The sequence below is a fragment of the Sulfurospirillum arsenophilum NBRC 109478 genome (assembly GCF_000813345.1).
Taxonomy (GTDB): domain Bacteria; phylum Campylobacterota; class Campylobacteria; order Campylobacterales; family Sulfurospirillaceae; genus Sulfurospirillum; species Sulfurospirillum arsenophilum.
Map to the genome: position 1 here is coordinate 113999 of NZ_BBQF01000002.1, position 57671 is coordinate 171669.

Below are 57671 nucleotides of genomic sequence, written 5' to 3' on the forward strand. Positions count from 1 at the left end.
TTTCCCGCACCAAAAGAGTCAATGAAGCCACTCTTGATGCCAAAGCCGAAGAGGGTATTCGTGACGCTTTTATGAAGCTCTATGATCCACTCTTTTTAGGAGCACTTATTCGTTGTGATTTCTTTGTGGTTGATGGTAAGACCTATCTTAATGAAATCAATCCTATTCCTGGCAGTATGGCAAATTATCTCTTTGATGACTTTGATAGCATCATAAAGCTACTGGCACAATGGTTACCTAAAAGTATCACTATGAGTAAAGAGTACCGCTATATCAACTCTATTCAAGCAGCTAAAGGGAAGTAAAAGTCTTGTTTATGTAAGATATTACATAAAATTTTGCACAAAGGCTCTTCTCGATGACCTATGCTAAGAACGAGATAATGACTGCAACAGACATGGTACGCAACTTTAGCTCCGTGTTAGGAAGCCTTACTAAAGGCGAGAATAAACGTGTTGTCATCGTGAAAAATAACCGCTTTGAAGCGGTTATGATCACCGTGGATGAATACGAAAAAATGAGTGAAGCTGTTCAAATTTTGGAGAGAATCTACGCTAGCACGAAAAAGAAGAGTGATGGCTAAGAAAGAGATTTTATTCCAAAATAGCACCTATGCCCTTTCATACGAGCTACTTAATCAAAACCAACCTCAAACGATTCTTTTTTTGCATGGATGGGGAAGTAATAAAGAGATTATGAAGCAAGCGTTTGGAAAGATATTTCCTTCGTATCAGCACCTTTACCTCGACCTTCCTGGTTTTGGACACTCTTCCATCAATGGTGTTATTGATACGGCAACCTATGTTCAGATTGTTCAAGCGTTTTTAGATGCTTTACATGTAAAGCCTGCAATGATTTTTGGTCACTCTTATGGTGGAAAAGTTGCAACACTTCTCAAGCCAGAAATGCTTGTCTTACTCTCCAGTGCTGGCATTGTCGCACCAAAATCATTGAAAGTACGAACAAAAATTGCTCTTTTTAAGATGCTTAAACCATTTTTCCCCAAAAGTTTTTACCGCTTTTTTGCAACCAAAGATGTGGATGGTATGAGTCAAACCATGTATGAAGTCTTAAAATGTGTGGTAAATGAAGACCTCAGCGAAGCGTTTCTTACATGTAAAGCCAAAACGTTTATTTTCTGGGGTAAAGAAGATAGGGCAACACCACTTAAAAGTGGAGAAAAAATACATGCTTTAATACAAGGAAGTCATTTTTATCCACAAGAAGGAGATCACTTTTTCTTTTTAAAACAAGCAAAAATAGTTGAAAAAACGCTTTTGGAGTCTGGATTTTGAATACATACACGTTAAATGTAAGAGGTCGCGTACAAGGCGTTAATTACCGCCGTTTTGTTGTTGAAATGGCAACGGCTTTGGGATATGTTGGTTATGTTAAAAACTTGACTGATGGTAGTGTTGAAGTCGTAATCAATGCAACGTATGAAGAAGATTTGGAGTTTTTTATTAGTAAACTTTACGATGGATCCATGTTTTCTGACGTCCATGATGTTACATGTAAAAAGATCGATAAATTAATCTTTGATGATTTTGAAAAGAGATAGGAAGCATGGATCAAATAATCACAACGGTATTTCACCTCAGTTTTATTTTAGGTATTGGTTTTTATTTTATCACGGCAATGCAGTGGTATAGCTACAGAGTTGAACGTATTGTATTTCACTATAATCGTTACGACTGGCACCTTTACTTCTTTGGATTACCTTTACTGGGTTACTATTTTTTAGAGGGCTTGCTGCTTTATGGTTTTGTCGTACTCTTTTTAGGTTTGCTTTTTGTGTGGCAGAAAAAAATGGACAAAAAGCTTGTCTGGACAAGCAGAGTCAAACGCTTTTTTCTTTTTTTAGGCTTAGTAACACTGTTTCAAGATGTTCTGTGTGGGCTATTTACATCGTGTCACAAACTAGGCGTTATTATCCCTCTTGTAATTGCTCAGCTTATGAGTATGATCTATGAGAAGATGCTTTTTGTGAGCTTTAAAAAAGAGGCACAAAAGAAGTTACTAGCAAACAGTACACTTAAAGTTGTCGCGATTACCGCAAGTTATGGTAAAACCAGCATTAAAAATTTTCTAGCGCAAATCCTTGCTACAAAACTCAATGTTTATAAAACACCTCGTAGTGTGAATACACTTGGTGGCATTATTAAAGATATTAACGAGTCTTTACCTTCAACATGTGATGTGTATATTGTGGAAGCAGGTGCGCGTGCACGTGGAGATATCGATGACATTACACGCTTAGTCAATCCCCATATTGCAGTAGTTGGGTGCATTGGTGAGCAACACATTGAGTATTTTAAAACACTTGAGAACATTCGCAATACAAAGATGGAGATTATTAATTCTTCGAGGCTTGAAAAAGCCTTTGTGTATGAAAGTGCCACCATTAAAGGGACTGAAACGATTGTCTCTTTTGGTGCAGAGCTGAGCGATATTGAAGCAAACTTGAATGGGCTTTCTTTTTCAATGATGTTAGATGGTGTTAAAGAACACTTTACATGTAAACTTTTGGGTGATTTTAATGCCATTAATATCGCGGCTGCAGTTCATGTGGCACGCACACTTGGTCTTACTATTGATGAGATTAAAACAGCAGTAGCCAATTTGCAAGGCGTAGAACATCGTCTGCAAAAGATCGAAGCGGGTGGTAAGCTCATTATCGACGATAGCTTTAATGGCAATTTAGAGGGCATGCTCAGCTCCTATGAACTGGTGGGTAAACATCAAGGACGTAAAGTCATCATAACTCCAGGTATTGTCGAAAGTACGGAAGAGGCAAATACCACACTTGCCAAAAAAATTGATGATGTTTTTGATCTCGTGATCATTACAAGTAAAGCCAATGTCAAAATTTTAGATTTACATGTAAAAAAAGCACAAAAAATTATTCTTTCGGATAAATCAAAACTCCAAGAAACGTTAGCAGCGCAGACAAATGTGGGAGATGTGATACTTTTCTCCAACGATGCACCAAGTTTTATCTAAAAAATTTATTTTATTATACGAATGTTATACGATCTAAAGTATGATAAGCGATAAATTTAAAAGGAGTGAGATGAAAACGAAAAGTTTGTATATCTCATCGCTAGCGCCAGCAGCGGGCAGTTTGGTTGTTGCGATGGGTATTATGGAGCTATTAAAAGGGCGTCTTGGTAAAGTAGCTTTTTTTCGTCCTGTCATTTTAGATGGTGATGAAGTCGACAAAGATATTGATTTCATGTTAGAGCATTATGCACTCGGTATGGACTATAAAGATATGTACGGTTATACTGTGCACGAAGTTGAAAGCTATATTGCTGAAAACAGATACAACCATATTTTAGAAAATCTCATCGATAAACTCAAAATACTAGAGAGCCAGTACGATTTTGTCCTCATTGAAGGGCTTAATCAGTCAAATTTTTCACAAACACTTGACTTTGATATCAATCTTTCTATCGCTAAAAATCTTAGTAGCCCTTTTATTAGTGTGCTAAAAGGTAAGCAAAAAAGTGTCAAAGAAGTTTTGGATGAAATCCATATTGAAGCTGAAGCCATTAAGGGTGCAGGCTGTCAACACTTTGCGACGTTTGTCAATCGTTTAGGCGAAGCTGAATCTGAAGAACTTAAAGAGCTTAATCGCAAAAATCCAATTCAAAAATCCCCTGTCTATTTTTTACCTGAAGTTCCAGAACTCGATACGCCAACAGTAGCCGAGATCAAAAAGAAATTGGGCTGTATGCACATCTATGGGGAAGAAAAAGATCTTAGACGCGTTGTGAAGCAAAGTAAAATTGCGGCAATGAAGCTGGATAATTTTTTAGAGTACATTGAAGATGGCGACTTGGTCATAACTTCAGGAGATAGATCTGATATTATCGTTGGATGCCTTAGTACCGTGTTCTCCACCAATTATCCGAACATCTCTGGTATTTTACTTACCGCTGGTATGATGCCTCATAAATCCATTAATAAACTCATAGCAGGATTTAAAGACCTTTCCATTCCTATTTTAAGTGTGGATAACGGAACATTTGATACTGCTGTTAATGTCGCAAAAGTTCCAGCGACCATCACTCCTCAAAGTGTACGAAAAATTGCGTTAGCGATGGGTATATTTTCATCCAATGTCAATATTGATGAGATAGAAAAATCTATTAATGCTGAACCTTCAACAAGTTCTATTACCCCAATTATGTTTGAATATGCCTTGTTTGAACGCGCACGAAGAGATCGTAAAAAAATCGTACTTCCTGAGAGCAATGATGAGCGCATACTTCGTGCAACAGAGATTTTATTGCGTCGCGATGTTGCTGATATTATTCTTTTAGGTGTTGAAGAAGAAGTTCGCCAAAAAAGTGCAAGTCTTGGACTTGATATAAGCAAAGCTACCATCATTGATCCTTTAACATCACCCCTTATGGAAGAGTTTGTAAACTCTTTCTATGAAATGCGTAAAGCCAAAGGTCTGGCGTTAGACGTAGCACGCGATAGTATGATGATGAAAAACTATTTTGGTACCATGATGGTCTATCTAGGTTATGCCGATGGTATGGTTTCAGGTGCCATTCATACCACGCAAGAGACGATTCGTCCAGCACTTCAGATTATCAAAACTAAGCCAGGTATTTCTATTGTTTCAAGTCTCTTTTTTATGTGCTTAGATACGAGAGTTTTAGTCTATGGTGACTGTGCCGTTAATCAAGACCCTAATGCGGAAGAGCTTGCGCAAATTGCCATTTCATCAGCCGACACCGCTAAAATATTTGGTATTGAACCAAAGATTGCGATGCTTTCTTATTCTACAGGAGATTCCGGAAAAGGTGAAGAGGTTGAAAAAGTACGTCTGGCAACAAAAATTGTGAAAGAGACTCGCCCAGACCTTATGGTTGAAGGACCTATCCAATACGACGCTGCGATTGATCCAAGTGTTGCTAAAACGAAGTTACCAAACAGTAAGGTTGCCGGTGAAGCGACTATCTTTATTTTCCCTGATTTAAATACGGGAAATAACACCTATAAAGCAGTTCAAAGAAGTTCGGGTGCAGTGGCAATTGGTCCTGTTCTTCAAGGACTTAGAAAACCAGTCAATGACCTAAGTAGAGGTTGTTTAGTTCCTGATATTGTCAATACCGTAGCCATAACAGCCATTCAAGCACAAACCAACGATGGAGCAAAATAAGTGAAAATTTTAGTCTTAAATGCGGGCAGTTCTTCTGTTAAATATCAATTGTTTAATATGACCAATAATGCTGTTTTAGCCAGTGGTATCATAGAGCAAATTGGTGAAAAAGAGTCAATGGCTAAAATTAAATACAAAGATGCGGAGAATGTGGAGCACAAAAGAGAGCAAAAATGTTCTATCCAAGACCACGATGCCGCGTTACAATGGATGAGCGAAGCCTTGATTCAATCAGGTGTTATCCATGATCTTAATGAGCTTGATGGAATAGGGCATCGTGTTGTTCAAGGCGGTGCTTCATTTCAAGAACCAGCGATGGTCAATGAGTATGTTATGTCTGAGATTGAGCGTTTGATTCCTCTTGGACCATTGCACAATCCTGGGCATTTAGCTGGCATGAAAGTCTCTGTGCACCAAAGTCCTAATGTTCCTCAAGTTGCTGTCTTTGATACGGCTTTTCATTCAACATTGCCAAAACATGCTTACATGTATGCCATTCCTTACAAATACTATGAAGATTTACGCATTCGCCGTTATGGATTTCATGGAACATCACATTATTATGTTATGAAAGAGGCTGCAAAATATCTTGGTCAAGAGGTGAACACACTCAATGCCATTACACTTCATTTAGGCAATGGCGCTAGTGTTGCAGCCATTGAAAATGGTAAAAGTGTGGATACCTCGATGGGATTAACACCACTTGAAGGGTTAATCATGGGAACACGCAGTGGTGACCTTGATCCTGCTATTCTTTTTTACCTTGCACGTAAACGTGGACTTACCTTGGATGAGCTTGATAAAATGCTCAATAAAGAGAGTGGGCTCAAAGGGATTTGTGGCAATAATGATATGCGTGAGATTACGCACATGGCAGAAGAGGGCGATGAGAGAGCACATCTTGCCCGCGATATGTTTAATTACCGTTTGAAAAAATATATTGGCTCTTACAGTGCAGTACTTGGACGGGTTGATTGTATTGTTTTTACCGGTGGTATTGGTGAAAATGATAGTGGAGTACGTCTAAAATCATGTGAGAATTTAGAAAATTTGGGTATTAAAATTGACCCAGTACTGAATGAAATGCGATCAAGTGAGATTATGCAGATTAGTACGCCTGATAGCAAAGTAAAAGTTTTAGTGATTCCAACCAATGAAGAGCTTGAAATTGCTATTGAAACATTAGAAATGATTGAAGCGCATCACGCAAAGTAATATGTGTTTACATGTAGAGATTTTCTCTACATGTAAAACTTTTATTTAGGCTAAAAGCTCTTTTGCAATGGCATTGATTCTTTTGCCATCAGCGACGCCCTCGCACTCTGCAAGTACACCTGCCATAATCTTACCAATTTCTTTAAGGGTTGTAGCATTTGATAATTGGATGTGTTTTTGTACAATGATTGTGAGTTCTTCATCACTAAGCTGTTGTGGTAAATAAGACTTTAAAATAGTCGCTTCAGCTACTTCTTTATCGTATAAGTCCATTCTGTGTGCTTCTTTAAAAGCGGAAGCTGCATCATCACGTTGTTTGAGTGATTTTTGGATAATTTTAATAATGTCTGCATCACTCAGTTCTTTGCGCTCATCGACTTCAATTTGTTTAAGTGCGCTCATCAAAAAACGGATAGCATCACGTTTAAAATTATCTTTGCTTTTCATTGCTTCCTTCAGGTCATCTTGAAGTTTTGCTTTGAGTTGTGACATCTTTTTTCCTTGGAAACTTAATTTGCTTTAGAGGGGTCTATTTTATAGTATAATGGTAAAAAATAGAATAAAATGGAGTTGTATGAGAGTTTTTGCATGTAGCTTTGTAGCAGCTTTGGTATTAGTAGGCTGTTCCGTACATCCAGCCGATCCAAAGATAAGCATGAAAGCACCTGTTTATGTCGATGAAACACCGTCAAAAGTCAATGAAACAATGCCTCCTAATCCTGGTAGTCTTTTTGGGCAAGGAGACAACCCTTTATTTGCCGATCTTAAAGCGATGCATCTTAATGATGTTGTAACTGTTACTATTACCGAAAAGACGGCACAATCATCAACAGGTAAGAAAGCTCTCACAAAAAACAACACAAGCAATTTAAATGCAGGTATTATTGCAGGAGTTCCTTTTGGTGGTGCTGTAGGTAATGTAGCAGGGCAAATTGCGGAAAAATCAGCTAAAATTGGTTTTGATGCAGGTTCAGATAGTTCTTTTACGGGTAATGGTAGTAATACTCGCAATGAAACATTTAGTACGACTATTTCAGCGCGAATTATTAAAATTTTAAATAATGGGCACTATTTTATTGAAGGAAGTCGTGAGCTTCTTATCAATGGTGAGAAACAGATTATTCAAGTGAGTGGTGTAATCCGTCCTTATGACATTGATAAAAATAATAATATCGACTCAAAATACATTGCTGATGCAAAGATTCTTTACAAAACAGAAGGCGATATTGATCAAACAACTACGAAGCCATGGGGTTCCAAATTTATGGAAACCATTTGGCCATTTTAATGCATTTATTACAAAGGATATTGATTGGAAAGTACTAACCCACCTAAGTTTATCGAAAGAGACAAAATTTTTAAAGCAAAAGATATTATCGTAGCACTTAAATATTTTGGTGTCAGCTTTGATAAACTAAAAACAAATACGCCAAACCGTGCTCGTGCGATCGTCATTGGTTATAAAGCATGGAGACTTGGACTTAATGAGACACAATTGCGTTCTGTGATTGAGCGAAAAATTGATGATAAAGAGATTATTGATATCTTAGAATATAAAGAGAAAAAAAGTATTCGTAGTTGGAGCATTTACACGAAAGTGAAAGAGGATGACTATAGAATTAAAGTCGAACGTTTATGGTGTAAAAAACTAGGTGCTTTGTGCTTGATTTCAAACATTGGGCAAAAAGAACTTATTGCACTCTCTTTGGAGAAATTTAAAGACGAATTAGATTGTACTATTCCTAAAGAGTTTTAAATTTGCTTTGCCTTACATGTAAGGCAAAGTTTTACTTCTTATGATTTAACTGCTTTTGCCATATCCCACATGGGCATAAAGATACCAAGTGCCATTAAAAGAACCATTCCTGCGATAAATCCTAGTAAAATAGGTTCAATATAACTGGCAATATTATCAATAATCTGGTTGAAACGTGACTTGAGATAGTTTGTAACTTTTTCTAGCATTTTATAAAGCATACCGCTTTGCTCACCTGCTTGGATCATTTGAATGAGCATTCCTTCAAATAGTCCAGTATCTCGAAACGCTTCGGTTAGCGAAACACCTCTTTGCACGGAGATTTTGACAGCAGAAAGCTTTTGTTTTAAAAAAGTGTTTTCAAGCGTTAAAATAGCAGTATCTAATGCATCGGCAATTGGGATACCTGCACGAATTAGTTCTGTAAAAACAAGGCAAAAGCGGCTCAGCGTTGCATACAAAATAATATCGCCAATGAGATAGAGTTTGAGGATATACTGATCATAATGTTTTTTGAATTCTTCATTGTTACTCAGTAAATATTTAATTAAAATAATCGTGCCAATAATAGCGACAAGAAGATAAAGTCCATAATTATTAATAAGATTTTCCATAAAAAGAAGAATCTTTGTCGGTAAAGGAAGCTCTGCTTTTAGTTTGCTAAAGATATCTTTGAATTTTGGGACGACATAAATCATTAAAATAGAAAATGCAATGGCAATTGCAATAACAACCGTGATAGGATATCGTAATGCTTTTTTGAATTTTTGTCTATTCTCTTCAATTTCTTCTAGAATTTCGGCCAATTTTTCTAAAGACTCTGCCATATTACCCGTACTCTCACCAAGTTCAACAAGAGCAATGGTAACATCGCCTACTTCTTCACGATAAGGCATCAAGGCTTGTGTGAGGCTAAGTCCAGAGTTAAGATCATCATTGATGCTATTAAAAATATTTTTGAGTGATTTATCGACAGTAGCATTCATTACCTCTTTGATACTATCATGAATGGATATACCCGCATTGGTCATAACGCTGAGTTGCCTAAAGGCCGCAATAAGGCTTGTGATTTTAATTTTTTTACGAAAAATTCTTCCAAACAGTTTGACTCTGAGTTCATTCAGTTGCTCTTCAAGCGGTATTGAAGTCTCTTTAACGGTGAGGATAATGCCTGGGATTTTTACTTTTGCAATGGCAATAGCATCTCTACGATTAGGTGATTTAATGATTGTTTTTGTTTTTTGACCTTTAGCGAGGTAATTTACTTCAAAATATTTCACCCTTTTGCTACCCTTGCAATTTCATCTAATGAGGTAATGCCATTGGCAGCACGGATAATTCCATCGTGATACATATCAACAAAACCTTCTTGAATGGCTTGTTCTTTAATATCACTTTTAGAGGCACCTTGGGCAATCATACTTGAAATTTTCTCACTTATAGGCAAAATTTCAGAGATCATCTCTCTTCCTAAATAACCTGTTTGAGAGCATTTTTCGCAACCATTGTTTTTGTAAAATTGATAATTTTCAGGTAACATCGCTTTGATTTCATCGTATGCCGTTTTGGGTAATGTATAAGTGGTTTTACAATGAGGGCAGAGTTTTCGCACCAGTCTTTGAGCTTCGATCGCAATGAGTGATCCACTAATTAAATAAGGCTCAATACCCATATCAACAATTCGTGTTACAGCACTGAGCGCATCATTTGTGTGAAGTGTTGTAAAGACTAAATGCCCTGTGAGTGCTGCTTGAACAGCAATTTTCAATGTTTCTGTGTCACGTACCTCACCGATCATAATGATATCGGGATCTTGTCTTAAAATGGATCGAAGGGCTGATGCAAACGTGAGATTGGCTTTTTCATTGACTTGTACTTGTTGTGTTAAATTGAGTTGGTACTCTACAGGGTCTTCAACGGTAATAATTTTACTTTGTACACTCTTAATAGCATTGAGAGCTGCATAAAGCGTTGTCGTTTTACCGCTTCCTGTTGGGCCTGTAACGAAGATAATACCATAAGGTGTTCGCATGGCTTGTGAAAATTTAGCATAAGTTTCTGGCTGCATTCCTAAATCTTCAATCTTAATCATCACTTTAGATTTATCTAAAACACGAATCACAATGGATTCCCCATTAATGGTAGGAAGAGCTGAAATCCTAAAATCATATTCTTTGCCAAGGATGGAAGCTGAAAAACGACCATCTTGAGGTTTACGCTTTTCGGCAATGTCCATGTTTGAGAGTAACTTCATACGTGAAGAAAGCGGAGGATAAATGTCTTTATCAAAAATAAATGTTTCCGTGAGCATACCGTCTATGCGGCTACGCACAATACAGTTATTTTCCGTTGGCTCGATATGAATATCACTTGCACGGGCTAAGATGGACGTTTTGAGAAGAATTTCAATCAGTTTAAAAATGCTAGAAGACTCTTGTGGATTATCAAGTGCACTGGATGTAATTTCTTTGCGAATATCACTTACAAGCCCTTTAATACTTTCGCTGAGTTCCATTTTGACAAGATATTTATCGATCTGGGAAGGTTCCGCAATAATAACTTTGAGAAGTTTTCGTGGAAAGATTCTTTGAACGCCCTCTTGTGCATTCATGTCGAGTGGATCTCTGAGCGCTACAAATACATTAATTTCATCTTCTTTGATTGGTAATGCTTTGTACTTTTTGAGCTGAAGAAACGGAAGTTTAGAAGAGAGTCGATAGTCTATATCAACAGAGTCTAAATCCATATATTTGTAGTTAAGATTTTTTGCAAGTGCTTGTAAAAATGTTTCATTATTGATTGCAAAATTTGTATTAATATCTTCTAATTTCAAATGATTTTTTTTAAAAAAGTCAATGATTAAAATAAGAAGATCATCTTTATTGATGATATTTTTTTTTAAAAGAATTTCACCCAATATGTGATGGCTACTCTCTTTTAGCTCTTCTTTAATTTCAGTAGCACTCTTTTCATCAATAATTTGTTTTTGAATCAGATAAGATAAGAGAGTTGTTACGCTATTATTCATGGTTTACCACTGTGTATGGATTTTATTTATTATATCATTGCTCAGTATAAAAAATAAAACCTGTTTAATCAATGCTTTCTCCACTCATAATTTGAGTTAGTAGATTTTGAGCTACTTTTGATTTATTGTTTTTCAAATAAGCTTCTAGTGCCGAAATTGCATCTTGTTTTTGTCCCAGTTTCAATTTGGATTTTGCAAATAAAATCCAGCTTTTTTCATTATCTGCATCAATTGTATTTGCGATGATGGACCATTTATTACTATCTTGATAATTTTTTGATATATAGTATTCTTCTGCCAGCATTAATGCAAAAATGATATTATGTGATTTCTCAAATCTCTCTTTGAGGTATTTAATAGAGTTTACTTCTTGTGTTTCGATTTTAATAACACCTTTGGACTTCTGCTCTTCAAGTAGAGGAGGTGGCAATAACGATGTATCAATTTTATCTTCTTTAGTACGATAAAAGCTCTCTTCATCATTTTTACTTGTTTTCCGTATTAAAACTCTGTTTTCAAGTTCTTCTTCTTGGGTACTAACTTTTACTTGGCTCTGCGTTGGTTCTGGTAAATAAGAATCTTTTTGCTCAAGACTTTTTTTCCCAATGAGCGGAAGTTGCAATAGGAGTGTCTCATCAGTCACATTTTGTTCTTTTAGTGGTACATATGTCGATACGATTGTGTTAGGTGTAGTTGAGAGGTTGTTTTCTATTGGACTAGTACCATTTTGCATTGCAGGCACAGATGTATTTTCTTTTGAAGTTACAGAATGCAGTGACGTAGCATAGAAAATAAATCCAATAATAGAGAGTAAAAAAAATAATGCACTCAAAATAAAATAGGGTAAATATTTTTTGAGTCGATACTTAAAAACTTTTTTTTCCAGTTCAAGAATCTCTAATGTACTAAGCATGGAGCATTCCTAAACTAATACCAGCCATCTCAAAATATTTTACATGTAAAGCATTTGTTTTGACTAAAGAGGGGTTGTGCTCATCGTAATATTCTAAAATTTCAAAAAGTTTGTACATCAATTTATTGATTGTCCGCAGATTTCCATTCGTAAGTTTGGCAATCAATGTGTAATGTTTATCTTTAAAAAGATTGAGGTATCCAAAATGATTATGGAATAAAAGTTTTTTTTCTATATAAGTTTTAATCTCACTCTTTGAAGCTGTATCTATCTCAATGGTCTCCCAAATACGTGTTTGGAAATAATCTTTAGCAAGAAGATCTTCTTGTTCCGTTTTATGCACTGTAAATAAAAATTTAAGTAGTCGTGAATCTGCCATAAGGCGAATTTTTTCAATGAGGTCCGTTGGATAAAGCTGTGCCTCATCAATTAAGACAGGAATAGCTTCTTTGGAAGATGTAATATGTTTTTCAAGTAAAACTAAAAATTCGTTGTAATGCGAAAATTCAGGAGCGCACTCTTCAAAGATGTTTTCGTATAAGGTTTGAAGAAAGATTTTTTCTTCAAAAAAAGGCCTTGGAAAAAAAATGATACGTTTTTTTCCTTTCTGGTCATTATAAATTTTCTGAAGTAGAAACGTTTTTCCAGTTCCTGGCTTGCCATAAAACAGAATTAATTTCAATGGTTTGTCTAACGCATTGACAAGTTTGTTATACATTGTTGTTGATTTATCTAGGCTAATATAATCAAATACTTCACCATCAATAAAAATGTTTTTGAGATCGCTATAATGATTATTCATTGATTTTTTGACTATACCCAAGGTCTTTAAGGGTTGTTTTGTTTATACCTTTTGAGCCGATGATTCGAGGGGTAATGACAAAGACCAATTCTCTATTTTCAATCGTATCGGATGAGTGCTTAAAGGCTTCACCAAGGTAGGGAATACTGCTTAAAAGTGGGACACTACTATCTTGTTTTCCTTTATTAGAATCGATAAGTCCACCGAGAATAATAGTACTTCCATCTTTAACTTTCACCACAGTCGAGAGTTTTTTCTCTTGTGTATCAGGTGCCATGACTCTTTCATTCCCAGCCGTTCTTTGTGCATTGTCTGCCGAGTATTTAAAACTACTCACAGAAGGGTTGATACGCAATATAATTTCATTCTCTTCTGAAATCTCAGGAGTAATGTTGAGAAGCACCCCTATAAAAATGGAATAATTGGTATAGGTTGTTGTGAGCGTTGTATTGGTGGTTGCTGCAGTATTCGTCGTATTTTGTGCAACGCGATAATTAATGTTGTCTCCAATGGTAATGAGCGCTTGCTGATTGTTCATGGTCAATACTTTTGGGCTAGAGATGACTTTGGTTTCTCCTGAAGAATTGAGAAAATCAATTACGCCTGAAACAGAAAAGACCGCATCATTAACAACGGTAAGATTATTAATATTTTTTTGTATCGTTGTGTCATAAAGAGAACTGGTCGTTGTATCGGTTGAATAGGTTGTGTTATGGGCTTGACCTTGGTTGCTGTTATTAAAAATAGTACTGCTTTTAAATCCTAGTGAAAATTTACTCCAATCAACACCTGTGTTATTGCTACTGCTAAGGAGCACTGAAATAATCGAGACATCAATTAAGACTTGCCTATGAAGTCTATCTTGGAGTAGGTCAATATACTCAGAAACACGATCAAGTTGTTTTTTAGTTGCGGTAACGGTAATCATACCCGCATTGGCATTGATAATAGGAGGTGCCGCAACATAAGCTTCAGATCCTGTGTTAAGAACTGAAGTTAACTCTGTTGAGATTGTTTTCCAAAAGTCAAATGACTCATTTGAAGAAATAGTATTTTGACTTTGTGCAGTAGTGTTTTTAGAAGAAGTTCCTCCACTTGTTGCATCTGTTGGTGTTGCATCGACAGATGCATTGATAACAGCTTTACCTTCTCTGATAGAAGAGATGTAGTCTAGTTTGAATGATTTGCTACCCAGTGCAGAAATCTTTAAAAAACTTTTATTGTAGGTGTAAAAAAGGTCATTGTCGTGAATAATATTTTGAAAGACTTCATCCAGTGAAAGATTTTTAATGTTAATGCCATTTAAATTTTTTGCCAGTGCTTTTTCGGCTTCGCTATCTTTAATAACAATACTAAAGTTACACACTTCCGCTAATTCCGCTAGTAACTCTGCTCCAGTTGCTTTATTATTGGTTTTAATATTAAAGGTACGGTAGTCACATCCTGTAGTTTTTTCCGCTGCCAAAAGAGACAATGGAGAAAGTATGATACTGAAAAGTGTAAGAAAAATGATAAATTTATTTGGAAAATATTTCAATATTACTCCTGTCTTTTGTCTTGATAAAAAGTTCTTTTTGTTCAATTTCATTTGTAAGTATGACGCTTTTTTGGGTTATTTTTGTAATCTTAAACGATTCAATTGTTTCATTGATCCAATACCATTTACCATTAATTTTAACTTTTCGATCTACGATTGCTTCAAGAGAGTATTCGGGTTCTTGTACGGGTATATTGACATCACTACTGTTTGGCTCAGAACTTTGAACGACAAAAGGGTTGCTTATTTCATTAATGTTTTTAACATCAACACCTACTCTTTTATTTGCAATTTTTGAAAAAATCTGGTCATACTCTTTCACTTCTTGCTCTAAAGATATTCCTTCTTTTGCAATAGCCAATACTGCCAGAAATAGAATACATATCATAGTTTTCAATATTTCATTCCCCAAACACTAATTGTAAATTGGCCTTCAATATTTTTTTTACCAGTCCAACTGAACTCAGAAATATCAACGACAAGTTCACTCTCTTCTATGGCATTCATAAACTTCATAATGTTAGTAAAAGAACCACTAAAATAAACTTTAAGTATAAGGATTTGTTCTATTTTTTGCATACTGGGTTCATTTATTTTATTATCAATCACTTTAATAGTAACAGAATATTTTTGTGCATAGTCTGTAATAGAATGAAGAAAATCTGCCCAATTTTTTTCGTTAAATAATAAATAAGAGAGCTCTTTGAGTTTATTATCAATGTACGTATTGATATAAAGAGTTTTTTCCAAACGAAGCTTTGAATTTTCAATCTCAGAGTTCATTTTTTTAATGAAAAAAGTAGCATCACTCTCCCTCGAAATAGACTCCAAGTACACTTGTTCCTCACGAAGTTTTTTTTCAATTTCTTTCGTATTTCTAAGCGTTTGACTAAGTGTTCTGTCTGTTATAGGAAAGAGAAAACTGTAAAACAAAAATCCAATAAGCACAAAAACCATCGTAAAAATAAGATACGTTTCGCTGGTTTTTTTATTTTGAAAGAAAAGATCGATTTTTTCTAATAAATCATCAATACTATTCATTTATTAAGCCAATAGTGATTTTACTCGTATAGAGTTGTATTTTATCGTCCTGAAGAATTTTATCTGTGTTGATTTTGTACTTATTAAGTGCAGATAAGTCTTGTATGAATTCTGTAATTTTTTTTTCATTTTTATTACGTACAAAAACATCAAGTTGATTTTTTTTGAAATCAATCTCTTCGATTTTGCAATCATTCTTATTGGATAAAGAGAAAATTTCAAGTAGCATAGATGTTTTCATCGTATACGAGATTTTTTTATTATAAATTTCTACGAGTAATTTTTTTCGAAATTCAAACTTTGTTGTTTCACTGGCAATCAGTCCATCAATCTTCTCTTTTTCAGTTTTGAGTAAGGCTAGATCTTGTCTCATCCCAGATGTCTTTGCAAACAGTTCATTATACGTATTGGTATAGTGTGATGTTTGAAAATGTAAAAAAGAGTTATAACAAAATTGATAAGTAGGATAAATAAGGCTTATGCCAATACTTGCGGCGATTACACCTAAAAATTTCCCTGAAGCTCTGTATTTAAGAGGAGGGGGTCTTTTAAAGATTGAAAAATTGAGATGATCATCAGGATTTTCAATATACAGTTGAGCACTAAGCATCATGAGAAGATGCATCTGATCCATGTTTTCTTTTGATGATGCGGTTGAAGTACTAAAATCAAATTTAGATGTCTCAATATCAAGATGATTTTTAGTAAATTCTAAAATATCACCAAAAGACCCAATCTCAGAACCAATATAGATTTTATCAATATAATCAATGTTGTAAGAACGTTTTGTAAAGACTAATATTTCACTAATATACAGATAAATATCATTAAAAAGTTGTAATAAATTTTCTTGATATTGGCTATGTGTCGCTTTTAACCCTTCTTGCATCAATAATGTATAAAAACTTTCCTCATCCATTCGCTCACCGAGGAGTTCACAAAATTTTTCATTCATTTCGTGAAGAGAGTAATGTAATGATTTTGAATAAATATATTCGCCATTTTTATAGACAGCTAAAAAAGCATCGGACTTTTGAAAATAGACAAAACAATGTGTTTCGTCTATGCTAAGAAAATTTTTACGATATAAAGCTTTAATGAGAAAAGGTGCAGTCGTTATATAATCAATGTAGTGTATTTTTTCTTTAATAGGTAAAAATTTGGCTTGCAGTAACGTGGTATCAATAAGAAAAATATTAAAAGATCTATTATTGATATCCTTAGATTCTGTCTCAATATAATTGATAATATATTCTATAGAAGAATCAAGTGCCAATTCATCATAAATTTTTATCTCAATAGCATCTTTAATATCGCTGTCTTGAATATTGTGGTTGATATCAATGGTACTGCTAATAACATCCCGTGTTTGTAGATAGGAGATACTAAAAGCATTTTTGTGCTTTTGCTCTAATGGACAAAGTGTGCTATTTCGAAATGAGTGCGTATATGAAATTTGCGAAAAGGGATCGATAGAAACAATTTCTGCGCTAAAATTCTTAGTTTCACTAGCGAGCATTATTTTTTAATCCTTTGCACTAACTAAATTACAAACTTTATTCAACAATATAACCAATTTTCTTTAACATCTCTTTATCTTGGCTCCAGCCTTGCTTTACAACAACCACAAGTTTCAAAAAGACACGTTTTTGGGACAAAGATTCAATCAATTGACGCGCGTTCGTACCGATTCTTTTAATGGTTTGACCGTCTTTGCCAATCAGAATCCCTTTTTGACTTTTTTTATCAACAATGATCGTTGCATAAATATTATCAATCGTCTCTTTTTCATCAACCTTGTCAATGATGACATCTGCAAAATAAGGAATTTCATCACTCGTATTTTCAAAAATAGCTTCACGGATCAGTTCTTTGTAAATATCACGAGAACGCTCTGTCGTAAGAATCTCAGGATCATAAAGATAAGGATGCTCTGGCATAAATTTAGAAATGGCTTCTAACAGATAGGCTTGCGAAATTCCTTTTTTGACAGAAACTGGGATAAGGGCTACAAATTTATCTTGATACGCTTGATATTCAGTGATCTTATCAAAAAGTGCTGTTTGAGAAACACTATCGGTTTTGGTCAAAAGAACCATGTGTGGAATATTGGCTTTATTGAGTGCTGCAAAATCAATATAATTTTGAATACTATCACTAGCTGGAGCAAGAAAAAGGATAAGATCGCAATCCCCCATCGCTTTCATCGCTTCTTCAAGCATAAATTGATTTAAAAGGCGTTCTTGTTCATGAATACCAGGAGTGTCAATAAAAATAATTTGTGTATTTTCGTGCATCGCAATAATATTAAGACGTTTTCGCGTGGCGTTGGCTTTGTGTGAAACCATTGCGAGTTTTTCACCCACTAACCAATTGAGAAGCGAGCTTTTGCCTGCATTGGGTCTACCAATAACGGCGACGTATCCTGTTTTTGTTTTTTCGTTCATTTTGCTTCTTTAATTATAAAATATAGCGACTGCTATCTTCACTCTCAACAATGGCATCGAGTTTTTCATGCACTAGTTCTTTGGTTACATGTAAAGTTTCACCTTCGTGTTCATCAGCACTGTAACTAATATCTTCGAGCACTTTTTCGATAATAGTATGCAGTCTTCTAGCACCAATGTCTTCCGTTTTCTCATTCGTAATTTGAGCAATTTTAGCAATTGCTTTAATTGCCTCATCTTCAAATATTAATTCCACGCCTTCCGTCTTTAAAAGAGCTTGATACTGGCGTAGCAAAGAGTTCTTTGGTTGTGTTAAAATCTGATAGAGTACCTCTTCTGTAAGTGAACTTAGCTCTACACGAAGTGGAAAACGACCTTGAAGTTCAGGAATCAAATCACTAGGTTTACTCAAATGAAATGCACCTGCGGAGATGAAAAGAATGTGGTCGGTTTTAATGCTTCCATATTTAGTGTTGACATCACTGCCTTCAACAATTGGAAGAAGATCTCTTTGCACACCTTCTTTACTGGGATCGCTTCTATGCGATTGTGAAGAGTTAACCGCAATTTTATCGATCTCATCGATAAAGATAATACCACCATTTTGAGCACGTTCTCTAGCTTCTGTCTTAACCGCTTCCATATCTAAAAGTTTTTCGCTTGCTTCAGTTTTTAGAGCCTCTTTTGCATCTTTAACTTTCATCTCTTTTTTAATGTTATTTTGTCCAGATCCCAAGATTTTGATGAAAGATTCTTGTACCTTAATCATTTCAGGAGGAAGCGAAGAATCTCCTAAATCACTGTTATTTTGAGAAATTTCCACTTCGATTTTAAGCTCATCAAGCTCTCCATCGCGAAGTTTCTGACGCATCTTCTCGTAACTTTTTTCATAGTCCGCTTTTTTCTCTTCACTGACTCCTTTTGGAAGAGGAGGTAGCAGTTTTTCTATAATGGTTTTTTCTACATGTAAAGCAATATCATCTTGATTTTTTTCTTTGTGCTCTGCTTTGACAAGGTTGATGGATGCCATCATAAGATCACGCACCATTGACTCAACATCACGCCCCACAAAGCCAACTTCTGTGTATTTGCTTGCTTCTACTTTCACAAAAGGTAAAGAGAGCATTTTTGCCATACGTCGTGCAATTTCAGTCTTGCCCACACCGGTTGAGCCGATCATCAAAATGTTCTTTGGCATCACTTCTTCTGCCATTTCACCTTCAAGTTTAAGACGGCGGTAACGATTGCGAAGGGCTATCGCGATTGATTTTTTAGCATTGAATTGTCCGATGATATACTCATCTAAGTATGCGACAGTTTGTTTTGGTGTTAAATTCATGGTTATTTATCTCTCTAAAACAAATGTTTTGATGTTGTCGTTGGTATAAATACACAGTTCACTAGCGATCTTAAGACTCTCTTTAACAAGTGTCTCTTCATCCAAATTGGCATGACGATCAAGTGCTCGCGCTGCAGAAATGGCATAGTTTCCACCGCTACCAATCGCCGCAATTTTGCCATCTTCTGGCTCAACCACGTCCCCTGTACCGCTTAGGATAAAGATATGATCGCATGTTAAGACAATCATCATAGCTTCTAAACGGCGTAACATTTTATCTTTACGCCACTCTTTGGAAAACTCGATGACAGACTTATACAAATCACCTTTTTTCTGCTCTAATATGTTTTCAAACATATCAAAAAGGTTGAATGCGTCTGCGGTACTTCCTGCAAAGCCTGCTAAGATTTTTCCGTTGTAAAGCTTGCGGATTTTGGTGGCATTATTTTTAAGAACAGTATTGCCAAAAGTGACCTGTCCGTCACCGCCAATGACCGCTTTGTCTTTGCCGCGACACGCAAGGATGGTGGTTGCTTCAAACATAGCGTTTATTCTCCAAGAATACTAAGTTTTAGTACTGCGTGGATGCCATGTCCTAATTTAATGCTCACATCAAAATCACCGGTTGTTTTAATGGCATGTTCAATTTCAATTGTTTTTTTGTCGATTTCAATGCCATGCTGTGCTTTAAGATCGTGTGCAATCTCATCTTTCGTAACAGCACCAAAAAGACTGCCATTGGCTCCTAGTTTACGTTTAACGGTAAGTTTTAGCTCAGCCAATTTTTTCTCAATGGCTTTAAGGTTTGCAATTTCTTCAGCATCAGCGGCTGCTTTTTTGCGTTGATCTGATTCATATTTTCGCATCACTTCATTGGTAGCAAGAAGTGCAAAACCTTTGCCAATCAAGAAGTTTTGACCATAACCGTCTTTAACCTCTTTAATTTCACCTTTTTTGCCTAAATCTTTAACATCTTTAATCAATAAAACTTTCATTTTAAAATCCTTTATAACGCATCAAAGGCAAAGCCCTTGATGCTACGTTAGCCACTAGGGCACTAAAGCTTGCCAATAGCATTGGCGAATGTTTTTTTATTTCATCGTCTTTGGAAGTGGGGCATTTTTGAGTTTTTCACCGTGAAATGCGTCAATGCCACCACTAAGTTGGGCAATGTTTGAAAAGCCCATTCTACGTAAAATAAATATCATTTGTGATGTACGCCCGCCGATATGGCAGTAAAAAATTAAAAGCTTACCGGAGAGCTTTTTCAGCTCTTCCATATGTTGATGAATGGTTGAAGTTGGTAAAAGCATGTCTGTGCCTTTGATGCTTGATTGTGAGTACTCATACATCTCTCTGATGTCAATGAGTAGAAAATCAAGCCTCTTTTGAGCTCTTAGATTTAGCATTACATGTAACTCTTCGCCACTTACTTCACAGCTTCGTGTTACGGTTTTGACTAAATTCATCATTGCTTCATCACTCCATTCACTTTCACGCGCTTCATCCATTAGACTTAAGCTTTACCTTGTTTTTTTCTGTTTTTACCGCTAATAATAAAACGTAGTGCATTAAGCTTTATAAAGCCTTCTGCATCTTTTTGGTTATACACTTCATCTTCTTCAAACGTACAAAACGCTTCATTGAAAAGATTATTGGTTTTAGAATCTCTTCCGATAACCGAAACATTACCTTTGTAAAGTTTAAGCTTTACGGTACCATTGACGGTCTCTTGCGATTTATCAATAGCTGCTTGCATCATTTCACGCTCTGGAGAGAACCAGAAACCGTTGTAAATTGTTTTTGCATAGCGAGGCATGATCTCATCTTTAAAGTGTGCCGCTTCTCTATCTAACGTAATGCTTTCAATGGCACGGTGAGCGCGAAGCATAATCGTACCGCCTGGAGTTTCATAACAACCTCTACTTTTCATACCCACAAAACGGTTCTCAACAATGTCCGTACGACCAATACCATGTTTACAACCCAGCTCATTGAGTTGTGTAAGCATGTTAGCAGGACTAAGTTTAACGCCATTAAGAGCGACTGGATCACCGTTCGCATATGTAATTTCAATCACTTCAGATTTGTCAGGCGCATTTTCAGGGCTTACTGTCCATCTCCACATGTCTTCTTCTGGCTCTGCAGCTGGATTTTCAAGCACAAGTCCCTCATAAGAGATGTGAAGTAAGTTTGCATCCATAGAGTAGGGTGATTTACCCGGTTTTTTCTCAATGCTGATGCCATTTTTCTCTGCATACGCTAGTAATTTTTCACGAGAGTTCAAATCCCATTCACGCCAAGGAGCGATGATAACAAGATCAGAGTTCATGCTAAGGTAACCCATCTCAAAACGTACTTGATCATTTCCTTTACCTGTAGCTCCATGACTCACGCCATCAGCTCCAACCATTGCAGCAATCTCTGCTTGACGTTTTGCAATGAGTGGTCTAGCAATAGAGGTTCCTAAAAGATACTCGCCCTCATAAATTGCATTGGCTCTAAACATAGGAAATACATAATCTTTTACAAATTCTTCTTTTAAATCTTCAATAAAAATATTTTCAGGTTTAATGCCTAAAGAGATGGCTTTTTTGCGCGCAGGCTCTAGTTCTTCGCCTTGACCGATGTCGGCAGTAAACGTTACAACTTCACATTTGTACTCATCTTGGAGCCATTTTAAAATAATACTGGTATCCAGTCCACCTGAGTATGCTAAAACTACTTTTTTGACACTTTTTTTCATAATACGAATCCTCACAGAATTTATAGAATTGCGTGATGGTAGCGCAAGTTTGTAAAAACTTTGCTTATACCCTACGGGTGCTTTACATGTAAAGTTTAAAAAAGCAAGTTTAAATATTCTTTTGCTAGAATGAGCGTTAAATCCTGAAGGATGGGGTATGAGAGTCGATAAATTTTTAAACAGTACTAATATTACAAAACGTCGTGCAGTCTCAGAAGATATGTGCAAAAATGGCGTCATAAGCATCAATGGTGTGGTTGCAAAGCCTGCTAAAGATGTCAAAGTAGGCGATATTATTACCATCAATTATCTTGAAAAAGCAGTAAAATACGAGGTTTTGCAAATTCCTGAGAGCAAAACCATTCCAAAAACGAAACAAAACGAATATGTAAGGGAAGTTTGATGAACTACCAAGAAGCCTATAAACAGTTTAACGCGCTCTTTGAAAATGAGCTAAGCAGCGAAGAAGCGGCACAATTTTTAGTCGAACTTTATGATCGAGGCGAAAGCTTTGAAGAGATTGCCGCAGCAGCTAACGTTATGCGTGAGCATAGTGTTAAGTTAGACATTCCAGAGCATTTAAAAGCAGAAATCATTGACATTGTAGGAACAGGTGGCGATAAAAGTGGTACGTTTAATATTTCGACTACAACGTCTATCGTCTTAGCCTCGCTGGGCTGTAAAGTTGCCAAACATGGTAGCGGTTCAGCAACTTCACTCTCCGGTAGTGCTGATGTCCTTAAAGCTTTGGGGCTTAATCTTGCATTGCCACCTGAAAAACAGATTAAGATGCTTGAGGAGTGCGGTTTTGTCTTTATGTTTGCAATGAACCATCATCCTTGCATGAAACATATTATGCCAATTCGTAGAAGTCTCTCACACCGTACTATTTTCAATATGTTAGGACCGCTTGCCAATCCCGCAGGTGCTCAAAAACAGATGGTCGGCGTGTTTCATGTGGATTATATTGAGCGTTTTAGTAAGGCTTTAAGAGAGCTTGGAACGCTTAAAAGTATGGTCGTAAGCTCATTAGATGGCTTAGATGAAGTGAGCATCTGTTCTGTATCACGTTACACTATGATTGAAAATAAGATTATCACTGAAGGTGAAATTGACCCTCAAAGGTATGGTTTTAAACTAGCTCCACTGGAAGCTATCAAAGGTGGTGAAAGTGTTGAAAATGCCGAGATCACACGCGCAATTTTACGAGGGGATGAAAAAGGTTCCAAACTTGACATCGTCTTATTAAATGGTGCGGCAGCGCTTATGGTGGATGGTAGAGCCAGAGACATGCAAGAGGGCATTGAGATGATGCGAGATGCCATTGCAAGCAAAAAAGCGTGGGATAAGCTTGGCGAAATTATCAAGCTCTCATATCTTGTATGAGTTTAACGTATGAAAAAGTGTGTGATTTAGCACACTTAAATGCTTTTGCCAAAGAAATACACGTAAAGCTTGGAAATTCAGGTGTTCTTCTTTTACGAGGAAATCTTGCCAGTGGAAAGACTGCTTTTGTGAAAGCATTTGCAAAAGCGTTAGGCATAGAAGAGGCTATCTCTTCACCAACATTTTCAATTTTACATGAGTACGAGGGAAAGCTTTTTCACTATGATATTTATCAATGTGGAACGGATGGATTTCTCAAAAGTGGACTGATAGAAAAATTTGATTTGGAAGGTTATCATCTCATTGAATGGGGTGATGCTGAGTTTGAAAAATTATTGCACCATTTTGGTGTAGGTTACAGTACAATTGACATAGAAACAATGGATTTAAAACGCAACTACAAGGTTCACATGAATGCATACGCTTAAAGTTCAAGAATTACAAAAAGTTATTAAAAAAACAGAAATTATTAAGGGTGTTTCGCTCGATGTTAAAAGTGGCGAAGTCGTAGGCCTTTTAGGCCCCAATGGTGCTGGTAAAACAACAGTCTTTTACATGATCTGTGGTCTCATTGAGCCAAGTGCTGGAACTATTTATTTTGACAATCAAGATGTAACACAAATGCCTTTACATGTAAGAGCAAAACTAGGCATTGGTTACCTTCCTCAAGAATCAAGTATCTTTAAAGATCTCAGTGTTGAAGAGAACATCATGCTTGCGGCAGAAATTGTTTATCCAAACAATGAAGATGCTATGAAGCGTGTGGAAGAACTCTTAAATTTGCTCAATATTGAGCCAATTCGTAAACGAAATGGTGTGAGTCTGAGTGGTGGTGAGAGACGTCGTTGTGAGATTGCGCGATCATTGGTTTTAAAGCCAAAATTTCTTCTTCTTGATGAGCCTTTCGCAGGTGTTGATCCTATCGCGGTGGCAGATATTCAAGCAATCGTGCAAGAGCTTGCAAAGCTTGACATTGGTGTTTTGATTACCGATCATAATGTTCGTGAAACACTTGCCATTTGTGATCGTGCTTACGTACTTAAAGATGGAGCACTGCTAGCCAGTGGAAGCAGTGAAGAAGTCGCGCAAAATAAACTGGTGAAAACCTATTATCTTGGCGAAGATTTTAGATTTTAGCGCATAAGGGAGATGGGTTTTGAAACTTAGGGTTTCTGGCACACAAACAACCAAACAAAAGTTCTCCTCAACGCTAAGAGGCTGGCTTCCCATACTTCAAGCCAATCTCGATAGCTTAGTAGAAACACTAGAACCTTTTGTACAAGAAAACCCCTTCATTAGTGTCAAATCAGGTTCTGAAACACCCGATAAACGGTTTGAGAAAAAAAGCTTTTTCTCTGAAGCGGCTAAAACATCCGTTTCGGATACTATAGAAGCGTTAACACTGGATAAAAAATCTCTTTTTCAAACACTCTTTGAACAGGTGAATCCACCTCTTTTCCCAACAGAAAAATCGCAGCGTATAGCCTATGAAATTATCGAAAATATTAACTCAGAGGGTTATTTTGAAGTACAAGGACTTGCCGAAATCGCTAAAAAATTGGCTGTTTCTGTAGTTGAAGTTGAAAAAATTAGACAACGTTTTGCTTACCTAGACCCTTTGGGTATAGGAGCGCTTGATCTTAAAGAGACTTTTTTATTTCAGCTCCAAGATCTCTCTTTAGAAAATGATCTTTATTCGATGGTTGAAAAGCTTATTATTAACTTTGAAAACATCGAATCTTTTAGCAAAGAGTCTCTGTTTCATGAAGCACTGAACATCATAAAACGTTTTCACAACCCCCCTGCTATCGACTTTTTAGAAGATGAAAAAGAGGTCATTCCTGATATTTTTATTTACGATTTAGCAGGAGCCATCGAAGTGCGAATCAATGATGCGTACTATCCTGAAGTGATTATTGACACGGAAGGGCTTGATGAGAACCATAGTTTTGTTTCTCAAAAAATCAAAGATGCTAAAGATCTTATTGATGCATTAGAGATGCGTAAAGCAACACTTTATAAGATTGGTTTGATGATTGTGGAGTATCAGTATGACTTCTTCTTTGGAAAAGCAATCAAGCCTATGAAACTCAAAGATTTGGCTGATGATTTAGGACGTAACCCTTCGACCATTTCTCGTGCCATTGCTGGCAAATACCTTTCATGTTCTCGCGGTGTTATTCCTTTGAAACAGTTTTTTGCAACAGCCGTGGAAGAGGATATTTCTAACAGTGCGATTAAAGAGTATATGGTGGAATTGGTGAAAAATGAGAGTAAACTAAAGCCACTTAGCGACATTAAACTCTTAGAACTCATTGAGTCAAAATTCAACATCAAAATGGTGCGACGTACGATTACAAAGTACCGTCAGCAGTTTAACATTGCTAGCTCATCCGAGCGTAAAAAACTCTATACCCTTAAATTCTAAGCGATTTTAGCAACATCCGCATGTTTGAAGTGCATTTTGAGCATTTCGTAGGCATTTTGAACCTCTTGAAACTTTGCCACATACTTTACATGTAAATCTCCATCGTACAAACCACAACTATCTGGATGGTATTTTTTAACCAATGCAAGGTAATTTCTACGAATAATCTCAAAAGAGTCTTCAACTTTACAACCAAGAATACCAAAGTACTCTTCAAGCAGAGAGAAGAGGGCATTATGACGGCTTCGTTTTGCACGTTTTGCCACAAAACTCTTTTTATAGGCTAATAAATCTTCCAAGACATACGAAAATTCTACAAAACAGCCAAAGAGCTCTTTTTGATCCAGTAGTTTTTCTAAAAGGCGAACGGTCACGTCAGAGTTTGGGTAGAGTGTAATCGTGCCATTTTTAGGACGAATTCTTACTAAATGATCCTTAAAATAGCTTTTAAGATACGATGCAAAAAGTGTGTTGTGTGAACCCATATGAAAGACAACAGCATAGCTGTCTTCAATAGCAAGGTTTATATTCATTTTTTGGAGTACTTGATTGGATTTGAGAAGGGATATTTTGATGCTTTTGTCAACCGCATTTTCAATAATATGGGCTTGTTCACTGTTTCCTGTCTTGCGAAGGTAGATTTTGCTGATAAGCTTTAAGAAATAGCGACGTTGTACTAACTCATCGTGCTCTTTGAAGATAATCATTTTATCTTTGCGACCAATCTTCTTTTGAAAGTTTTTATCCGCAATATTTTGTAAGTAATAAAATGTTTTTGAATCTTCTTGTATTGTAAGAGCAAGCATATCATGAGAAAGTGAAAGGTGCATCGATCCATCCTTTTTGTCAAGTTATTTACCTTGAAGCAAAAAGAATTCCAAGTTTTAAAAGTTTAGATCCAAATGGCATCTTCATCAAGGCTCGGATTGCCTTGAAGTATCTGATATGGGGCATACAAAGCTTTGTATTTGAGGCTTTGACAGTTTTCTACATAATAGCCCAGATAGATCCAATCTAGATCATACTCTTTAGCCAGAATGATCTGTTCATAAATGGACAGACGCCCTAAGGAAAGCTTTTCAAAATCAGGATCATAGTAAAAATAAATCGACGAGATGCCATCATCTAAAAAATCAATCAAATCAACGCCGATGAGTTTATCGTCATGAAAATAGAGCACTTCTTTACCGAAATTATGTGCACCACTCACATAGAGTTCATGATAGCTTTGTGGCTTGAGATTGTAGTATTGCCAGCCGCGTTTTTGCTCCATAAAACGGTGGTATTTATCGTAAAGTTCTAGGTGCTCTGTACTAATAGTAGGAGATTGAATGACGTAACGAAGGCCTTCTGCTTTTTTAAAAGCACGTTTCGCAGAGCGTGAAAAAGCGTAGTTTTTAATATCAATGCGAAGGCTTAAACACGATTTGCAATTATGGCATTGTGGACGTGAATAGTAGTGGCCAAAGCGTCTCCAACCTCGTTCTATTAAAGCTTGATTAAGCTCCATCGTTGCACTTTCGATGTACTTATATTCCATACGTGTTTTGCAGCCATCAAGATAGGAGCATTTTGTTTCTAAGGTTGAAAATTCAATCATGCGTGAGAAGGGTGTCATGGCTTAGTGTAGTTTTTTAACTCCAGAGTTTTGCATAAATTTTTCAAATTGCTCGTGTAGTTTTTTTTCTTTCTCTTGTTTTTGTTCTACGATAAGTTTTTCTTTTGTATTTTTTTCTTCTTGATTGATTTTGTCTTTGAGTGATTTGAGGTCATCAAATAGATTGCTTTGCATTGCATGCCTTTACATGTAAAGATAAATAAGGTTGGATTATAGCAAAAAATCATACAAAGAGGCTTAGAAAGGGTCGATTAATTTTTTTTATTTGAGAATTAGGAATTAAAAAAAGAAGTGGTACCTGAGGCCGGACTCGAACTCATGGAAAAGTATATGATAAATCCCTAAAATTAGGCATTTTATTAAAAATTAGTTAGCCAAGAACACACTTTTTTTAACGATTATATTGACATCTGATTAAGTATTAATACGTAAAATATTACATATTAATTTATGTATTTTGTGGTGTCAAGAGAGGGAAACTTTGAATGAGAAACAAAAAAATACAAAAGACCATAAATAGGGACTATCACAACTCTATCATTTTCAAAAAACTGTATTTTTTGTTCATTTTGGGCACAGTAAAATATATTGCCGATAATATATTAACAAAATTAAGCATTTTTTAATAACTTCATTTATTTTTAACCTAAAATATAGTTTTAGGAAGAGAATTATCTAAAAAATATCTAATATTTGAGCTTTATAAAATTATTAAAGTAAGATAAACTATTTCTCGTGTATTTTGATAAAGTGATACATAAATACTACACATTAAAATTCCGATATATTATTTTAATGATTTTTTAATATGCAATTTGTGAATTATACTTCATCAAGCTTACAATGAATAATATAGTCACTATGTTGTGTTATATCAATAACTCGAAATTTTAATTTTGGTTGAACTAAAATTTCATTTTCATTTTTAAAAATAGAAAAATTACTAATATCGAGGTAAACGGATTTTCTTGAGCATATTTCATAAATCACTGCTGCTTTTTTTTGTTCTATATTTTTAGAGCTATTGAAAATTGAGTTTTCTGCCGTTTGAATGTCATATGAAAAGGACAAGATGCTATTTTCTAATTCAATTGTCTGAGATATTACATGATTATTTTTAAAAACAAAAAAAATATCATCAACTTCATTATTTTCGTCTTCAAGAATATCACCACGGAAAATTGATTTTTTTTTATCAGTGTTATCTATATATTTCTCAAATAATCCACGAAGTAAATTTGCAGTTGGAAGATACTCTTTTAGAAAGTCATCAAGATAATTACCTTGGAAAATTCTTTTAATATGGCGATATTCAAGAGTAGAGTTAGTCCAAATATAAATTGCTTTTTTTTCTTCTTCTGTCAAATTATCAAAAGATTGTTTATTCAAAATTTCTTTCCTTAATGCATATTTTACAAAGATATTAAGCAATTAAAGATTGATTTTTCTTTATACTTTGAGTATTGAATATTTTGCAAAAAAAATTTACAAGGGAAATAATGGTTAATTATCATGAAAGTAAACTATGGCACAATCTCAAAACAAAAGTTTCTGAAAAAATATTAGGAGATTTTAAAACTGTTATAGATAGCACTATCCCTCTTTTAAAATATATTAAAACAACTTTCCCAAATTATACTAATCATGATAGCGAACATTCATTAAAAATTATTAAAAATATTGAAATGCTTTTAGGAGATCATGTCGAAAATTTATCTGAAGCAGAATCAGCTGTTCTCTTACTTGCAGCGTATTGGCATGATTTAGGTATGGCTTGTAGTGATATCCAAAAAATAAAAGATGAACGATGGTTTGAAAAGTATCAAGTAGATAATAATATAGAAAATTCTAGTTGTCTAACTATGGAAGTAGCTTCAGATTATTTAAGGCAATATCACCATGAAAGGCTTGAGTTCCACCTATATGATACAGATGAACTTTTAGTACATCTTGAAAATGATAGCTTATTAATCAAAGAGCATAATATTATTGATATAGCCTATCAAGTGTCTAAAAGTCATTATGAAAATACTGAAAATATAATAATTTTAGAAAAATATAATTCTGCTGAACGAAATGATGATTTTTCTTTTTGTGCGATTCTTCTTAGATTAGGAGATATTTTGGATTTTGACCAAGAACGTACAGAAACCTCTACTTATAAATTTTTAGGGTTAAATTCTGCAATTACAACTTCAGAAAAAATTAGCCAAGAAGAATGGAAAAAACATTTATCAAGCCTTGGTTTTAAATATCAAAACAATATTTTATATTTTAGTGCGACACCCACTGACCCCAATATTGAACATTTAATACGAAAATTTATTGAAGTTATTGATTTAGAAATTAACAAATGTTCGCATTTTTTTAATACATATTGTAAAAAATGGAACTGTATTCTTAAATTACCTTCTTCAATTAACGTTGAAAATATCAAATCGCAAGGCTATAAATTTGGAGATTTTCACTTTACGTTAGATCATGAAAAAATTCTAAATCTCCTTACTGGAGACAATATATATGAAAATCAAGCGGTTTTTATAAGAGAACTTCTCCAAAATTCAATAGATGCTTCATTATATATCCAAGCGATTAAAGCAAGAAATGGCATTGAATATAAATGCAAACCAATTAATGTATTTGATTGGTATGATGATAAAGGCAATTATTGGATTCGTTTTGATGATTATGGTGTCGGTATGGATGAATATATATTACTTAATTATTTTACAAAAATAGGCGTTTCATTCTACGAATCAAAAGATTTTGACAAAACGATTGGCTTTAAAGCAATTAGTAAATTTGGTATTGGCATCTTATCTTGTTTTATGATTTCAAATAAGATTGAAGTTAATACAAGGAAAGAAGGGAAAGAAGCCATTCGATTTTCGATTAATTCACTCAATTCTTATTTTGTGACACACTTAGAAAACGAGCATAAAAGAGTTAGTTATTTTCCTTCACCAGATGATAAAAAAGAAAAATATCGAAAAGATGTAGGTACCTCTATTGCCATTCAAATAGATTTTAATAAGCTTAAAAGCTGGATAAATATAGAAGAAGAACTGTTAGAAAACATTCTTTGTTCTCCAATAGAAATCCAATATAAGAATAAAAAAATTGGAACCACGCTAGATATTTTAAAAGATAATTTTTGGATTAAACATGAAGAAACATTTGAATTAGATAAAAATGATATAGATCAAATTAATAATTTTTATCAATCATCAAAAAAAAATAATAATATTAAGATTACACTTCAACCAATAGATATATCAAAAAATTTAGTAAATCCAAATATTCAAGGACATTCTCTTCAAATAAGTATTAGCGGACTTAAATGTCGAAAAAATGAGGATTATGAATTTAATATTAAAAATTCTAAGAGAATAATAACTCTTCAATTGTATAAAAATAGATTTAACTCATCATCTAGTAAAGAATTTACCATTGAACTGTCCAAGTATCCTGTAATTCAAACTTTGTTAGATAAACCATTATTTAACAAAATTTCACATAATGGAATTGTAGTTCAAAAAATAAATGTGAATAGCTTCTTGACTCCTATAACGGTTACTCATATTTATTTATTTAATCAAAGTAGACCTTTATTAGATATTTCTCGATCAAAAATAAGATTTAATTTGGAAACTTTATTAGCAATGAATTTAATGTTTTTACAGAATGATGGTTTGAGTCATAACTTATATAATTTAAAGTTAGTTGGAATAGAAGGTACAAAAATTACCTATAAAGAAGCTATCCATAATATTTTGCCGATATTATCAATATTACAAAATACAAAATTATTCAACATAATAACGATAAATGGCCTGCAAAATGTTAGCATTGATGAAATAATAAAAACTAAATTATCAAATATAATCAAAATACAAATTCATGAGTGTCCAGTAATATGCGCTTATGATATCATTGATTTAAGTTATTTACATCAGGAAATCAATACTATAATCACGACAACTTTACTTTTTTTATATACAGAAGTGTTTTTTGATATTTCTTCCGATAAGAAATCACCATCTTGTTTTATTTCAAATATTACTCATCATGATGAGACAACTTTAAATTTAAAGTTGCCTCGAATATGCCAAGAACTCTTTCCAGTAGGTTTTTTTATCCAATATGATAATCGATTAATTAATTTGCTTCAATTCAACAGCATCACATATCCATATGAATCTTATAGTGTGAATTTGAAGCATCCATTTTCACAATGGCTTATTAGCAAGGCTGAAACATTAAACAAGAATTTTGGAGGAATTTTTGAGGACATAAAGAGTGTTTTTACTACATTACGAAAAACTAATGATGAAAAAAAAGAACAGCTCATAAAAGTTATAAATGTTCTTCAAAAAATAGATCGTAACATTATTAGTAAAGAAGTTATTGAAAGTATAAATTTTGAAATTGAACAATAAAAATTTATTAATTATTTTTAGATTTTATTTTCTAGACAAAATCTAGCAAAGCATGTAATGAATAATATAGATTTTTCTCAAACACTTCCAATTTTTAAAGAACTTGCTGAGTATTATCCAAATATTGCAGATTCTGAATTTGATTTATTTCAAAAATGTGCTGAAACAAACTTGAGCAAAGATGAAGAATGTAAACCACATTTATATATGATTTTTCGCCTTATTAAAAAAACATACCAAGTCTATTTAGAACTAAGTGATCGTAGTAATGATAGAATTACTTTACTCTATAATCTTCGTAATGAACCTACAAAAACCATTAATAATTATCTCAAAAAAATAGAAATGGCAAACCATTTTTACTCTCAAATTATGTTTGATGATGAAATAAATTACTATGCACTTATTGAAGAAATTATGAATGATTTCAAAGATAATCCCTCCGAAACCATGCAGTTTTTTCAAAATAATCGAACGATACTTGATTCGACTGGTGGTGCTTTGAATAGACCAAGCTTTGAAAATGGCTATAAAGAGCTTTATACTCGAGAAAATCGCCGTTCTCTTGGAAAACCACCCAAAGAACATTATGATGAACTTAAAAAAAAGATAGTCATAGATTATTACTATGTACTTTTGCAAGCATATCCCCTAATTAGCAAAGATGTAAAACAAGTAGAAAAAAAACTATTTATTTCGGCTTCGATCAAAATTTTCAAATATTTAAAACTATCAAAATGCTCCATTCAGCCCTATAAACTTAAAACGTATCTTGAAGAGTTCTTTTATTCGTTGGGTTATTCGATTAAAGTTTATCCTGATAAAATTGAACAAGCATATCCTTTTGCATTGCATAAAAAACATTATATTTACAAATATCCAAATAAAGATGATAGCTATCGTTTACCTCCACAAAGCATCCTTCACGAATTTTATTATTGATGTACTCCTTTTAATTTGCAGAAAATTATCTGCTAGTTATCTATATATTTATTTCCCCCTTTTTCCTAAACTGTCATCGTTTTAAAACATAAATCAAAGCTTTGGTTAATTTCATACAAGGAGTTAACTATGTTAACACTCAAGGCGCAATTGCTGAATATCTTTACAGGTAACGACTTTACCAATCAGCAAACAGGAGAAACCATTAAGGGTAAAACCAAACTTCAACTCTTGGCACGAGTACCACTTAAAAACGGTGAGTACAAAAACCAGTTGATTGATCTTTCTATTCCAGTAGAGAGACTCTCTTTATACGAGGATAAGATCAATAGTGAAGTAGAAGTACAGGTTGGTTTGATTGGTGATGCTAAATTCTACGGCATTTAAAACAGGAGAGAAACAGGAAAAGCTTCATGGGACTTTGTCCCCATGTGGCTTTGGGTTTCTCCACTCTTTTAGCGATGCTTTTGGTAACACATCGCTCACATACGGAAAACGATAAAAAAAGAAAGGAATTTTATGCAAGTAAAGTCTATTTGTGGCATTGATACGCTTTACTACTTTGCTCAAAGTAATGAAGCGTATGAAAACGCCTTTTTTGATCTTCAAAGTCAACTAGAAGCCCAAACCAAACTTCACGAAAGTGATGCATATACCTATGCCAATTCAGCCATGATTGTTAAACTGGGAACAACCGCTTTACGCTATCTTGCCAAAGATAAAGGGGTGTATTGGTTTAGAGATATTAATGAGTATTTCAAACTAGGATTTAAAAATCCAAACATTGCAAGTTATCAACACAATATCCAAATACAACTTCAAGGTGTTGGTATCTATACCATAGGATTAAAGAACCTCTTAACCTTTATCAACGATGAACTACTCAAAGAGATCACAACAGGACTCTTTGAAATCTCTAGGGCTGATCTTAACTGCTTTGTGCAGTACGATTTTGGATTTGTCACCAAAGAGATGTTTGTCTCTAAGAAAAAAGGGTATCACATCATTTCAGAGTTTGGAAACTCCAAACGGACTCAAACCATCTATGTGGGTAAAAAGCCTTTTTTCCTAAGACTCTATGATAAAAAAATAGAACTGGATAAATCAGATAAAGCAGAGATCATGCAAGATTATTTTACCTATCATGGGTTTGATCTTAAAGAGCCTATTTTTAACCTAGAGTTTGAAATGCACAGGGTTCATTTTAAAAATATGGGTATTCGTACTTTAGAAGGATTACTCAGTAATGCCAACAACCTTTTTAAAACAGCAATGGATGATATAAGACTGATTGATCTTACAACGATCAGTAAAAAAGATATGCTCAATAACTCTAAAAACAGAGCTAAAACCTTAGAGATTTGGGAGTATATCAAAGAGAACTATTCTATTACAGAGTTCTTACAATATGAGATTGATTTAAAACGTATTCCTCAAAAACGCTATGTTTATGATCTTCCAAAGTTTATTACCGATACGCATGAGCTTATCCATAAAGCACTCAATAACAATATTGTGCTTTCACCTGATTTGATAACCAAAATATCTGATCGAGCTATTGATCTTTATGGTGAGATCAAAGAGAACCCTTCTAATTCATCACCACGTATTGCAACAAAATATGATGTAGTGATTAGAGATAAAGAGGATGATTTAATTGCACGGTATAAATGCACAAAAGATGATGAACTGATTCCTTATCAACTGCCGTTTAAACTCCTAGGCACAAAAGAGCTACAACACACTATTAAGCGATTATCTAAGCAACTGACAACTGCGACACACGATGAGGCTAAAACGCTTACACAACAGCTTAAGATTGCTAATAATGAACTTAGCAAGCGGTTAGAGGTGATGTGATGCTAATTGATCGTATAAACAACCTTGAAAATGAAATGAAAGCCATTAAAACAACGCTATTGAAACTACCAACATGGTTTCCTTTAACATCAGAATTTGCACAAGAGCATCACATGAGTATGAATGGTTTGCGTAAGTGGTGTCTGAAAAACATAAATCCTGATAGCTTTGTGAAACGAGGGCGGTTTTGGTACATCCATAAAAGTGAGATTGCAAATGTACGTCCAAACATTGTATGATTTCATTGTTCTTGGCTAACTTGAAAGGAGTTTTCAAGTGGCTTGTGTCGTTCAACATCCCAAAACAGGGAATGTTCTTTTACAAAATGTTGTTAATGGTAAAACCATCCGCCTATCAACAGGCAAGAAGGCAACGAGTAGGTTAATTGGCTGGTATAAAACTCACGTTGAAGATGAGTTTTGGAAGCTTTATTACCAAAAAAATAAAGAAGCAGATCAACAAATGAGCTTTGCTGAGTATGCGAGATATATTGTGGATATTACGCAAAGTAATCGAAATGAATTTTCGCAACGTGGAGAGATCAAAAAGGTTGAGAGGCTTATCAAGTATTTTGGAGATATAGCGTTAGATGATATTAGACCATCAACCATTCAAGCATGGCAAGATACTTTTTTAAAAACTCTTGCACCAAAAACGGTGAAAGAGTATCGAAGTACGCTAAGTGTCGTGTTTAAATTTGCGTTTAATGATGATCTCATCCATAAAAATCCTCTAACACCCGTTAAGTCGCCCAAATTGCCTAGACGCATCGTTGATGTCTTTAGTGAAGATGAGCGTAAATTGCTTATTGAACATTCAAGCGGGCAACTTCATAACCTTATTCAGTTTGTTTTTTACAGCGGACTGAGAGCAGGGGAAATAATAGGCCTTAAGTGGGAGAATATAGACTTTGACAAAAACAAGATTGATGTCTGTATGAGAGTTAGAAAAGGTACTGTTGATCTGCCAAAAGGCGATAAAATCCGTTTGATTGATCTGTTACCGCAAGCGAAGCAAGCGCTTCTTGTACAAAGACAGCTAACAGGGCTTTCAACCTTTGTGTTTCATTCAAAAGAGGGCAAACCTTATTTTAGTGAAACAAGCATTACTCAATCCATTCAAGAGTTGTGTAAAAAGCTTCATATTGTAGGCGGTGGTGGTTTGCAAAAAATGAGGCGAACGCATAATACAATGCTAAAGCAATTTGGCTTGCCTCTTGATTGGATTCTTCATCAAATGGGACATGAAACAGATGAAGTCAATCGTAATCATTATACGGGAACAATAACAGTTGATATCAGCAAAATAATTGCATGATTTTGACAATTATTGACACCTCATTGACACCAGTAAAGTTTAAGGTTTGGAATATCGTATTTTAGGGAGTTAGGGTGGTACCTGAGGCCGGACTCGAACCGGCATATGTCTCCATACTAGATTTTGAGTCTAGCGCGTCTACCAATTTCACCACTCAGGCACTGTAAATAAGAGTTGGAATTATACAAAAAAAAGCTTAAACATCAGTAAAACTGAATGTCTAAGCTTTTCGAGGTGAAGAATTAAGCTTTTGCTACAACGTCTTTAAGTTTTTTACCAACTTTAAATTTGACAGCTGTTGTTTGTGCAACATCTACGACTCTGTTTGTACCAGGAACTCTAGCTTTTCTAGCAGCTCTTGTCGCAGTACTAAATGTACCAAAACCGATAAAGCTTACATCTTTGCCAGCAACTAGTGCTTCGCTGATTGCTTCTAAAGCCGCATCAACAGCTTTTTGACTATCTTTCTTAGAAAGACCTGCTTTCTCAGAGACTGCTTGGATAAATTCCGCTTTTTTCATTGCTCATTCCTTAAAATAAAGTGTTTGTCCGAGGATTGTACAATTTTTTTTAAAAAAAGACAATAATTTTTTTAAAAAAGTTAAAGAATAAACCCTAAAAGACGATATTTTCTACAGGGAATTAAAATTGCTTGTACTTAAAAACGAAAATTGATGGAGAATACTATGAGAATCACAAACGCGCTTTTATACAATACATCATTACGTAACTATCGAACTTCTTCGGAGAAATTGTATACTATTAATGAACAGATCGCTAGTAAATTAAAAATACAAAATAGTTATGAAAATACAAGCGTTTACATAGATGCAATGCGTCTTAATAATGAAATTGACACCTTACAACAATCTTCTGATAGTAGTTCAAAAGCAAAAACGTTTGCAGACAATACCGATTCTACGTTAACAAGCTTCAGTTCATCCCTTGATCAATTCAAAGCAAAATTGGTTCAAGCTTCGAGTACTTCTAATTCTTCAACAAGCTTACAAGCACTTGCTAACGATTTGCAAGGTATCAAAGATCACTTAGTCAACTTGGCCAATACCTCTATTAATGGTCAATTCCTATTTTCAGGTACAGCATTGTCTCAAAAGCCAATTGCAAGTGATGGCACGTATAAAGGGAATTCAGATAATTTAACGGCACTGATTGGATCAGGTGTTGAGCTTCCTTATAATATTACAGGACAATCACTTTTCTTAGGCAAAGACACGGACTATAATAGAACAGTTTCTACAAATATATCAATGTACAATCAATCAAAATTAAATCCAGCAGTAATGACTACGGATGGTCAAAATGCTGCTTCAACAAAAGTATATTTAAAAGATACAGATACAATTAGAGACCTTGTAGGTGATACCAATAGTGCAGCAACCGACGATCCTAAGGCTGTTTTTTATCTCTCTGGTAAAAAAAGTGATGGCAAAACATTTTCAAATACTATTGAAATTAATACAAGTTCTAAAGTTTCAGATTTACTGCAAAGTATTGGCAATGCTTATGGCAATACTGCAACCAATAAAGTTGTAGATGTCAGTATGAATGCACGTGGTCAGATAGAAGTTAAAGATTTAAAATCTGGAAGTCAACTTTTAGATATGAATATTTTTGGAGCAATTGATAGAAATGCGCTTCCTGGAGAGACGGGAAATGCAAAGCAAATTCTGAATGTAGATAATTTATTGACAAAACCTAATGTGGATATCATTGCTTTTAGTAAAAGTAATTATGAAACAACGGCTTCTTCCCCTGATTTGACAATGCGCTCTTCTGCTGTTACTTTAGGTACCTATGCTATAGATTTTCCAATGCAAAATGTAACAAATTCCAATATGACATCAACAACGCTTTTAAGTGGCATTCTTCCATCCGATGTAGATCATATCGATTTTGGCGCAACATCATTTTCAACTACAGGAAAAACAGTACAAGATTTGATGACAGCTATTGAAACAGAATATGGATTGGGGGCAGGGGATGTTACATTATCAACCGCAACCAGTGGTCGTATGCTGATCAATGACCCTACAAATACTTTTAGTGCTTCTTTGCAACCTAAAAATGCGGTCAATGCCCTTGCTCATGGTGATCCTATCCCTGATGCTATGAATTCTGCACGAAGAGGCTTTGAGAAAGATGGTAATACACTTTCAAGTAATATCTCTCAAGTTGTTAAAAGTACAAGTGACTATGCAACGGCAAGTACAAAACTTGTTGATGTTGCAGGTGTTGATAGTTTAAACGGCAAGCAAATGGTTCTTAATTATACCGATAAAAATGGAATAAATAGAACAGGTACACTCAATCTTGATATTGCGGATACAACCTTCTCTGTTGACTTAGATGGCGATGGAACTACTACTGATGTCAATGAAACATTTTCTATCTATAATGGAAGTGGTGATCCTTTAAATCTAAAAACGACTGCAGATACTATGACATACCAACAACTTAATGACCTCATTAGTATGGCAACTTCGGGTAATTTACCAAAACAAGGTGTTTCTACAGTTGCTCAAACAGCCATCAATAATGCAATCATAGCTGGAACACCACCAATCAATGCTGTAAATCTTGCGACAGAAACAGCAACAGCCAAAGCGGGTGTTTCCACAGAAACAGCTAGCTATATTCAAAAGGCAATTGATGCGGGTATTATAAGAGATAACCCAACATCAACACCTGCTGAAGTTGCCAAAGCAACGACAGACTATAACAATGCTATTGGCAATGCCAATCTAGCAGAGTATAACTACGCTTTAAGTACTGCTAAAAACAGTGTTGAAGTCAATTTGGATTATCAAGGGAAAATGACTATTAAAGATAAATCAGCTTCTGAGTCTAAAATCAATTTTACAATGTATGACAAAAGTGCGACTGATTTTACAGGTATTGGAAGTTCTGCACTTACGTTTATGGCAAATAATGCCGTAACGATTTCTAACCCATCAATCGATATGTTTAAACAGCTTGATGAAATGATAACGGCAGTTCGTTCTGGTACGTTCCGTATGGATTCAACATCGGATGATCCACGCAATATTGGCATTCAAAATTCACTGACACAACTTGATCATATCGCAGATCATGTCACAAAAGCTCAAACGAAAATTGGTGCGCTTACCAATGCTTTAAGTGATGCGAATACAAGATCAACAATGCTCAGTGTCAATGTTAAAGCTGTACAAACAGATGTAATTGGTGTAGATACAGCAGCAGCTTATTTGGAATTCCAATCCATTACAACGGCGTATCAAGCAATGTTATCGACCATTTCAAAAGTCAATTCGATGTCTCTTTTAGATTACATGTAATAATCTGTTATAATATCAACTCTATATTATTACATGTAAAGGATCTGCTATCTTAAAAGAGACTCTTTTTATTATTTTTATTGCTATTGCACTTTTTTTAGGGGTAGCAACCATTTTACCAGATGCATCTGTTGTTGGAAAATTTGGTGCATATCTTGGAAAGTCAAACCAAAATGCCTTTGGATACGTTGCCTTTTTCTACCCTTTCGTACTGATTTTGCCTGCTTTTTCACTTTACAAAGAGAGTAAGCTGACGGAACGTCGTATTGGTGTATATCTTGCTTCAACAATCCTCATTTTTACGATACTCATGGCGCAATCCATTCTCGTTAAAAGTAATTTAAGTGGTTCATTTGGTCGCTCTATCGTTGATATGGTGATTGCATCTATCGGTATTATGGGCGTTTGGCTCTTTATTGTGGCTATTTTTCTTCTTTCAATGACACTGCTTGTCGAATCAAGTATTAGTGATTTTCTTACTTTAATGAAGCCAACGTTTACAAAAACAAAAATCAAAGAGTATAAGGTAGATGAAGAAAGACCAAGTGTAGAAGAAAAAAAGGTTAAAGTCATCAAAAAACAAGTTTCTCTCGTAGAAGAAAAAATAATGTTAGATGATGATACCCCTGATGAAAATCCTGCTATTATCGAACCCCTTTATCCTGAAAACGAAGAGCCTAAAAAGCCACTTGTTCGTCTTAAAAGTGCTAAAAAAGTAGAAATTTTAAGCGAAGTAGCCGAAAATACTAAACTTCTTTCTGAAATCGATCAAGGTGAATGCGACAAACCAAAAGACTTTAAATTACCACCATTGTCTTTTTTAGCGAACCCTCCTGCAAAAGTTGTCCATGTCAATGAGAGTGAGATCGATCAAAAAATTCAAGACCTTTTGGAAAAACTCAGACGCTTTAAAATTGAAGGTGATGTTGTACGTACGTACTCTGGACCTGTTGTAACGACATTTGAGTTTAAACCTGCACCTCACGTTAAAGTCTCACGTATCTTAACGCTTCAAGATGACCTTGCTATGGCGTTAAAAGCAAAGACGATTCGTATTCAAGCTCCAATTCCAGGCAAGGATGTTGTGGGTATTGAAGTGCCTAACCAAAAAATAGAGACCATTTACCTCAAAGAGATTTTAGAAAGTGATATTTTTAAAAAGTCATCTTCTCCTTTAACGATTGCACTGGGTAAAGACATTGTTGGCAATGCCTTTGTCACCGATCTTAAAAAACTTCCTCACTTACTTATAGCAGGAACAACGGGCAGTGGTAAAAGTGTAGGAATTAATGCGATGTTACTTTCACTTTTATACCGCAATTCACCTGATACATTACGCTTTTTGATGATTGACCCTAAGATGTTGGAATTTTCGATTTATAACGACATTCCTCATCTGTTAACGCCTGTTATTACCAAGCCTAAACAAGCGATTGTGGCACTGGCCAATATGGTCAGTGAGATGGAGCGACGTTATCAAATTATGAGTCGTTCAAAAACCAAAAACATTGAAAACTACAATGAAAAAGCAAAAGCAATTGGTGTTGAACCGTTACCGTATATCGTTATTATTATTGATGAGTTAGCAGATCTTATGATGACGAGTGGCAAAGATGTTGAATTTTACATCGCACGTTTGGCTCAAATGGCCAGAGCGAGTGGAATTCACCTCGTAGTAGCGACACAAAGGCCTTCAGTGGATGTTGTTACGGGTCTCATTAAAGCAAACTTACCTTCTCGTATTAGTTTTAAAGTAGGGCAGAAAATCGACTCAAAAGTCATTTTAGATGCTATGGGAGCAGATTCACTGCTTGGAAATGGCGATATGCTTTTTACTCCTCCGGGTACTTCTGGGCTCATTCGTTTGCATGCTCCATACACCAGTGAAGATGAGATTGATAGGGTAGTTGAATACCTCAAAAAACAGCGCCCCGTCGTATATGACGAGAGTTTTCTCAAAGAGAGTGAAGAGGGTTTTTCTTCCACTTCGAGTAGTAAAAATAGTGGTGAATTGGATGAGCTTTTTGAGGATGCAAAAGCCATTGTCCTTAATGAAAAAAAGAGCTCAATTTCTTATATTCAAAGAAGATTGAATATTGGCTATAATAGGGCAGCGACGATTGTAGAGCAACTGGAGGCCATGGGAATACTCTCTTCTCAAAACGCTAAAGGGCAGCGTGAAATCATCGTCTAAACTTACTAACCACAAGGAGTCAGTCACAATGAGTTTTTTCCAAGCGTATGAAGCAGAAGTGAATGAAAGAGCAAAGTTAGGTGTTCCTCCTTTACCTCTTGATGCCAAAAAGACAGCAGAGGTAGTCGAGCTTTTGAAGAAAGAGGAGGGCGATCAAGCCTTTTTAAAATCTTTACTTGCAAATCGTGTTCCACCTGGAGTTGATGAAGCAGCGTATGTAAAGGCAGCTTTTCTCAATGATGTGGCTCAAAAAAAGGTTACATGTAAAGCGATTTCCCCTGTTTATGCTATTGAGCTTTTAGGTACCATGTTTGGAGGTTATAATGTTCAACCTCTTGTTGATGCACTTAGCTCAAAAGATGATGCTGTAGCTCGAGCATCTTGTAACGCACTTAAAAACATTGTCCTTGTTTATAGTTCGTTTAATGACATAGAAACACTTGCAAAAACCAATGCATACGCTAAAGAAGTTCTTCTCTCTTGGGCAAATGCTGAGTGGTTTACCATCAAACCTTCCATTCCTGAAAAAATCACTGTAGCTGTTTTAAAAGTAGCAGGTGAAACGAATACGGATGATCTAAGCCCCGCGAGTGAAGCGTTTACGAGAAGTGACATTCCCCTTCATGCTAATGCAATGCTTGTTAAAAGACTCCCAGGTTCTATTGAGAAGATCAAAGAATTGATTGCCAAAGGGTACGAAGTTGCTTATGTGGGCGATGTTGTAGGAACTGGAAGTAGCCGAAAGTCTGGTATTAACTCCATTCAATGGTTTATGGGAAGAGAAATTCCAAATGTCCCAAATAAAAAAACAGGTGGTTTGATTTTAGGCTCAACCATTGCTCCAATCTTCTTTAATACTGCAGAAGACAGTGGCGCACTTCCAATTGAAGTTAATGTTGAAGGCTTGGAAACAGGTGATCTTATCGATGTTTATCCATTAGCGGGTAAAATCGAAAAAAATGGCAAAGTGGTGGCAACGTTTAAACTTTCTCCAAATACTTTGGCGGATGAATACCGTGCCGGTGGGCGTATTCCACTTATCATTGGTCGTGGTTTGACATCAAAAGCACGAGCAAGCTTAGGATTGGGTGCTGAGACTATCTTTGCAAAACCAGAACAACCCGCTGAGCAAAAAGGTGTAGGTTATACTTTGGCTCAAAAAATGGTTGGACGTGCCTGTGGTGTTGAAGGAGTACGTCCTCACATGTATGTTGAGCCTCAAACATTAACCGTTGGTAGCCAAGATACAACAGGACCAATGACTAGAGATGAGATTAAAGAGCTTGCTGCACTTGGCTTTAGTGCTGACCTCGTGATGCAAAGTTTCTGCCACACAGCAGCGTATCCAAAACCAAGCGATGTAAAACTTCACCATACCCTTCCGGCATTTATCACGTCACGTTCAGGTGTGAGTCTTAAAGCAGGAGACGGTGTTATTCACTCATGGTTAAACCGTATGGTTCTTCCTGATTCAGTAGGAACAGGTGGTGATAGCCATACACGTTTCCCTATTGGTATCTCTTTCCCTGCTGGTTCTGGATTGGTTGCTTTTGCGGCCGTTACAGGAAGCATGCCTCTGAATATGCCTGAATCTGTTTTGGTGCGCTTTAAAGGTGAAATGCAACCAGGAATCACGCTTCGTGATCTTGTTAATGCTATTCCTTATTATGCGATCAAAAAAGGACTCTTGACCGTTCCTAAGAAAAACAAAAAGAACATCTTTGCAGGAAAAGTTCTTGAAATTGAAGGACTTCCAAAACTCAAAGTTGAGCAAGCGTTTGAACTGAGTGATGCAAGTGCTGAGAGAAGTGCCGCAGCATGTGCCGTAGCACTTGATGTTGAACCAATCGTTGAGTACCTCAAATCAAACATTACACTGCTTGAATCCATGATCAAAGCGGGCTACGCAGATGCTAAAACATTGCAAAGACGTGCCGATAAGATGAAAGCATGGATCAAAGAGCCTAATCTTCTTAAAGCAGATGCTAATGCACAGTATTCTGAAATTATCGAAATTAATCTTAATGAGATCAAAGAGCCAATTTTGGCATGTCCGAATGATCCTGATGATGTCGCAACACTCAGTGAAGTACTTGCGGATGCAAATCGTCCTAAGAAGATTGATGAAGTTTTTGTTGGAAGCTGTATGACCAACATTGGTCATTACCGCGCTCTTGGTGAGGTTCTTCAAGGAGAAGGCAAAGTGCCAACCACACTATGGATCGCACCTCCTACAAAAATGGATAAAGATCAACTCACCGCTGAGGGTTATTATTCTATTTTTGGAACTTCTGGTGCGCGCATCGAAATTCCTGGTTGTTCACTCTGTATGGGTAATCAAGCCAATGTTAAAGAAGGTGCTGTTGTCTTCTCCACATCAACGAGAAACTTCGATAACCGTATGGGGCCAAACTCTAAAGTTTATCTTGGTAGCGCTGAACTCGCAGCTCTTTGTGCACTTTTAGGAAGACTTCCAAGTGTTGAAGAGTATATGAGCTTAGTGCCTAAAAAGCTTGCAGGTAAGACAGATAAAGTCTATAAATACCTCAATTTTAACCTTATAGAAAACTACGAACTTGCAAACTAATAGAGTTCTTTCAGACCTCTTGACACGTTTTTAAAGCAAAGCTTTAAAAATTACGTTAACACTGGGTTTACTTCGGCAGTAAGCCCACGCACCCTTGGTGCTTTATTCTTGCAAAGCTGATTTTGCAAGAATAACAATACCCCATGAGCCACTCGTTTTGAGTGGCTCATACTTTTACATGTAAGGACTCTTTTGCACATTACAAAGAATGCTCTTGTAACACTTGACTATACTGTTTTTGATGTCGAAAATAATCTCATTGACAGTGGCGCTGATCCACTGGTCTATTTGCATGGTGGCTATGGTGATATTTTTGATAAAATCGAAAAAGCATTAGAAGGTAAACGTGTTGGGGAGAGTATTCATATGCAACTTTCACCTAAAGAGGCATTTGGCGAGTATAAAGAAGAGTTAGTATTGGTAGAAGATCGTAGTATGTTTGAAGATGATCTAGCCGTAGGGCAAAATGTTGAAATGGTCTTTAGCGAAAATGAAGACGATGAAATCATGCTGGGTTATAGGGTCATTGAAATTTTAGAAGATCGCGTTATTTTAGATGCGAATCATCCTCTTGCTGGTGTAACGATCGTATTTGATGGAACGGTAATTGGTGTACGTGAAGCGACCAGTGATGAAATTGAGAAAAGACTCCTTGGTCACGAAGAGTCTTTATCTGCAATGCAAAATTAGCGTAAACTCTCTTCCAAATTTTCAACCACTTGATGCATTTTATACAGTGAATCAGGGTTTAAAGAGATTGAATCTATCCCATTTTTAACTAAAAACTCCGTAATTTCAGGGTAGTCTGATGGCGCTTGCCCGCAAATACCGATGTATTTTCCTCTAACTTTGCACGCATCTATTGCCATTTTTAGCATTTTAGTCACTGCATCGTTGCGCTCATTAAAGATATGAGCAATCATCCCACTCTCTCTATCGACACCTAACACAAGTTGTGTAAGGTCGTTTGAACCAATCGAATAACCATCAAAGATTTTCAAAAATTGATCTGCTATGATGACATTGGCAGGTATCTCGCACATGGCGTAGATTTGAAGCCCATTGACACCTTGTACTAACCCTTTAGCGTTCATAATATTGATAACCTTTTGTCCTTCTTCAGGAGTTCTGACAAACGGAATCATAATGATGACATTTGTTAGCCCCATATCATCTCTTACGCGCTTGAGCGCTTCACACTCCCAAGCATACGCCTCTTTGTAACTTTCATCGTAGTATCTGCTAGCGCCACGAAAGCCTATCATGGGGTTTTCTTCCTCGGCTTCGTAAGCAAGACCTCCTGGCATATTGCGGTATTCGTTACTTTTAAAATCACTGGTGCGAATGATGACGGGTTTTGGGTAAAAAGCCGCAGCAATCATGCCAACACCTTCACTAATCTTTTGCAAAAAGAACTCTTTAGCATCGGTGTAGGGGTTCATAAAAGTTCTAATTGCACCTTCATCTTGCACAGAATTTCCCTTGTTCATATTCACCAGTGCCATTGGATGAGCATTAATGGAATGGCTCATTATAAACTCCATACGTGCTAGTCCTACACCATCATTGGGCATTTTAGCAAAGTTAAACGCTTCCGCGGGATTACCCACATTCATCATCAGTTTTGTCTTTGTTTGCTTTAAAGAACTGAGGTCTATCGTTTTACATGTAAAGGCAATTTCCCCTTCGTATATATGTCCTTCATCTCCCTGTGCGCAACTGACGGTTACTTTTTGAGTATTGCTTAACACTTCGGTAGCATTACCACAACCGACCACCGCAGGTACACCAATCTCACGAGCAACAATAGCGGCATGACACGTTCTGCTACCTCGATTTGTAACAACAGCAGAGGCCTTTTTCATGATAGGTTCCCAATCAGGATTGGTCGTATCGGCAACCAATACATCTCCTGCTTTGAAAAGGGCAAATTCTGAGGTGTTATGAATGACTTTGACTTCGCCACTGCCTATCTTATCGCCGACGGCACGACCAGAGGTGATAAGCTTTAAATCTTTCGTACTATTTAGGGCATATTTTTCGATGGAGATGTTATTTTGAAGTTTACTTTGAACCGTCTCAGGGCGTGCTTGAACGATGTAGAGTTTGCCATCAAGTCCATCTTTTGCCCATTCTATGTCCATCGGGCGTTTATAATACTCTTCAATAATCAGTGCTTGATGCGCTAAAATCATCACTTCCGTATCCGTGATGGAAAAATGATTTTGCTCTTCCTCTGTTGTGGGCACATTGATGGTATGAGCTTCGTCGCTGTAAAGCATTTTCTCTTTTTTACTGCCTAGTGAGCGTTTTAAAATGGTATTGAGCCCTTTTTTTAGAGTCGGCTTAAAAACAAAAAATTCATCGGCATTGACTTTACCACTGACGACGTTTTCACCCAGACCCCAGATGGAGTTAATCAAGATGAGATTTTCAGAACCACTCTCGGTGTCGATGGTAAAGATAATGCCACTGCTAGACTTATCGCTTCGTACCATCTTTTGAACACCGACTGAGAGAGCGACTTTAAAATGGTCAAACCCACGACTCGTTCGGTAACTAATGGCACGATCTGTAAACAAGGAAGCGTAACAACGCTTTACACTCTCTAAGAGTTTCTCTGGCGTGTTAATGTTCAAGAATGTCTCTTGTTGCCCAGCAAAACTGGCATCGGGTAGATCTTCGGCTGTTCCAGATGAACGCACCGCTACGTCGATATTTTCTGTACCATATTCTTGGGAAAGCATGTGGTAAGCACTTCGTAGCTCTTTGATAAGCTGTTCAGGAAGTGTTGATGCCAAGATAAGTTCACGAATGGCACGACCACGCTCTTGAAGCGAAAGCGTGTCGGAGATATCTAAACCTGTTAGAATCTTTTCGATCTTCTCTTTAATGCCATTTTCTTTGAGTAACAGATGGTAAGCCTCGCTGGTTGTCGCAAAACCATTGGGGATTTTGATGCCTTTGGTAGATAACTTTTGGTACATTTCACCTAGGCTGGCATTTTTCCCGCCAACAAGGGGAATATCGCCAATATGAAGTTCATTGAAGAAACGAATAAAACGCATAATAACCTCCCATAAGAAAAGTTATACCTATGGTAGCACAAAATAGAATCAAGAGTGCTATAAAAAAGAGATTACATGTAATGGTGAAAAAGTCCACAAAAAAAGCTAGTGGACTTTTTTAGATGAGAGAATAACCTACCTTACGGTAAGAATGTATACATAATAGACAAGTACCCAGCTACCTGATAATGATCATCTACAATAGGGCTTTTATAAATTGCACTGTCAAATTTCTTATATTCGACATTGGCAATGATGGACCATGTTTCGCTAAAGGCAAAGATTTGTGTTAAACCAATGAAGGGGTTGAGTGCACCGTCTGTATGGTAACTTGGACGTGCTAAGGTGGCTTCTTTCGCTTTGACACCGTAGTAATAATTGCTTTTCTTATCACTGAGGTATTCTGCGCCCGCGTAGATGGACAAACCTGAATTTTCTGTCTCTAAAAGTGTGTAGTTATACGCCGCATTAACGGTATAACCATCCGTTGTACCACTGACATCTCGCGAAACAGTACTGCTTAAAAAGCTATTCTCAAAATTGTATTTCATTCGAAGACCTCCTTCCAATGACATATTGCGATTATCCATACCTTTTAAGTCATTACTATCTTTACCTTGATAGCCTGCAAGTACGGGAAGTAGGATAACTCCAATTTGTAAAGTTTTGGTATCGTAAACGTTATATCCCATATTAATGCCTTCAATAAAAGCGCTTTTGTAAGTAAGCTCAATATCAGGTAAGGGCATTGTAACACTTGACACGCCTTTGTAAGGGCTTGTACTCGTTGATACACCAACACCTACTTGCAACGATGGATCATCTGTTGCATATAAATGTGTGAGTAAAACAGATAGCAATAGCATAAGCTTGTTTTTCATCCTTAAATCTCCATCTTTTTGTTTGAATGCCGAGATTCTAGACAATAGTGATCTTTTTTTATAGTAAAAAAACGAACAAACGATGTCATACATTTAGTATATAATTCGATAATTGTTTTGAACTTCTTGAAGGAATAAAATGTTTTTAGACACGGGAATGCCACCACAAGGTGATTATGCCAAAGCATTTCCAAAAAATCCAGCCCTTTTATCCTATATTCATTCGTATGTCTCTATCATCAGTGAAGTAGAAGACACGAAAGAACAGTATATTACGCGCTTTTTCCCCTCATTTATGACGCAGTTTGTTTTTGATTTTTATGGAAGTTTGAATGAAGTTGTAGAAGAGGGGAGTTACCAACTGGACATTGACAAAGGAACGTACGTTAAAAGTGGCATTGGCACATGGATGGACTTTTTCCAAAAAGAGAGTTTATCGCGCAAGCGATTGGTGAAGAGTTTTAAAGTGACACTTTATCCGCATGTTCTCTATGAAGTATTTGGAATTTCTCCTTTTGAAATTAAAGATGAAGAGCTGAGCATCAATGATATCTGGGGAGAACAAGAAGGAGCATTACTTTTTGAAGAGTTAGAGTCGATGAATACTGCAGAGGGCATGATCGTTATATTTGAGCGCTACTTTATAAAACAGTTATCGAAAAGACATTTTTCTCCAAAAAATATTTCATCGTATCTTGTGAGTGGACACGCTTATCCAACGTTGAAAATATTATCCAAAGAGTGTGGGTACAGCGAGCGATGGATACAAAAACAGTATCTTGAAGTTTTTGGTGAATCGTTTAAACACATACAAAACAATACACGTTTTATCAAAACATTACGGTTTATGAATAGTGCTGTTTTACGAGGAGAAAGTCACCTCAAATTCGTCTCGATAGCTTACGAGTGTGGCTACTTCGATCAGACACATTTTATTAAAGAGTTTAAGAAATTTACGGGGCTGACACCCTCTTATTATTTCCATAGCTTTAGAGAGAAAATTCCGCTTTCATGGCTTTGGTAAGCATTTAAGCCAATCGTTTTTGCTTCAACCAACTATTGGCACAGACAAGCGTCGTACCTAGTAAAACAAATGATGCAAACCAAAAAGAGGCATACGGGTGGATAAATTGATTCATTCCATACGCTAACATTGGCCCCAGCGCTGCTCCAAAATCAATCAGCAAAGAGTACGTTGTCATGATCTTCACTCTTGCACCATTGTTTGATGCCGTATCAGCGGCTAGGGCATCTGCAATGGTGGTAAGAGACGTTGCTGTAACTTGAATTAAAAGAAGCACCCCAATCCACAACCATAGTGGTAAATCAAACGAAACCAGCGCAAATAAAACACTTGCGGATAAGGTTGAAATCAAGAGCAGTGGGTAGCGACCTGATTTGCCATCGGTTAAGCTTCCAAATAACGGTGCTAAAAAGGGCTCAAAGCCCCAACGAAGCGCTTGCAATATACCCGCTAATGAAGAAGCGCCTATCAATAGTCCAAAGACCAAGACAACAGAACTATTGTGAATTTCAATAACATACGAGAGTGTTGATGTAACAATACCTTGGTAAATAAGCGCAAAAAACATTCCCACCCCTAAAACCGATAGTACATTTCGATGTTTCCACACTGAAAAATCTCGCTCATTTTCAGCATGTTTAGCAACCATTCCATGTGTTGTTGGTTTGATGACAGCAAAGACCACAGGTAAACAACTGAGTGTTATGAGACTAAAGACGATAGACGCGAAGGTTAAGCCATACATATCTGCTAAAAAACCTCCTGCTAGCATTCCCACTAAGCTTCCTAGCCGATACAAACCATTGTAAAGTCCCATACTTTTGCCTCTAGTTGCATCCGTTGAAAAATCTAAAATCGTAAAATATGCCCCTAGTCGCAGAAAAGTCCAAGCAATTCCCCATACAGAGCGCACAACCAGAAAGCCAATAAATCCATGTACGACACCATACGATAACGTTGTCAAAAAAGCCAAAATCACAGCAATCAAAACACCTGTGCGTGCGCTGATTTTGGTATAGAGCCATCCCACAAATGGGTTGAGAGGAAGCCTTACAAGACGATTGATAGATAAGATAATCCCCACTTGCCATAAAGACGTAAGACCTGCCTCTTCCCAATGAGTAGGTAAAACGACATAGAGCATAGAATCGCCGACTAAACACGCTGCAGTAAGAAGTGCGATGATAACGATAGGTCTTTTTTCAAACGTCTGTAGTGTTGCGGTGTTCATAAAACATCCATACTGTTTTGATTGTATAATAGCTTAAAAAGGGGAAAAGTGAAGTATTAAGTGAGATAAAATGGTCGGAGTGACAGGACTCGAACCTGCGACCTCTACCACCCCAAGGTAGCGCGCTAGCCAGGCTGCGCTACACCCCGACGCATTTAAGAATTTTGATTTTAACCAAGATAACCAAAAAGTTTTATTATAATAATAGATCTATATTTAACAGCTATTTGCAATCGTTTTAATCAAAAAAATCAACAATGGTACTTTATGAAAGAAATTCTCTTAACAACCTTTAATGCACGTTATGCACACACTTCTATTGCTCAGCGCTATCTCTTTGCCAATCTTGAAGAGCTTCAAGGCAGAGCAAAAATTTTGGAATTTGTCATAAACTCTCAAGTCGTAGATGCAGCAGAAGAGATACTTAGTTACCAACCTAAAATCGTAGGCATTGGAGCGTACATTTGGAACGCTTTGGAAGTGCAAGAGCTTATAACCATCCTCAAAAAAGTAGCCCCTCAAATTTTTATCATACTTGGCGGTCCTGAAGCGAGTCATTTTCCACATCGTGTGGATTTTAGTGGAGCGGATTACATCATTCAAGGGGAGGGTGACATCGCCTTTTATGAGCTTTGTAAAACGCTCTTAGAAGGTCAACTACCAACCGAACGGGTCATAAAAGCGCCAATGGTTAACATTAATGCTATTAAACTCCCTTATGATTATTACACAGACGATGACATCAAGAACCGTTACTGCTACGTTGAAGCCAGTCGAGGATGCCCTTTTACGTGTGAATTTTGCCTCTCATCCATTGACAAACGTGTACGCGACATTGAGATAACACGTTTTATAGGAGAACTAGAAAAGCTGTGGCAGAGAGGAGTTCGTAATTTTAAGTTTATAGATCGTACGTTTAATCTTAGCATTGAAAATGCAACGAAGCTTTTAGATTTTTTCCTCTCTAAAACAGAAGAGTATTTCGTCCATTTTGAAGTCATCCCTGACCACTTTCCGGTAGTGCTTCGAGAAAAGATAGCGCAGTTCTCGCCCGCAGCATTGCAACTGGAAGTCGGCATTCAAACACTTGATCCTGAGATCTCAAAAAACATTCACAGGCGGCTCAATATTGCTAAGATCGAAGAGAATCTTGCCTTTTTGCAAAATGAAACCCATGCGCATTTACATGTAGATTTGATTATTGGTTTGCCAGGGGAGAGCTTAGAGGGATTTGGACGTAACTTGGACAAGCTCTATTCTCTGACACAGTGCGAAATTCAAATTGGAATCTTAAAAAAACTCTCTGGTACAACCATCTCTCGCCACGATGAGATTTATGGCATGGTGTACTCGAACAAGCCTCCTTATGACATCTTACAAAACAATTTGATCAGTTTTAAAGAGATGCAAAAAATGAAACGCTTTGCTCGTTTTTGGGATATGGTCTATAACAGTGGCAATTTTAAAAAATGTGCAACACTCTTGTGGAGCGAGGGCAAAGTCTATGAAGGCTTTTACGCCTTTAGTGAATGGCTTTATGCGCAAACGAAATCAACATGGCAAATTTCACTGGATCGTTTAGCTGAGTTGATTTTTCGTTACCTTTGTGAAGTTATGCGGTATGAAGAAGATCATATCAAAACGATACTTATAGAAGATATCATGACCGTTCGAGGACGTAAAATGCCTTCGTTTTTGCGCGAAAATTACATGCCACATGAAGAACAAAAAGAGGGAACTCTCAAGCTCAATAAACGTCAGTTAAAACATGCCACAGTATAATGGCGATTTTTTTAAGGAGAAATAATGAAAATTGATAAAAGTTGGTGGACGGACATCATTAGTGTTTTGTTTATTGTTGTTTCGTTTGTGCTACCAGACCCTTATGCCCATTGGTCACTTTTGACAGGCCTTTTTGCTTTTTCGGGTGCTGTTACAAATCAAATAGCGATTCATATGTTGTTTGAAAAAGTACCTTTTTTATACGGTAGCGGTGTTATACAGTTACAATTTGAAGCCTTTAAAACTTCGATTAAAAACTTGATGATGGATCAATTTTTTACTAAAGAACAATTGGATGCTTTTTTTGCTAAAGAAGAGAAAACGTTTGATTTAAGCCCCGTCATAGCCGAAGTGGACTTTTCACCTGCTTTTGATGCACTGACTAAAACGGTAATGGAGTCATCTTTTGGTGGAATGCTTAGTATGTTTGGTGGCGCCGGCGCATTAGAGGGACTTAGAGCACCTTTTAATGAGAAACTTAAAGATTCTATCCTTGAAATCAGCGAAAGTAATGTATTTCAACAAAAAATAGCACAAACAATACAAAATTCATCACTTAGCGATGATATGCTCATCACCATAGAGCAGATGATCGATGGAAGGCTTAATGAACTGACTCCGCAGATGGTTAAAGAGATTGTCCAGAATTTCATCAAAGATCATTTAGGTTGGTTGGTTGTTTGGGGTGGATTTTTTGGAGCACTAATCGGCCTTTTATCTACTTTAGTTCTATAATACATATAATTTTACATAAAATATTAAAAAAAGGAAAATTATGGAGTGTTCGTATTTTGGGAAATGTGGTAGTTGTACGCTTTATACATTGGATTATTCGGCGCAAGTTGAGCATAAAAAAGCACACATGAACACTTTGTTTGAACCTTTACATGTAAAAGCATTTGACTACTTCCAAACGCCCTCAGAACACTACCGTGGACGTTCTGAATTTCGCATTTGGAAAGAGGGCGATACACTCAGTTATGCCATGGGTTCAGTCGATAAAAAAGGTGCTATTTGTATTGATGTTTGTCCTAAAGTTGAGATGAAAATATACACTTTGATGCCACAGCTTTTAAAGCAGATTGAAAGTTCTCCATTGCTTCGTGAAAAGATTTTTGCGGTTGAGTTTCTTGCCTCATCAGAGCATCTTTTAGTGACACTTATTTACCATAAGCCTCTAGGTGTAGAGTGGGATAACGAGGCTAAAATGTTGGAGCAAGCGTTTGGCGTTTTTGTCATTGGTCGCAGTCGCGGCATCAAGCGTATACTTACGCAAGATTTTGTAGAGGATCGTTTTGATATCGCAGGTAAAACCTATCGTTACCACATCATTGAGGGAGGCTTTTCCCAACCCAATCGTTTGATGAATCAGAAGATGATTAGCTGGGTTTTAAGTCATCTTGAAAACTGTGAGGATTTGTTGGAGCTTTACTGCGGTTATGGAAATTTCACCATTCCTATGTCTCAAAAATTTCAAAAAGTTTTAGCAACCGAGATTTCTAAAACTTCCATCAAATCAGCGCTTCAAAACTGTGAGCTCAATGATGTCAACAACATAGCATTTTTACGTATGAGTGCAGAAGAATTAACCTCTGCACTTAAAAAAGAACGTGAATACAACCGCTTGGCGGGCATAAATTTGGAAGACTATACCTTTAGCCATGTCTTTGTGGATCCACCACGTTCGGGCATGGATGAAGCGAGCTTAGAGTTTATCTCTCAGTTTGAGAACATCATTTACATCTCGTGTAACCCTGAGACCTTGAAACGCGATCTTGATGTCTTGACAAAGAAATACGCCATCTCTCAATTTGCTCTATTCGATCAATTCCCAAATACCGAACATTTGGAGTCTGGCGTCATTTTAAAACGTATCTAACCTTTTACATGTAAAGGGTTAGATTTTAAAGAGTGCAAGCTTTGATGCCAATGTCTCAGAAAGCTCTAAGAGCTGGTGTGATGATGTATTAAGATTTTTAACATCACTACTGTTTTGCATCGAAGACTCGTAAATTTGTCCGATATTTTTAATCATGGTTGCTGTATTTTTTGAAAGTTCTTGCGAAACTTCAGAAGCCATCAAAGACGCATCGGAAGCTTCTTTGATGACCGCTTCAGTATTGCTGATTTTAAGTTCTACCTCTTGTGAATTGGTTGCCATCTGCTCAATAAATTTATAATTTTCACTCATTTGCCCACTAGCATCCATAATATTTTGAACAATGACGTTAATTGTTGCATTAATTTCTGTTAGGCTTTTTTGAGTTCTCTCAGCCAAGTTTCTGACTTCATCGGCAACGACGGCGAAACCACGACCATGTTCTCCTGCACGTGCTGCTTCAATGGCCGCATTAAGTGCTAAAAGATTTGTCTGGTCGGCAATGTCAGAGATGACAGTAAGGACACTTTTGACTTGATTAGCGTCATTGCTTAGTTGTTGTAAACGCTCTGACGTATGGGATTCTACTTCAGAAGCTTGTTGAATATTGGCAACCAAAATTTTGATCTCTTGTGCCGTAGTATTGAGTGTTTGGGATGCATTTAAAATATTTTGACTGGTCTGCGTTGCATTGAGCGTATTTTCTTCCAACGTTATTTTCATTGTATCGCCCAAATCTTTTGTCTGTTTTACAAAATCGCGCTCTTCAGCCATACGCTTGTCTACTTCATTGGAAATCGCTGAAAATTGATGTGCCATTTGTGCACTTTGGGTTGATGTTTGGGTTGATGTTTCAACAGTTACATGAATTTTTTCAATGAATTGATTGATGTTTTCTGATAAATCAGCAATCTCATCTTTTGAGTTAATTTGAATGCGCTTTGTAAGATCACCACTACCTTTTGCAAGATCAAGCGTTATGATTGAAAGAGCATCAATTGAGTTTGTCATACTCACCACCATGACACGTGTAAAAATGAAGAAAAAGATCATTCCACAAACGGACCCTGCAATCAGGATGAGTCGCTCTGTCCCTGTGATCAGAAATGACACTAAAATAATATTTGCCATAAACCCACACAAGGTTCCAATTGCTAGAAACCAACCTTTTGTTTTAATCTTGACTTGATTAAGAAACATTAACACTCCTTATAAATGTAAACGAATTGATTATAACAAATTCACATGATAAAAGCTATGGATAATCACGACAAAAGACAGAGTGTGCTATACTCGCCACTTAAATTTTTAAAAGGAGCAATAATGGAATGCGACATTTCAAATATTAGCATGCCTGGTGATGCAGGCATAAAAGACATTTTTTCGATGTGTAAGAGTATTGCCATTATTGGGTTATCTCCTGATCCAACCAAAGATAGCCATAAAGTGGCACGCTACTTGCAAGAATGTGGGTTTAAAATCTATCCGATCTATCCTAAAGAAGAGACGATTTTAGGTGAAAAAGTTTACCGTAGCCTTTTGGATATTCCTGAACCTGTTGATATGGTAGATATGTTTCGAAAGCCTGAAATTGCTGATAGTTTGATCGAAGAAATTTTAAAAAAAGGTGATGTAAAAGTCTTTTGGTTGCAACTGGGCATCGTCAATAATCAAGCCTGTGCAAAAGCACAAGAACACGGCATTATAGCTGTACAAAATCGATGTACCAAAGTAGAATATGAAAGGTTAATGAAATAATGATAGCGCTTAGTGAAATAGTAAAAGCAAAACGACAACTCGGAAATGTTGTCACTAAAACACCTTGCTCACTTGCTCCACATTTGAGTGAAGAAGTAGGTGCACAAGTTTTTCTTAAAAAAGAAAATCTTCAAATAACAGGTGCCTATAAACTTAGAGGTGCTTACAATAAAATTGCTTCTCTTACCAAAGAAGAGCGCTCCAAAGGTGTTATTGCAGCAAGTGCTGGTAACCATGCACAAGGTGTGGCGTACTCTGCACGTAGTTTTGGTATCAATGCAACGATCATTATGCCAGAAGCTACACCTCTTTTAAAAGTGACAGGTACAAAAGCACTTGGCGCTGAAGTAATTTTAAGTGGCGATAATTACGATGAAGCCTATGCGTATGCGCTCACTTATGCCAAAGAACACAGTTTGACGTTCATTCATCCGTTTGAAGATGATGTCGTCATTGCAGGGCAGGGAACGGTTGCATTAGAGATGATTGATGAGATCAATGATCTTGACATTATCGTCGTTCCAATCGGTGGAGGAGGGCTCATCAGCGGTATGGCTTCTGCTATTAAACAGATTGATCCTAAAATTAAAGTCATTGGTGTCAATGCTTCTGGCGCTCCTGCTATGTATGAGTCATTTTATGCTAAAAAAGCGATCAATTCTAAAAGTGTTCGAACCATCGCTGATGGTATTGCTGTACGCGATGTGAGCGAGTCTAACTTAGCACATATTTTAGAATGTGTGGATGAAGTAGTGACCGTGGACGATGAAGAGATAGCTGCAGCGATTTTGTTTTTACTTGAGCGTCAAAAACTGGTCGTTGAAGGTGGCGGTGCGGCAAGTGTTGCAGCCATTATGCATCAAAAATTTGCCTTTACCAAAGATATGAAAATAGGCGCGGTTTTAAGTGGTGGAAATATTGATGTGCAAATGCTTTCCATCATTATCGAAAAAGGTTTGATCAAATCACATCGTAAAATGAAGTTGGTCATCACACTTATTGATAAACCGGGCTCACTGATGCGTCTGACAGATCTGTTTAAAAATGCTAACGCCAACATTATTCAAATTGACTATGACCGTTTTTCAACCAAGCTCTCGTATGGTGATGCGCAAATTACCATTATGCTGGAAACCAAAGGTGTTGAACATCAAGAGGCGATTCGTGTAGTTTTAAAAGAAGCGGGATATCTGTTTAAAGAAGAAGTATAAAAGAAGTAAGTGAGGTTTAAAACCTCACTTTTATTCATCAAGTTGTTCGTATGCTTCTAAAAGGCTCTCTCTAAGGGCATCAGAAAGTGCTTCTCCATCCACACAGTACTCTTTGAGAAAAATATCTAAATTGCTTAAGAGTTCAAAAAGATCGGCTTCGATCTCTTTAGAACTCTTCTTTTTAGCCATCATCGTTTCAAAAAATACCAATTTACGAATAAAATTAGAAAGAAGCTCAAGAGCTTCTTCTTCGTTTTTACCCTCTAAGAGTTTAAAAGGGCGCTCACTTGGTGTTTTAGAGCTATCAAGGCTCTGTTTGATTTCACGCACATTCTCTTGAATAATGGCTGAAAATTTGGCATAGCGTTCGTATGAACCCTCACTTGCAAAGGTATCAAGTCTGCCTGTCAATTTGCCTATCTGTTTAACTAAAACAAATGCAACCATCGCAACTATCATCAAAACAGGAATCAATTGCTCCATTTCTTATCCTTACATGTAAAACAAAATCAGTGCGATAAGATTTGCTCCAAAAAGAGTTTAAGACGATCTGACTCAGGATTTTGGAAAAACTCTTCAGGTGTGTTTTCTTCGACAATTTGCCCTGCATCCATAAAGATAATCCTATCGGCTACCTTTTTCGCAAAGCCCATTTCGTGGGTAACACACACCATTGTTTTATCTTCGCGTGCTAATTCTATCATAACATCCAAAACTTCGGCAAC

General features: G+C 36.3%; 56 protein-coding genes and 2 tRNA genes (2 of these 58 running past the window's edge). 30 read left to right on the forward strand and 28 right to left on the reverse strand.

All coding sequences use genetic code 11. From position 1 onward, the window contains the following. From SAR02S_RS04950 to SAR02S_RS04980, 7 genes are all read left to right on the forward strand, one after another. On the forward strand, nucleotides 1–305 hold the end of the coding sequence (locus SAR02S_RS04950; protein WP_041957512.1) for a D-alanine--D-alanine ligase. 730 nt of this gene lie to the left of the window's left edge; the window shows 305 of its 1035 coding nt (coding positions 731–1035); its start codon lies beyond the left edge, outside the window; its stop codon occupies nucleotides 303–305. 53 nt (nucleotides 306–358) lie between these two features. Continuing rightward, entirely contained in the window at nucleotides 359–583 is a 225-nt protein-coding gene (locus SAR02S_RS04955; RefSeq protein ID WP_041957513.1) for a type II toxin-antitoxin system Phd/YefM family antitoxin, read from the forward strand. Then, the gene (gene estV, locus SAR02S_RS04960; RefSeq protein ID WP_041957514.1) at nucleotides 576–1295 is read left to right on the forward strand and encodes an EstV family lipase; all 720 of its coding nucleotides are present in this window, start codon (nucleotides 576–578) and stop codon (nucleotides 1293–1295) included. The genes SAR02S_RS04955 and estV overlap by 8 nt, the downstream gene beginning before the upstream one ends. Then, nucleotides 1292–1561: an acylphosphatase gene (locus SAR02S_RS04965; RefSeq protein WP_041957515.1), complete on the forward strand. Its 270-nt coding sequence runs from the start codon at nucleotides 1292–1294 to the stop codon at nucleotides 1559–1561. The genes estV and SAR02S_RS04965 overlap by 4 nt, the downstream gene beginning before the upstream one ends. Before the next feature lie 5 nt (nucleotides 1562–1566). Then, the gene (locus SAR02S_RS04970; protein ID WP_041957516.1) at nucleotides 1567–3003 is read left to right on the forward strand and encodes a Mur ligase family protein; all 1437 of its coding nucleotides are present in this window, start codon (nucleotides 1567–1569) and stop codon (nucleotides 3001–3003) included. 70 nt (nucleotides 3004–3073) lie between these two features. Further along, on the forward strand, nucleotides 3074–5179 hold the full coding sequence (gene pta / locus SAR02S_RS04975; protein WP_041957517.1) for a phosphate acetyltransferase: 2106 nt from the start codon (nucleotides 3074–3076) through the stop codon (nucleotides 5177–5179). Continuing rightward, nucleotides 5180–6394: an acetate/propionate family kinase gene (locus SAR02S_RS04980; RefSeq protein WP_041957518.1), complete on the forward strand. Its 1215-nt coding sequence runs from the start codon at nucleotides 5180–5182 to the stop codon at nucleotides 6392–6394. It abuts the gene before it with no gap. A gap of 45 nt (nucleotides 6395–6439) precedes the next feature. Here SAR02S_RS04980 and SAR02S_RS04985 read toward each other — a convergent pair whose 3' ends face one another. After that, nucleotides 6440–6886: a GatB/YqeY domain-containing protein gene (locus SAR02S_RS04985; RefSeq protein WP_041957519.1), complete on the reverse strand. Its 447-nt coding sequence runs from the start codon at nucleotides 6884–6886 to the stop codon at nucleotides 6440–6442. 82 nt (nucleotides 6887–6968) lie between these two features. Here SAR02S_RS04985 and flgH point away from each other — a divergent pair, with 82 nt between their 5' ends. Together flgH and SAR02S_RS04995 are read left to right on the forward strand one after the other, a co-directional pair. Beyond that, nucleotides 6969–7682, forward strand: coding sequence for a flagellar basal body L-ring protein FlgH (flgH, locus tag SAR02S_RS04990; protein WP_041957520.1), 714 nt, complete (start codon nucleotides 6969–6971; stop codon nucleotides 7680–7682). A gap of 24 nt (nucleotides 7683–7706) precedes the next feature. Continuing rightward, nucleotides 7707–8150, forward strand: coding sequence for a hypothetical protein (locus tag SAR02S_RS04995; protein ID WP_041957521.1), 444 nt, complete (start codon nucleotides 7707–7709; stop codon nucleotides 8148–8150). A gap of 38 nt (nucleotides 8151–8188) precedes the next feature. Here the strand turns inward: SAR02S_RS04995 and SAR02S_RS05000 are convergent, their stop codons facing one another. From SAR02S_RS05000 to SAR02S_RS05065, 14 genes are all read right to left on the reverse strand, one after another. Then, the gene (locus SAR02S_RS05000) at nucleotides 8189–9430 is read right to left on the reverse strand and encodes a type II secretion system F family protein (RefSeq protein WP_041957523.1); all 1242 of its coding nucleotides are present in this window, start codon (nucleotides 9428–9430) and stop codon (nucleotides 8189–8191) included. Further along, nucleotides 9427–11178, reverse strand: coding sequence for a GspE/PulE family protein (locus SAR02S_RS05005; protein ID WP_041957525.1), 1752 nt, complete (start codon nucleotides 11176–11178; stop codon nucleotides 9427–9429). The genes SAR02S_RS05000 and SAR02S_RS05005 overlap by 4 nt, the downstream gene beginning before the upstream one ends. A 64-nt stretch (nucleotides 11179–11242) precedes the next feature. After that, nucleotides 11243–12091 (reverse strand): hypothetical protein, encoded by an 849-nt coding sequence (locus SAR02S_RS05010; protein ID WP_041957528.1) that lies wholly within the window; start codon nucleotides 12089–12091, stop codon nucleotides 11243–11245. Continuing rightward, nucleotides 12084–12893, reverse strand: coding sequence for an ATP-binding protein (locus tag SAR02S_RS05015; RefSeq protein ID WP_041957529.1), 810 nt, complete (start codon nucleotides 12891–12893; stop codon nucleotides 12084–12086). The genes SAR02S_RS05010 and SAR02S_RS05015 overlap by 8 nt, the downstream gene beginning before the upstream one ends. After that, nucleotides 12886–14430: a pilus (MSHA type) biogenesis protein MshL gene (gene mshL, locus SAR02S_RS05020; RefSeq protein ID WP_232293994.1), complete on the reverse strand. Its 1545-nt coding sequence runs from the start codon at nucleotides 14428–14430 to the stop codon at nucleotides 12886–12888. The genes SAR02S_RS05015 and mshL overlap by 8 nt, the downstream gene beginning before the upstream one ends. Continuing rightward, complete coding sequence (locus SAR02S_RS05025; RefSeq protein ID WP_041958358.1) at nucleotides 14411–14818, reverse strand: hypothetical protein; 408 nt, start codon at nucleotides 14816–14818, stop codon at nucleotides 14411–14413. The genes mshL and SAR02S_RS05025 overlap by 20 nt, the downstream gene beginning before the upstream one ends. 5 nt (nucleotides 14819–14823) lie before the next feature. Then, entirely contained in the window at nucleotides 14824–15471 is a 648-nt protein-coding gene (locus SAR02S_RS05030) for a type 4a pilus biogenesis protein PilO (protein WP_041957531.1), read from the reverse strand. Next, nucleotides 15464–16990 (reverse strand): hypothetical protein, encoded by a 1527-nt coding sequence (locus SAR02S_RS05035; protein WP_041957533.1) that lies wholly within the window; start codon nucleotides 16988–16990, stop codon nucleotides 15464–15466. Before SAR02S_RS05035 ends, SAR02S_RS05030 begins: the two co-directional genes overlap by 8 nt. A 37-nt stretch (nucleotides 16991–17027) precedes the next feature. After that, nucleotides 17028–17918, reverse strand: coding sequence for a GTPase Era (era, locus tag SAR02S_RS05040; RefSeq protein WP_041957535.1), 891 nt, complete (start codon nucleotides 17916–17918; stop codon nucleotides 17028–17030). A gap of 13 nt (nucleotides 17919–17931) precedes the next feature. Beyond that, entirely contained in the window at nucleotides 17932–19257 is a 1326-nt protein-coding gene (gene hslU, locus SAR02S_RS05045) for an ATP-dependent protease ATPase subunit HslU (RefSeq protein WP_041957537.1), read from the reverse strand. Nucleotides 19258–19263: 6 nt separating this feature from the next. After that, nucleotides 19264–19800, reverse strand: coding sequence for an ATP-dependent protease subunit HslV (gene hslV / locus SAR02S_RS05050; protein WP_041957539.1), 537 nt, complete (start codon nucleotides 19798–19800; stop codon nucleotides 19264–19266). Nucleotides 19801–19805: 5 nt separating this feature from the next. Next, a complete protein-coding gene (gene rplI, locus SAR02S_RS05055; protein ID WP_041957541.1) occupies nucleotides 19806–20252 on the reverse strand; it encodes a 50S ribosomal protein L9 in 447 nt (148 codons plus the stop codon). Nucleotides 20253–20348: 96 nt separating this feature from the next. Then, on the reverse strand, nucleotides 20349–20768 hold the full coding sequence (locus tag SAR02S_RS05060) for a rhodanese-like domain-containing protein (protein ID WP_041957543.1): 420 nt from the start codon (nucleotides 20766–20768) through the stop codon (nucleotides 20349–20351). 5 nt (nucleotides 20769–20773) lie between these two features. Continuing rightward, a complete protein-coding gene (locus SAR02S_RS05065) occupies nucleotides 20774–22003 on the reverse strand; it encodes an argininosuccinate synthase (RefSeq protein ID WP_041957545.1) in 1230 nt (409 codons plus the stop codon). 157 nt (nucleotides 22004–22160) lie between these two features. On the opposite strand from SAR02S_RS05065, the gene SAR02S_RS05070 reads away from it, so the two are divergent. From SAR02S_RS05070 to SAR02S_RS05090, 5 genes are read left to right on the forward strand one after another with little or no spacing between them, the layout of a single operon-like run. Continuing rightward, on the forward strand, nucleotides 22161–22406 hold the full coding sequence (locus SAR02S_RS05070) for an RNA-binding S4 domain-containing protein (RefSeq protein WP_041957546.1): 246 nt from the start codon (nucleotides 22161–22163) through the stop codon (nucleotides 22404–22406). Then, nucleotides 22406–23389, forward strand: a complete 984-nt coding sequence (gene trpD / locus SAR02S_RS05075; RefSeq protein WP_041957548.1) for an anthranilate phosphoribosyltransferase — start codon at nucleotides 22406–22408, stop codon at nucleotides 23387–23389. Before SAR02S_RS05070 ends, trpD begins: the two co-directional genes overlap by 1 nt. Beyond that, complete coding sequence (gene tsaE, locus SAR02S_RS05080; RefSeq protein WP_041957550.1) at nucleotides 23386–23817, forward strand: tRNA (adenosine(37)-N6)-threonylcarbamoyltransferase complex ATPase subunit type 1 TsaE; 432 nt, start codon at nucleotides 23386–23388, stop codon at nucleotides 23815–23817. The genes trpD and tsaE overlap by 4 nt, the downstream gene beginning before the upstream one ends. Next, nucleotides 23804–24526, forward strand: coding sequence for an LPS export ABC transporter ATP-binding protein (gene lptB, locus SAR02S_RS05085; RefSeq protein WP_041957552.1), 723 nt, complete (start codon nucleotides 23804–23806; stop codon nucleotides 24524–24526). Before tsaE ends, lptB begins: the two co-directional genes overlap by 14 nt. Nucleotides 24527–24545: 19 nt before the next feature. Then, nucleotides 24546–25817 (forward strand): RNA polymerase factor sigma-54, encoded by a 1272-nt coding sequence (locus SAR02S_RS05090; protein ID WP_041957554.1) that lies wholly within the window; start codon nucleotides 24546–24548, stop codon nucleotides 25815–25817. Here SAR02S_RS05090 and SAR02S_RS05095 read toward each other — a convergent pair. The 4 genes from SAR02S_RS05095 to SAR02S_RS05105 form a co-directional block, all read right to left on the reverse strand. Further along, entirely contained in the window at nucleotides 25814–26647 is an 834-nt protein-coding gene (locus SAR02S_RS05095; protein WP_041957556.1) for an adenylosuccinate lyase, read from the reverse strand. The two genes, SAR02S_RS05090 and SAR02S_RS05095, sit on opposite strands and share 4 nt — an antisense overlap. A gap of 62 nt (nucleotides 26648–26709) precedes the next feature. Further along, the gene (locus SAR02S_RS05100) at nucleotides 26710–27435 is read right to left on the reverse strand and encodes an arginyltransferase (RefSeq protein ID WP_156961446.1); all 726 of its coding nucleotides are present in this window, start codon (nucleotides 27433–27435) and stop codon (nucleotides 26710–26712) included. 3 nt (nucleotides 27436–27438) lie between these two features. Further along, nucleotides 27439–27609 (reverse strand): hypothetical protein, encoded by a 171-nt coding sequence (locus SAR02S_RS13485; protein WP_198133083.1) that lies wholly within the window; start codon nucleotides 27607–27609, stop codon nucleotides 27439–27441. 648 nt (nucleotides 27610–28257) lie between these two features. Then, complete coding sequence (locus SAR02S_RS05105; RefSeq protein ID WP_041957557.1) at nucleotides 28258–28824, reverse strand: hypothetical protein; 567 nt, start codon at nucleotides 28822–28824, stop codon at nucleotides 28258–28260. A gap of 110 nt (nucleotides 28825–28934) precedes the next feature. Between SAR02S_RS05105 and SAR02S_RS05110 the strand changes: the two genes are divergently transcribed. The 6 genes from SAR02S_RS05110 (at nucleotide 28935) to SAR02S_RS05135 (ending at nucleotide 35993) form a co-directional block, all read left to right on the forward strand. Next, on the forward strand, nucleotides 28935–31874 hold the full coding sequence (locus SAR02S_RS05110) for an HD domain-containing protein (RefSeq protein WP_041957559.1): 2940 nt from the start codon (nucleotides 28935–28937) through the stop codon (nucleotides 31872–31874). A 57-nt stretch (nucleotides 31875–31931) separates the two neighbouring features. Then, nucleotides 31932–32816 (forward strand): hypothetical protein, encoded by an 885-nt coding sequence (locus tag SAR02S_RS05115; protein ID WP_041957561.1) that lies wholly within the window; start codon nucleotides 31932–31934, stop codon nucleotides 32814–32816. Between the two features lie 129 nt (nucleotides 32817–32945). Next, nucleotides 32946–33203 carry a hypothetical protein gene (locus tag SAR02S_RS05120; RefSeq protein WP_041957562.1) on the forward strand — a complete coding sequence of 86 codons (258 nt, stop codon included), beginning with the start codon at nucleotides 32946–32948 and terminating at the stop codon, nucleotides 33201–33203. A 132-nt stretch (nucleotides 33204–33335) separates the two neighbouring features. Further along, on the forward strand, nucleotides 33336–34676 hold the full coding sequence (locus SAR02S_RS13180) for a hypothetical protein (protein ID WP_052433538.1): 1341 nt from the start codon (nucleotides 33336–33338) through the stop codon (nucleotides 34674–34676). Further along, nucleotides 34676–34915 (forward strand): hypothetical protein, encoded by a 240-nt coding sequence (locus tag SAR02S_RS05130; RefSeq protein WP_041957564.1) that lies wholly within the window; start codon nucleotides 34676–34678, stop codon nucleotides 34913–34915. Before SAR02S_RS13180 ends, SAR02S_RS05130 begins: the two co-directional genes overlap by 1 nt. 37 nt (nucleotides 34916–34952) lie before the next feature. Continuing rightward, nucleotides 34953–35993: a tyrosine-type recombinase/integrase gene (locus SAR02S_RS05135; protein ID WP_041957566.1), complete on the forward strand. Its 1041-nt coding sequence runs from the start codon at nucleotides 34953–34955 to the stop codon at nucleotides 35991–35993. A 75-nt stretch (nucleotides 35994–36068) separates the two neighbouring features. Here SAR02S_RS05135 and SAR02S_RS05140 read toward each other — a convergent pair. Further along, nucleotides 36069–36153: transfer RNA gene (locus SAR02S_RS05140), tRNA-Leu, on the reverse strand. A gap of 82 nt (nucleotides 36154–36235) precedes the next feature. Next, nucleotides 36236–36514: an HU family DNA-binding protein gene (locus tag SAR02S_RS05145; RefSeq protein ID WP_041957568.1), complete on the reverse strand. Its 279-nt coding sequence runs from the start codon at nucleotides 36512–36514 to the stop codon at nucleotides 36236–36238. Nucleotides 36515–36679: 165 nt separating this feature from the next. Between SAR02S_RS05145 and SAR02S_RS05150 the strand changes: the two genes are divergently transcribed. The 4 genes from SAR02S_RS05150 (at nucleotide 36680) to SAR02S_RS05165 (ending at nucleotide 44802) form a co-directional block, all read left to right on the forward strand. Then, nucleotides 36680–39331, forward strand: a complete 2652-nt coding sequence (locus tag SAR02S_RS05150; RefSeq protein ID WP_041957570.1) for a flagellin N-terminal helical domain-containing protein — start codon at nucleotides 36680–36682, stop codon at nucleotides 39329–39331. 85 nt (nucleotides 39332–39416) lie between these two features. Next, nucleotides 39417–41525 (forward strand): FtsK/SpoIIIE family DNA translocase, encoded by a 2109-nt coding sequence (locus SAR02S_RS05155; protein WP_041957572.1) that lies wholly within the window; start codon nucleotides 39417–39419, stop codon nucleotides 41523–41525. Between the two features lie 28 nt (nucleotides 41526–41553). Then, on the forward strand, nucleotides 41554–44112 hold the full coding sequence (acnB, locus tag SAR02S_RS05160; RefSeq protein ID WP_041957574.1) for a bifunctional aconitate hydratase 2/2-methylisocitrate dehydratase: 2559 nt from the start codon (nucleotides 41554–41556) through the stop codon (nucleotides 44110–44112). Between the two features lie 192 nt (nucleotides 44113–44304). Continuing rightward, a complete protein-coding gene (locus SAR02S_RS05165; RefSeq protein WP_041957576.1) occupies nucleotides 44305–44802 on the forward strand; it encodes an FKBP-type peptidyl-prolyl cis-trans isomerase in 498 nt (165 codons plus the stop codon). Here the strand turns inward: SAR02S_RS05165 and ppsA are convergent. Both ppsA and SAR02S_RS05175 read right to left on the reverse strand, forming a co-directional pair. Then, nucleotides 44799–47180, reverse strand: a complete 2382-nt coding sequence (gene ppsA, locus SAR02S_RS05170) for a phosphoenolpyruvate synthase (protein WP_041957578.1) — start codon at nucleotides 47178–47180, stop codon at nucleotides 44799–44801. The two genes, SAR02S_RS05165 and ppsA, sit on opposite strands and share 4 nt — an antisense overlap. A gap of 140 nt (nucleotides 47181–47320) precedes the next feature. Next, nucleotides 47321–48061, reverse strand: a complete 741-nt coding sequence (locus tag SAR02S_RS05175) for a MipA/OmpV family protein (RefSeq protein ID WP_041957580.1) — start codon at nucleotides 48059–48061, stop codon at nucleotides 47321–47323. Nucleotides 48062–48200: 139 nt separating this feature from the next. Here SAR02S_RS05175 and SAR02S_RS05180 point away from each other — a divergent pair, with 139 nt between their 5' ends. Beyond that, entirely contained in the window at nucleotides 48201–49085 is an 885-nt protein-coding gene (locus SAR02S_RS05180; RefSeq protein ID WP_041957582.1) for a helix-turn-helix transcriptional regulator, read from the forward strand. A gap of 4 nt (nucleotides 49086–49089) precedes the next feature. Here the strand turns inward: SAR02S_RS05180 and SAR02S_RS05185 are convergent, their stop codons facing one another. Both SAR02S_RS05185 and SAR02S_RS05190 read right to left on the reverse strand, forming a co-directional pair. Continuing rightward, entirely contained in the window at nucleotides 49090–50316 is a 1227-nt protein-coding gene (locus SAR02S_RS05185) for an MFS transporter (protein ID WP_041957584.1), read from the reverse strand. A 71-nt stretch (nucleotides 50317–50387) separates the two neighbouring features. Next, nucleotides 50388–50465 (reverse strand) — tRNA-Pro (locus SAR02S_RS05190). Nucleotides 50466–50583: 118 nt separating this feature from the next. Between SAR02S_RS05190 and SAR02S_RS05195 the strand changes: the two genes are divergently transcribed. The 3 genes from SAR02S_RS05195 to trmA are packed head-to-tail and all read left to right on the forward strand — an operon-like array spanning nucleotide 50584 to nucleotide 53977. Further along, complete coding sequence (locus SAR02S_RS05195; protein ID WP_041957586.1) at nucleotides 50584–52098, forward strand: B12-binding domain-containing radical SAM protein; 1515 nt, start codon at nucleotides 50584–50586, stop codon at nucleotides 52096–52098. A gap of 24 nt (nucleotides 52099–52122) precedes the next feature. Next, nucleotides 52123–52833 (forward strand): DUF445 domain-containing protein, encoded by a 711-nt coding sequence (locus SAR02S_RS05200; protein WP_041957587.1) that lies wholly within the window; start codon nucleotides 52123–52125, stop codon nucleotides 52831–52833. Nucleotides 52834–52873: 40 nt separating this feature from the next. Continuing rightward, a complete protein-coding gene (gene trmA, locus SAR02S_RS05205) occupies nucleotides 52874–53977 on the forward strand; it encodes a tRNA (uridine(54)-C5)-methyltransferase TrmA (RefSeq protein ID WP_041957589.1) in 1104 nt (367 codons plus the stop codon). A gap of 18 nt (nucleotides 53978–53995) precedes the next feature. On the opposite strand, the gene SAR02S_RS05210 is transcribed toward trmA, so the two are convergent. Beyond that, the gene (locus SAR02S_RS05210; protein WP_052433539.1) at nucleotides 53996–55177 is read right to left on the reverse strand and encodes a methyl-accepting chemotaxis protein; all 1182 of its coding nucleotides are present in this window, start codon (nucleotides 55175–55177) and stop codon (nucleotides 53996–53998) included. A gap of 123 nt (nucleotides 55178–55300) precedes the next feature. On the opposite strand from SAR02S_RS05210, the gene SAR02S_RS05215 reads away from it, so the two are divergent. After that, nucleotides 55301–55735 carry a CoA-binding protein gene (locus tag SAR02S_RS05215; RefSeq protein ID WP_041957591.1) on the forward strand — a complete coding sequence of 145 codons (435 nt, stop codon included), beginning with the start codon at nucleotides 55301–55303 and terminating at the stop codon, nucleotides 55733–55735. Next, entirely contained in the window at nucleotides 55735–56946 is a 1212-nt protein-coding gene (gene ilvA, locus SAR02S_RS05220; RefSeq protein WP_041957593.1) for a threonine ammonia-lyase, read from the forward strand. The genes SAR02S_RS05215 and ilvA overlap by 1 nt, the downstream gene beginning before the upstream one ends. 30 nt (nucleotides 56947–56976) lie before the next feature. Here the strand turns inward: ilvA and SAR02S_RS05225 are convergent, their stop codons facing one another. Together SAR02S_RS05225 and SAR02S_RS05230 are read right to left on the reverse strand one after the other, a co-directional pair. Further along, on the reverse strand, nucleotides 56977–57429 hold the full coding sequence (locus SAR02S_RS05225) for a hypothetical protein (protein WP_041957595.1): 453 nt from the start codon (nucleotides 57427–57429) through the stop codon (nucleotides 56977–56979). A gap of 26 nt (nucleotides 57430–57455) precedes the next feature. After that, a protein-coding gene (locus SAR02S_RS05230; protein WP_041957597.1) for an amino acid ABC transporter ATP-binding protein crosses the window boundary here: on the reverse strand, nucleotides 57456–57671 show its final stretch. The gene runs 531 nt beyond the window's last position; 216 of the gene's 747 nt are visible here — the last part of the coding sequence; the start codon falls outside the window, past its right edge; it ends in the stop codon at nucleotides 57456–57458.

Excerpts from the sequence above, each read along its gene's own strand:
- SAR02S_RS04955 (WP_041957513.1), top strand. The coding sequence starts at position 359 with ATGACCTATGCTAAGAACGAGATAATGACTGCAACAGACATGGTACGC.
- estV (WP_041957514.1), top strand. The coding sequence starts at position 576 with ATGGCTAAGAAAGAGATTTTATTCCAAAATAGCACCTATGCCCTTTCA.
- SAR02S_RS04970 (WP_041957516.1), top strand. The coding sequence starts at position 1,567 with ATGGATCAAATAATCACAACGGTATTTCACCTCAGTTTTATTTTAGGT.
- pta (WP_041957517.1), top strand. The coding sequence starts at position 3,074 with ATGAAAACGAAAAGTTTGTATATCTCATCGCTAGCGCCAGCAGCGGGC.
- SAR02S_RS04985 (WP_041957519.1), bottom strand. The coding sequence starts at position 6,886 with ATGTCACAACTCAAAGCAAAACTTCAAGATGACCTGAAGGAAGCAATG.
- flgH (WP_041957520.1), top strand. The coding sequence starts at position 6,969 with ATGAGAGTTTTTGCATGTAGCTTTGTAGCAGCTTTGGTATTAGTAGGC.
- SAR02S_RS05005 (WP_041957525.1), bottom strand. The coding sequence starts at position 11,178 with ATGAATAATAGCGTAACAACTCTCTTATCTTATCTGATTCAAAAACAA.
- SAR02S_RS05010 (WP_041957528.1), bottom strand. The coding sequence starts at position 12,091 with ATGCTTAGTACATTAGAGATTCTTGAACTGGAAAAAAAAGTTTTTAAG.
- SAR02S_RS05015 (WP_041957529.1), bottom strand. The coding sequence starts at position 12,893 with ATGAATAATCATTATAGCGATCTCAAAAACATTTTTATTGATGGTGAA.
- SAR02S_RS05025 (WP_041958358.1), bottom strand. The coding sequence starts at position 14,818 with ATGATATGTATTCTATTTCTGGCAGTATTGGCTATTGCAAAAGAAGGA.
- SAR02S_RS05030 (WP_041957531.1), bottom strand. The coding sequence starts at position 15,471 with ATGAATAGTATTGATGATTTATTAGAAAAAATCGATCTTTTCTTTCAA.
- SAR02S_RS05035 (WP_041957533.1), bottom strand. The coding sequence starts at position 16,990 with ATGCTCGCTAGTGAAACTAAGAATTTTAGCGCAGAAATTGTTTCTATC.
- era (WP_041957535.1), bottom strand. The coding sequence starts at position 17,918 with ATGAACGAAAAAACAAAAACAGGATACGTCGCCGTTATTGGTAGACCC.
- hslU (WP_041957537.1), bottom strand. The coding sequence starts at position 19,257 with ATGAATTTAACACCAAAACAAACTGTCGCATACTTAGATGAGTATATC.
- hslV (WP_041957539.1), bottom strand. The coding sequence starts at position 19,800 with ATGTTTGAAGCAACCACCATCCTTGCGTGTCGCGGCAAAGACAAAGCG.
- rplI (WP_041957541.1), bottom strand. The coding sequence starts at position 20,252 with ATGAAAGTTTTATTGATTAAAGATGTTAAAGATTTAGGCAAAAAAGGT.
- SAR02S_RS05060 (WP_041957543.1), bottom strand. The coding sequence starts at position 20,768 with ATGGATGAAGCGCGTGAAAGTGAATGGAGTGATGAAGCAATGATGAAT.
- SAR02S_RS05065 (WP_041957545.1), bottom strand. The coding sequence starts at position 22,003 with ATGAAAAAAAGTGTCAAAAAAGTAGTTTTAGCATACTCAGGTGGACTG.
- SAR02S_RS05070 (WP_041957546.1), top strand. The coding sequence starts at position 22,161 with ATGAGAGTCGATAAATTTTTAAACAGTACTAATATTACAAAACGTCGT.
- trpD (WP_041957548.1), top strand. The coding sequence starts at position 22,406 with ATGAACTACCAAGAAGCCTATAAACAGTTTAACGCGCTCTTTGAAAAT.
- tsaE (WP_041957550.1), top strand. The coding sequence starts at position 23,386 with ATGAGTTTAACGTATGAAAAAGTGTGTGATTTAGCACACTTAAATGCT.
- lptB (WP_041957552.1), top strand. The coding sequence starts at position 23,804 with ATGCATACGCTTAAAGTTCAAGAATTACAAAAAGTTATTAAAAAAACA.
- SAR02S_RS05095 (WP_041957556.1), bottom strand. The coding sequence starts at position 26,647 with ATGCACCTTTCACTTTCTCATGATATGCTTGCTCTTACAATACAAGAA.
- SAR02S_RS05100 (WP_156961446.1), bottom strand. The coding sequence starts at position 27,435 with ATGACACCCTTCTCACGCATGATTGAATTTTCAACCTTAGAAACAAAA.
- SAR02S_RS13485 (WP_198133083.1), bottom strand. The coding sequence starts at position 27,609 with ATGCAAAGCAATCTATTTGATGACCTCAAATCACTCAAAGACAAAATC.
- SAR02S_RS05110 (WP_041957559.1), top strand. The coding sequence starts at position 28,935 with ATGGTTAATTATCATGAAAGTAAACTATGGCACAATCTCAAAACAAAA.
- SAR02S_RS05115 (WP_041957561.1), top strand. The coding sequence starts at position 31,932 with ATGAATAATATAGATTTTTCTCAAACACTTCCAATTTTTAAAGAACTT.
- SAR02S_RS05120 (WP_041957562.1), top strand. The coding sequence starts at position 32,946 with ATGTTAACACTCAAGGCGCAATTGCTGAATATCTTTACAGGTAACGAC.
- SAR02S_RS13180 (WP_052433538.1), top strand. The coding sequence starts at position 33,336 with ATGCAAGTAAAGTCTATTTGTGGCATTGATACGCTTTACTACTTTGCT.
- SAR02S_RS05130 (WP_041957564.1), top strand. The coding sequence starts at position 34,676 with ATGCTAATTGATCGTATAAACAACCTTGAAAATGAAATGAAAGCCATT.
- SAR02S_RS05145 (WP_041957568.1), bottom strand. The coding sequence starts at position 36,514 with ATGAAAAAAGCGGAATTTATCCAAGCAGTCTCTGAGAAAGCAGGTCTT.
- SAR02S_RS05150 (WP_041957570.1), top strand. The coding sequence starts at position 36,680 with ATGAGAATCACAAACGCGCTTTTATACAATACATCATTACGTAACTAT.
- acnB (WP_041957574.1), top strand. The coding sequence starts at position 41,554 with ATGAGTTTTTTCCAAGCGTATGAAGCAGAAGTGAATGAAAGAGCAAAG.
- ppsA (WP_041957578.1), bottom strand. The coding sequence starts at position 47,180 with ATGCGTTTTATTCGTTTCTTCAATGAACTTCATATTGGCGATATTCCC.
- SAR02S_RS05175 (WP_041957580.1), bottom strand. The coding sequence starts at position 48,061 with ATGAAAAACAAGCTTATGCTATTGCTATCTGTTTTACTCACACATTTA.
- SAR02S_RS05180 (WP_041957582.1), top strand. The coding sequence starts at position 48,201 with ATGTTTTTAGACACGGGAATGCCACCACAAGGTGATTATGCCAAAGCA.
- SAR02S_RS05185 (WP_041957584.1), bottom strand. The coding sequence starts at position 50,316 with ATGAACACCGCAACACTACAGACGTTTGAAAAAAGACCTATCGTTATC.
- SAR02S_RS05195 (WP_041957586.1), top strand. The coding sequence starts at position 50,584 with ATGAAAGAAATTCTCTTAACAACCTTTAATGCACGTTATGCACACACT.
- SAR02S_RS05200 (WP_041957587.1), top strand. The coding sequence starts at position 52,123 with ATGAAAATTGATAAAAGTTGGTGGACGGACATCATTAGTGTTTTGTTT.
- trmA (WP_041957589.1), top strand. The coding sequence starts at position 52,874 with ATGGAGTGTTCGTATTTTGGGAAATGTGGTAGTTGTACGCTTTATACA.
- SAR02S_RS05210 (WP_052433539.1), bottom strand. The coding sequence starts at position 55,177 with ATGTTTCTTAATCAAGTCAAGATTAAAACAAAAGGTTGGTTTCTAGCA.
- SAR02S_RS05215 (WP_041957591.1), top strand. The coding sequence starts at position 55,301 with ATGGAATGCGACATTTCAAATATTAGCATGCCTGGTGATGCAGGCATA.
- ilvA (WP_041957593.1), top strand. The coding sequence starts at position 55,735 with ATGATAGCGCTTAGTGAAATAGTAAAAGCAAAACGACAACTCGGAAAT.
- SAR02S_RS05225 (WP_041957595.1), bottom strand. The coding sequence starts at position 57,429 with ATGGAGCAATTGATTCCTGTTTTGATGATAGTTGCGATGGTTGCATTT.